The 42,520-nt window shown below is 45.1% G+C and carries 39 protein-coding genes; 15 read left to right on the forward strand and 24 right to left on the reverse strand.

The window, feature by feature from the left end; translation table 11 throughout:
- The 3 genes from EGI32_RS17005 to EGI32_RS17015 form a co-directional block, all read left to right on the forward strand.
- Positions 1-199, forward strand: a 199-nt coding sequence (locus EGI32_RS17005) for a hypothetical protein (RefSeq protein ID WP_255156554.1), incomplete at its 5' end; no start/stop codon positions are given.
- Positions 200-2,168: 1,969 nt separating this feature from the next.
- A complete protein-coding gene (locus EGI32_RS17010; protein WP_255156555.1) occupies positions 2,169-2,708 on the forward strand; it encodes a GNAT family N-acetyltransferase in 540 nt (179 codons plus the stop codon).
- A gap of 25 nt (positions 2,709-2,733) precedes the next feature.
- Positions 2,734-3,093 (forward strand): cupin domain-containing protein, encoded by a 360-nt coding sequence (locus EGI32_RS17015; RefSeq protein ID WP_255156556.1) that lies wholly within the window; start codon positions 2,734-2,736, stop codon positions 3,091-3,093.
- Between the two features lie 52 nt (positions 3,094-3,145).
- Here EGI32_RS17015 and EGI32_RS17020 read toward each other — a convergent pair whose 3' ends face one another.
- Both EGI32_RS17020 and EGI32_RS17025 read right to left on the reverse strand, forming a co-directional pair.
- Entirely contained in the window at positions 3,146-3,973 is an 828-nt protein-coding gene (locus tag EGI32_RS17020; protein ID WP_255156557.1) for a DUF3836 domain-containing protein, read from the reverse strand.
- A gap of 311 nt (positions 3,974-4,284) precedes the next feature.
- Positions 4,285-4,725, reverse strand: a complete 441-nt coding sequence (locus tag EGI32_RS17025; RefSeq protein WP_255156558.1) for a hypothetical protein — start codon at positions 4,723-4,725, stop codon at positions 4,285-4,287.
- Positions 4,726-5,006: 281 nt separating this feature from the next.
- On the opposite strand from EGI32_RS17025, the gene EGI32_RS17030 reads away from it, so the two are divergent.
- The 10 genes from EGI32_RS17030 (at position 5,007) to EGI32_RS17075 (ending at position 11,437) form a co-directional block, all read left to right on the forward strand.
- Positions 5,007-5,465 (forward strand): GyrI-like domain-containing protein, encoded by a 459-nt coding sequence (locus EGI32_RS17030; protein WP_255156559.1) that lies wholly within the window; start codon positions 5,007-5,009, stop codon positions 5,463-5,465.
- A 2-nt stretch (positions 5,466-5,467) separates the two neighbouring features.
- Positions 5,468-5,830 (forward strand): DUF1801 domain-containing protein, encoded by a 363-nt coding sequence (locus EGI32_RS17035; RefSeq protein WP_255156560.1) that lies wholly within the window; start codon positions 5,468-5,470, stop codon positions 5,828-5,830.
- 22 nt (positions 5,831-5,852) lie between these two features.
- On the forward strand, positions 5,853-6,407 hold the full coding sequence (locus tag EGI32_RS17040; protein WP_255156561.1) for a GNAT family N-acetyltransferase: 555 nt from the start codon (positions 5,853-5,855) through the stop codon (positions 6,405-6,407).
- Between the two features lie 74 nt (positions 6,408-6,481).
- Positions 6,482-6,865 (forward strand): nuclear transport factor 2 family protein, encoded by a 384-nt coding sequence (locus tag EGI32_RS17045; protein WP_255156562.1) that lies wholly within the window; start codon positions 6,482-6,484, stop codon positions 6,863-6,865.
- Positions 6,866-6,919: 54 nt separating this feature from the next.
- The gene (gene map, locus EGI32_RS17050) at positions 6,920-7,693 is read left to right on the forward strand and encodes a type I methionyl aminopeptidase (protein WP_255156563.1); all 774 of its coding nucleotides are present in this window, start codon (positions 6,920-6,922) and stop codon (positions 7,691-7,693) included.
- 107 nt (positions 7,694-7,800) lie between these two features.
- The gene (locus EGI32_RS17055; protein WP_255156564.1) at positions 7,801-8,403 is read left to right on the forward strand and encodes a helix-turn-helix domain-containing protein; all 603 of its coding nucleotides are present in this window, start codon (positions 7,801-7,803) and stop codon (positions 8,401-8,403) included.
- Positions 8,404-8,510: 107 nt separating this feature from the next.
- Complete coding sequence (locus EGI32_RS17060) at positions 8,511-9,491, forward strand: hypothetical protein (RefSeq protein WP_255156565.1); 981 nt, start codon at positions 8,511-8,513, stop codon at positions 9,489-9,491.
- A gap of 66 nt (positions 9,492-9,557) precedes the next feature.
- Positions 9,558-9,908, forward strand: a complete 351-nt coding sequence (locus EGI32_RS17065) for a DUF2200 domain-containing protein (protein WP_255156566.1) — start codon at positions 9,558-9,560, stop codon at positions 9,906-9,908.
- A 261-nt stretch (positions 9,909-10,169) separates the two neighbouring features.
- Entirely contained in the window at positions 10,170-10,721 is a 552-nt protein-coding gene (locus EGI32_RS17070; protein WP_255156567.1) for an ORF6N domain-containing protein, read from the forward strand.
- A gap of 119 nt (positions 10,722-10,840) precedes the next feature.
- Positions 10,841-11,437: a pseudouridine synthase gene (locus EGI32_RS17075; RefSeq protein ID WP_255156568.1), complete on the forward strand. Its 597-nt coding sequence runs from the start codon at positions 10,841-10,843 to the stop codon at positions 11,435-11,437.
- On the opposite strand, the gene EGI32_RS17080 is transcribed toward EGI32_RS17075, so the two are convergent.
- Together EGI32_RS17080 and EGI32_RS17085 are read right to left on the reverse strand one after the other, a co-directional pair.
- Positions 11,421-11,885, reverse strand: a complete 465-nt coding sequence (locus EGI32_RS17080; RefSeq protein WP_255156569.1) for a DUF6452 family protein — start codon at positions 11,883-11,885, stop codon at positions 11,421-11,423. The genes EGI32_RS17075 and EGI32_RS17080 overlap by 17 nt on opposite strands.
- 206 nt (positions 11,886-12,091) lie before the next feature.
- Complete coding sequence (locus EGI32_RS17085) at positions 12,092-14,986, reverse strand: glycoside hydrolase family 3 N-terminal domain-containing protein (RefSeq protein ID WP_255156570.1); 2,895 nt, start codon at positions 14,984-14,986, stop codon at positions 12,092-12,094.
- 83 nt (positions 14,987-15,069) lie between these two features.
- On the opposite strand from EGI32_RS17085, the gene mutL reads away from it, so the two are divergent.
- Positions 15,070-17,061, forward strand: coding sequence for a DNA mismatch repair endonuclease MutL (gene mutL, locus EGI32_RS17090; RefSeq protein WP_255156571.1), 1,992 nt, complete (start codon positions 15,070-15,072; stop codon positions 17,059-17,061).
- Positions 17,062-17,282: 221 nt separating this feature from the next.
- Here mutL and EGI32_RS17095 read toward each other — a convergent pair whose 3' ends face one another.
- The 6 genes from EGI32_RS17095 to EGI32_RS17120 form a co-directional block, all read right to left on the reverse strand.
- Complete coding sequence (locus EGI32_RS17095) at positions 17,283-17,612, reverse strand: DUF4870 domain-containing protein (RefSeq protein WP_255156572.1); 330 nt, start codon at positions 17,610-17,612, stop codon at positions 17,283-17,285.
- Between the two features lie 209 nt (positions 17,613-17,821).
- Entirely contained in the window at positions 17,822-19,261 is a 1,440-nt protein-coding gene (locus tag EGI32_RS17100; RefSeq protein WP_255156573.1) for a D-alanyl-D-alanine carboxypeptidase, read from the reverse strand.
- Between the two features lie 82 nt (positions 19,262-19,343).
- The gene (locus tag EGI32_RS17105) at positions 19,344-20,471 is read right to left on the reverse strand and encodes a formimidoylglutamase (RefSeq protein WP_255156574.1); all 1,128 of its coding nucleotides are present in this window, start codon (positions 20,469-20,471) and stop codon (positions 19,344-19,346) included.
- 90 nt (positions 20,472-20,561) lie between these two features.
- Positions 20,562-20,966: a hypothetical protein gene (locus EGI32_RS17110; RefSeq protein WP_255156575.1), complete on the reverse strand. Its 405-nt coding sequence runs from the start codon at positions 20,964-20,966 to the stop codon at positions 20,562-20,564.
- Positions 20,956-21,990 carry a hypothetical protein gene (locus EGI32_RS17115; RefSeq protein WP_255156576.1) on the reverse strand — a complete coding sequence of 345 codons (1,035 nt, stop codon included), beginning with the start codon at positions 21,988-21,990 and terminating at the stop codon, positions 20,956-20,958. The genes EGI32_RS17110 and EGI32_RS17115 overlap by 11 nt, the downstream gene beginning before the upstream one ends.
- Complete coding sequence (locus EGI32_RS17120; RefSeq protein ID WP_255156577.1) at positions 21,983-22,447, reverse strand: hypothetical protein; 465 nt, start codon at positions 22,445-22,447, stop codon at positions 21,983-21,985. The genes EGI32_RS17115 and EGI32_RS17120 overlap by 8 nt, the downstream gene beginning before the upstream one ends.
- A 238-nt stretch (positions 22,448-22,685) precedes the next feature.
- Between EGI32_RS17120 and EGI32_RS17125 the strand changes: the two genes are divergently transcribed.
- On the forward strand, positions 22,686-24,539 hold the full coding sequence (locus EGI32_RS17125; protein ID WP_255156578.1) for a 2-oxoacid:acceptor oxidoreductase subunit alpha: 1,854 nt from the start codon (positions 22,686-22,688) through the stop codon (positions 24,537-24,539).
- Positions 24,540-24,796: 257 nt separating this feature from the next.
- Here the strand turns inward: EGI32_RS17125 and EGI32_RS17130 are convergent, their stop codons facing one another.
- The 14 genes from EGI32_RS17130 to EGI32_RS17195 form a co-directional block, all read right to left on the reverse strand.
- Positions 24,797-25,738, reverse strand: coding sequence for a hypothetical protein (locus EGI32_RS17130; protein ID WP_255156579.1), 942 nt, complete (start codon positions 25,736-25,738; stop codon positions 24,797-24,799).
- 76 nt (positions 25,739-25,814) lie between these two features.
- On the reverse strand, positions 25,815-26,459 hold the full coding sequence (nth, locus tag EGI32_RS17135) for an endonuclease III (protein ID WP_255156580.1): 645 nt from the start codon (positions 26,457-26,459) through the stop codon (positions 25,815-25,817).
- Between the two features lie 172 nt (positions 26,460-26,631).
- Entirely contained in the window at positions 26,632-26,868 is a 237-nt protein-coding gene (locus tag EGI32_RS17140) for a hypothetical protein (protein WP_255156581.1), read from the reverse strand.
- 101 nt (positions 26,869-26,969) lie between these two features.
- Positions 26,970-27,266, reverse strand: coding sequence for a septum formation initiator family protein (locus tag EGI32_RS17145; RefSeq protein WP_255156582.1), 297 nt, complete (start codon positions 27,264-27,266; stop codon positions 26,970-26,972).
- A gap of 212 nt (positions 27,267-27,478) precedes the next feature.
- Entirely contained in the window at positions 27,479-30,607 is a 3,129-nt protein-coding gene (locus tag EGI32_RS17150; RefSeq protein ID WP_255156583.1) for a M43 family zinc metalloprotease, read from the reverse strand.
- A gap of 159 nt (positions 30,608-30,766) precedes the next feature.
- Positions 30,767-33,856 carry a zinc-dependent metalloprotease gene (locus tag EGI32_RS17155; RefSeq protein ID WP_255156584.1) on the reverse strand — a complete coding sequence of 1,030 codons (3,090 nt, stop codon included), beginning with the start codon at positions 33,854-33,856 and terminating at the stop codon, positions 30,767-30,769.
- 113 nt (positions 33,857-33,969) lie between these two features.
- Positions 33,970-35,259: a phosphopyruvate hydratase gene (eno, locus tag EGI32_RS17160; RefSeq protein WP_255156585.1), complete on the reverse strand. Its 1,290-nt coding sequence runs from the start codon at positions 35,257-35,259 to the stop codon at positions 33,970-33,972.
- Between the two features lie 251 nt (positions 35,260-35,510).
- Entirely contained in the window at positions 35,511-36,416 is a 906-nt protein-coding gene (gene gldA / locus EGI32_RS17165) for a gliding motility-associated ABC transporter ATP-binding subunit GldA (RefSeq protein ID WP_255156586.1), read from the reverse strand.
- Between the two features lie 9 nt (positions 36,417-36,425).
- Entirely contained in the window at positions 36,426-36,800 is a 375-nt protein-coding gene (locus EGI32_RS17170; protein WP_255156587.1) for a type II toxin-antitoxin system HigA family antitoxin, read from the reverse strand.
- 58 nt (positions 36,801-36,858) lie between these two features.
- Entirely contained in the window at positions 36,859-37,152 is a 294-nt protein-coding gene (locus tag EGI32_RS17175; RefSeq protein WP_255156588.1) for a type II toxin-antitoxin system HigB family toxin, read from the reverse strand.
- A 142-nt stretch (positions 37,153-37,294) separates the two neighbouring features.
- Positions 37,295-38,797 carry a regulatory iron-sulfur-containing complex subunit RicT gene (locus EGI32_RS17180; RefSeq protein ID WP_255156589.1) on the reverse strand — a complete coding sequence of 501 codons (1,503 nt, stop codon included), beginning with the start codon at positions 38,795-38,797 and terminating at the stop codon, positions 37,295-37,297.
- A 198-nt stretch (positions 38,798-38,995) separates the two neighbouring features.
- The gene (locus tag EGI32_RS17185; protein ID WP_255156590.1) at positions 38,996-40,276 is read right to left on the reverse strand and encodes a DNA polymerase III subunit delta'; all 1,281 of its coding nucleotides are present in this window, start codon (positions 40,274-40,276) and stop codon (positions 38,996-38,998) included.
- A gap of 129 nt (positions 40,277-40,405) precedes the next feature.
- Positions 40,406-40,984, reverse strand: coding sequence for a glutathione peroxidase (locus EGI32_RS17190; RefSeq protein ID WP_255156591.1), 579 nt, complete (start codon positions 40,982-40,984; stop codon positions 40,406-40,408).
- Positions 40,985-41,028: 44 nt separating this feature from the next.
- Entirely contained in the window at positions 41,029-42,423 is a 1,395-nt protein-coding gene (locus EGI32_RS17195) for a hypothetical protein (protein WP_255156592.1), read from the reverse strand.
- Between the last annotated feature and the right edge of the window lie 97 nt (positions 42,424-42,520).

Genomic DNA, 42,520 nt, shown 5'->3' on the forward strand with positions numbered 1-42,520 from the left:
AATTTTCTTTTGCTCCTGGTTGCTATTGAGAATTGGTATTTTTATTTTAGGATTTGCGGTTCCAACCCGGTCGCAGACCTGCACACTTATACAGACACCAGTGATCCTCCGGAACACTGGCGCCAGTAGCGTAACCACTGCCGACGGTTCCGGTATGCCCCGCCACAGCCAAAAAGGCTGCGGCGGGGCATTTGGTTAATAATTTTCTCCTCTCTGCCATTTCGCCTGTAACATTTATCCCATCCACACTCCCTCTGGCTCCCCTCTGGCGCAAGTGTTCACGGCACAACTTCCTCCATCAAAGAACTTCCGTGACCACTTGTGTCTTACTAAGGTAGCAGGTCTGCGACCGGCATCAGTTCCACAATTTTCTTTTGCTCCTGGTTGCTATTGAGAATTGGTATTTTTATTTTAGGATTTGCGGTTCCAACCCGGTCGCAGACCTGCACACTTATACAGACACCAGTGATCCTCCGGAACACTGGCGCCAGTAGCGTAACCACTGCCGACGGTTCCGGTATGCCCCGCCACAGCCAAAAAGGCTGCGGCGGGGCATTTGGTTAATAATTTTCTCCTCTCTGCCATTTCGCCTGTAACATTTATCCCATCCACACTCCCTCTGGCTCCCCTCTGGCGCAAGTGTTCACGGCACAACTTCCTCCATCAAAGAACTTCCATGACCACTTGTGTCTTACTAAGGTAGCAGGTCTGCGACCGGCATCAGTTCCACAATTTTCTTTTGCTCCTGGTTGCTATTGAGAATTGGTATTTTTATTTTAGGATTTGCGGTTCCAACCCGGTCGCAGACCTGCACACTTATACAGACACCAGTGATCCTCCGGAACACTGGCGCCAGTAGCGTAACCACTGCCGACGGTTCCGGTATGCCCCGCCACAGCCAAAAAGGCTGCGGCGGGGCATTTGGTTAATAATTTTCTCCTCTCTGCCATTTCGCCTGTAACATTTATCCCATCCACACTCCCTCTGGCTCCCCTCTGGCGCAAGTGTTCACGGCACAACTTCCTCCATCAAAGAACTTCCGTGACCACTTGTGTCTTACTAAGGTAGCAGGTCTGCGACCGGCATCAGTTCCACAATTTTCTTTTGCTCCTGGTTGCTATTGAGAATTGGTATTTTTATTTTAGGATTTGCGGTTCCAACCCGGTCGCAGACCTGCACACTTATACAGACACCAGTGATCCTACGGAACACTGGCGCCAGTAGCGTAACCACTGCCGACGGTTCCGGTATGCCCCGCCACAGCCAAAAAGGCTGCGGCGGGGCATTTGGTTAATAATTTTCTCCTCTCTGCCATTTCGCCTGTAACATTTATCCCATCCACACTCCCTCTGGCTCCCCTCTGGCGCAAGTGTTCACGGCACAACTTCCTCCATCAAAGAACTTCCGTGACCACTTGTGTCTTACTAAGGTAGCAGGTCTGCGACCGGCATCAGTTCCACAATTTTCTTTTGCTCCTGGTTGCTATTGAGAATTGGTATTTTTATTTTAGGATTTGCGGTTCCAGCCCGGTCGCAGCCCTGCACACTTATACAGACACCAGTGATCCTTCGGAACACTGGCGCCAGTAGCGTAACCACTGCCGACGGTTCCGGTAGGCCCGCCATAGCTAAAAAGGCTGTGGCGGGGCATTTGGTTGATAATTTTCTCCTCTCTGCCACCTTACCTGTAACATTTATCCCATCCACACATTATCTTTAAGAAAGATACCAACCGCCCCTTCATTTTAAACAATACTCAACATGTCCCCCTTAAAGATCAAAACACTTCAATTCTTTTTTTGTTTTTTTTATTTCGTTGCCATTCCCGCTTGCTTTTGATTTACGGCTGTATTGGATACGAATGTTGTTTATCCCGTTATTATACGGGATATACTTTTTTGGTTTGCCCATTACGATCTTTATACACCAAAGTGGAGCGAACATATTTTTGACGAATGGAAAAGAGTGACAATCGAAAAGGGTGTTTCCGAAGAAGATGCGTATGAGTTCGAAGTATTAGATCAATTACGAAACGCAGGACTGAAGGATACGGCGAATTATCTGCATGCTCTACTTTAGATTTATCTAAAACTCATAGATGAAAATATTTTTTGTTAACATTGGTAAATCCAGATTATAAAACAAAGGCAACATTTTAATTGTTTCTACATGGCAAACAGAAATTTTTCACCATTCCCGGTTTTAAAAACAGTTCGGCTCACCCTGCGCCAACTTGTAGCCACCGACGAAAAAGAAATATTTGCCTTGCGTTCCGACGAGCACGTAAACAAATATCTCGACAGGACCCCGGCACAATCAATCGGTGATGCAAAGGCTTTCATTGAGATGATCGATAAAAATATCCCGGCCAGCAACGCTGTTTATTGGGCAATCTCATTGGCCGGTTCAGCAAACCTGGTGGGCACCATCTGTTTGTTCGACTTTGCCGACGATAATTCCAGGGCGGAGATAGGGTACGAATTATTGCCTGGTTTCCAGGGAAAAGGGATCATGCAGGAAGCGGTTTCAACCGTGATAGATTTTGCCATCCGGCATATCGGTGTAAAAATGATTGAAGCATTTACACATGCTGAAAACGGGTATTCAACAAGACTCCTGGAGAAATTTAATTTTGAAAAGACGGAGATTGCCGAAGGGGATTTTGTGCTATTCCAATTGGCGGCCCAAGAGTTTAATGAAATAAAGTAGCTTGTAATTTGAACAATTTATCAATATGAACAAAGTCAACATCAACGAAAAATTTTCTCTCTTCACCGATCTATGGTCTCCCAAAATTGCAGGTGAGCTGAATGGCCAGCATGTAAAACTGGTAAAAGTAAAAGGGGAATTTGTATGGCACAAACACGACCATGAGGACGAGTTGTTCCTGGTGATCAAAGGGGTGCTTACCATCGAGTTCAGGGACAGGACAGAGACCATTCATGAAAATGAATTTATCATTGTGCCAAGAGGGGTCGAGCACAGGCCGGTTGCCCCGGACGAAGCGTGGGTACTGCTTTTTGAACCGAAAGAGACATTGAATACGGGCGATACAACCGGGGTGTTTACAAAAGAAAAATTAGATGAGATCTGAATTTTCTTTGCCCCGGGCTGCACCAACCGGGGCAAAGAAGAAATACCTCATCTTAATAATACACAATTTTTCTTTCCGTTATATCATACTCCACACCGTCGCTGCTATATTGGGTGCGTTTTATCCAGTTGTTCTTTTTATCGTATTCATATTTCCAGGAGGTTTTATCCAGCAGCCTGTCCCGGCCTTTGTATTTTAATTCTTCGGTTACATTGCCATTGCTGTCATACGTTCTTACAAAGCGGAAGTTGGCCTCATTTTTTCCATTCAGCCAGATCTCTTCTGTTTTATTGCCTTTGCTGTCGTTGATATAACTTCGGCCGCTGTTGGCGTATCCGGTTGTTTTCAACAGGTACCCCGATTCGTATCCGTTGGCATCGTACGTGTAAGTGGTTTTGCTGTAGAGCGAGCCATCGGGGCGGTAGCTTTCCATCGTGGCTTTGTTGCCTTTTGAATCGTAGGTGTAGGTATAACGCCAGTCGGGCTGGTTGTCTTTTGTATATTCCTGGTTGGTGATGCGCTGCCCCTTATCGTTATAGATCCATTGGTTTTGTTTGGTTTGATCTTCGTCTTTGTCGATATAGCGGATGGTGGCCGCATTTGCCTTTTTATCGTAGGTGTAGGTGATCTTGTAACTCGTGCCGCCAGCCGGGTTCAATGTAGCAGTTTCTGTATAACGGCCTGCATGGTCGAACGAATATTTTTTATTGTACAGTATTTCCCAGTCGGTCCGCTGGCCGGTTCTTTTGTACCGGTAGTTTTCGAGGTGCGTAAAAGATCTCACTTTTCCTTTCAGTTGATTTGCTTCCCAATCGGTTTCCTGGGCGATGCAATGGCCGAAAAGAAAAACTCCCAACAGCAATGGTAAAACGCGGTACATAGCTTTCATTTTAAGTGGCGTGATTAAAACAGGCTTAACCGAAAGGTATTCCGCATTTTATTTTTATCGATACCCTGCAGACGGTATTTTTTAGGGCAGATGGATAACTCATGATATAGCTGGCACCTAACTCATTGTGGATAGCGGAGCTGCTGCGTGCCACCTGTTTTTTGGGGGTGAGTTGCGTGCTTTTGAGAATTGGGCATTCCTTTAGCGCCTTTTCATTTCTTCCCGTCTTCCCCGCATCTTTTTTTTGCCGTTGGCCTGGCGACTATACGGCGGCATCCTGCGGCAGGAAAAGGAAAGTCTGCTTATTTGATCCCTTCCAAAATTTTCGCATCCGCATTCTGCCCGATAAAAGTCGCCAGATCAGCAGCGGTGGTCAGCCCATTGTAATTTTGTGTAACGGTCTGTAGCGGTATTTTGTAATGTTGGGAAACGAGTAATTGCAAAGCAGCTTTTGTAAAATCATTTTTGGCGATGGCATCCAGCCGGGTATCCTCGTTGAAGGTTGACTTGAACTGCGGATCCTGGGTCAGGCCGGCGAAAGCAGAATTGCCGGTAACGGTTTTAAATACATTTTTCAGTAGCTTCGAAAGGAGGATAAGGCCGACTACCGTAGCAACCGTTTTTACTACAGTACCCCCAACGCTGGGTCCACCGAAAATGCCTTTGGTGGTGTTTTTGGCGCAGCTCGTAAAGGTGGCAGCGCCAAGGGAGAAGAGAACAATGTAAGTAGCGATCTTTTTCATAGAAAATGTTTATTTGTATAAAGTATAAAAATGGTATCGCGGCTAAGAGCAGATTGGCCGGTAGTTGTTTAATGGTAAAAAAGCTTTTGTAAAATTTTCACATTTGGCGTCTAAAAACCCCGGAGGTTTCCAAAACCTCCGGGGTTTCTAAAACCTCCGGGGGTTTTAGAGCGCAATAACCCGCGCCTCGTTTCGTGTCCCCACGAAAGGTTCGCTTACATCTTTTTTCGGTTTATATAAGATATCTTCATTTTATCTTTGGCAATAATCAAATCTTATACATGAGCATTCAAACAATCCCTTCCTTCCATATCATCGGTATTTCCGTACGCACTACCAACGAAAACGGCCAGGCAGCAAAAGACATTCCTGCGTTGTGGAATACATTCCTGTCGGAAGGAATAGCAACTAAAATACCGGGCAGGATCGGCGATGAGCTTTACTGCATTTACACGGAATATGAAAAAGACCATACAAAACCATATACCACTTTGCTGGGGTGTAAAGTAGAAAACCTGGAAAAAATCCCTGAAGGACTAACAGGGAAATCCTTTGAAGAAGCCAGCTACGAAAAATTTACCGCCGCGGGAAATCTTCAGCAGGGTGCTGTGTACGATGCCTGGGTGAAGATCTGGAACGCAGGCCTGCAAAGGGTTTTTACCGCCGACTTTGAAGTGTATGGACAACGTGCGCAGGATCAGCAGAATGCCGAAGTAGACATATTCATCGCAGTAAAATGAGCATGAAAGAATCCGATAATTTTTATGCCCGGCAAAACGAACCCATCAAAAGTGTAATGCTGGCGATGAAAGAGATCATTTTGCAGCAGGATAAAGATGTGGCGCATACCTGGAAATATGGTATGCCTTTTTTCTGTTACAAAGGGAAAATGTTTTGTTATTTGTGGGTACACAAAAAATACGGGCAACCTTATCTCGGGATAGTGGAAGGCAACCGATTCGACGAGCCATTGCTGATTCAGGAAGGGCGTAGCCGCATGAAGATCATGCTGCTGGACCCCGGGGAAGACCTGCCGATAAAGCTGATAGAAACTATTTTGCAAAAAGCGATCGGCCTGTATAAAACCGGTGAAATAAAAATATGAACCCGTACTCAATTGAAAATTTATGACACTCCATACTTCCCGTTTATCGCTTTCAGCAATCTCTGTCGGTTATCTCGATGCCATCCACGAATTGCATTCGCTGCCCGAAACGGACGAATTCAATACGCTTGGCATCCCCGCGTCGATCGAAGTAACAAAACAGGTTGTTGAAAACTGGATACAATTGCAACAGGCCGATCCGCGTGCAGCATATACATTTTGTGTGAGCCTGGCTGAAACAAATGAATTTATAGGGCTCATCGGATTGAAACCCGGCAAAGCCAATTACCGGATCGCTGAAGTATGGTTTAAAACCCATCCCGCATTCTGGCGCAAAGGATATACGAGCGAAGCGCTGGCGGAGATCCTGAGATTTGGATTTGCCGAATTAACGCTTCATCGCATAGAAGCCGGCTGTGCCGTAGGCAACCGGGCATCTATCAGGGTGTTGGAAAAAGCCGGCTTCACGCGGGAAGGCAGAAAAAGGGAGATACTGCCCATCCGTGGCAAGTGGGTGGATAATTTCTTTTATTCAATCCTGGAGAAAGAGTTTGGCGCCACGGATCTGCAAAAGTAAAATAGGGCGGGTTGCAACGAAGCCTTGGGTAAGAAAACAACTTTTGAATGTTCATCTAAGTCTTTTATAAAAATATGGCGATCACTTTGAAATACCAGTCTGGCGAATTCACCTCCATCAACCAACTCATTCACAAAGCTTACGCCGCTTTCAACTCCCGTGATATCGATACCGCCCTCACCACTATGCATGCTGATGTGCAGTGGCCAAAGGCATTTGAAGGCGGTTATGTGAGCGGGCATGACGAAATACGGGCGTACTGGACAAGGCAATGGACGGAGATCAATCCCCGTGTAGAACCGGTGGGCATCACAGAAAGGCCGGACGGGACTTTTGAAGTATCTGTACATCAGCACGTGAAAGACCTGCAGGGAAATGTGTTGTTTGACGGAACTGTAAAGCATATCTACACCGTGCAGGATGGATTGCTGCGGAGGATGGATATTGAAATGGAATAAACGGCCAGCGGAAGATGATGTACCTTTGTACCGGTTAAGACAAAACATATTACCATGTCCATAACAAAAGAAGAAGAACTTATCGGGATGAAAAAGGCCAGCGAAGCGGTGGCCTGCACTTTACGCGAAATGAGCGATCATGCAAAACCCGGCATGACCACAAAAGAACTCGATGAATTTGGTGCAAAAATATTAGCGGGTTTCGGGGCAAAATCGGCCCCTTATCTCACGTATGGTTTTCCCGGTTATACCTGCATCAGCGTAAATAACGAATTCTGCCACGGCATCCCATCTGATAAAACGATCCTGAAAGAAGGCGACCTGGTCAACATCGATGTGTCTGCCGAACTGGATGGTTACTGGTCGGATAATGGGAATTCTTTTGTATTGGGAAAAGATATCCATCAGCATCAACAACTGGTAGACGCTTCCAGGCAAATTTTACATAAAGCGATCCACAACATCAAAGGCGGAGTACGCATTTCGGATATCGGTTACCTCATAGAAACCGAAGCGAAAAAATACGGGTACAAAGTGATCAAAAACCTAACCGGCCACGGGGTTGGCAGGAGCCTCCATGAAGAACCGGGCGAAATAGCCAACTACAGGGATAAATATAACCAGGCGAGGTTCAGGAAAAATTCTGTTGTCGCTATCGAAACATTCATTTCCACCACTTCCTCTTATGCCGATACCTTAAAGGATGGCTGGACGATGGTGGGCAACAAAGGCGGCTTCATGGCGCAGCACGAACATACGATCGTGGTGACGGATGGAGTGCCGATGATATTGACGGAGATGAACGGGATTAATAATTACACGAATTGACCTGATTCCACGAATTCCACGAATTATTTTAAATGAATATTCAGGTGTTATTCTCCGCTGATTGGTGTAATTCGCTTTAATTCGTGTAATCACAAATTTTCAGCCGAATGGAGTTGTACCAGAAAATAATTACTGCACGAAAAAAGAAAGGGCTCACCCAGGAGCAACTGGCGGATCTTACGAATGTGACCGTGCGGACTATTCAGCGGATTGAAAGTGGTGAAAGTGCCCCGAGGCCGTTCACGATAAAAGCGATTGCGGCAGCACTGGAAAGCAGTTTTGAAGAGCTGACCATGCAAGCGGCGGAGAATATAGGTCTCCCGGAAAAACAATCCACTATTTACAAGGAGGAAGACAGCAAACATTTTCTCAAAATGCTTTGTCTTTCTTGCTTCAGCTACATCGTGCTCCCTTTTGTTCATTTTTTGATACCAAGACATATCCTCAAAAGATCAAATGAGCAAAATCCTTTGGTGATCGCTTTTGCCAGGAAAGTGATCCGCGGTCAATTGTATTGGAAATTTACTCTTTGGTTCCTGATGCTCCTCACGCTGGCGTATAACCTCAGCATGGCTTCCTGGTCGGGAAAAGTTTACCTCATCAATTACCTTGTTCCGTTTTTTACGATGTACCTCCTCAACGCTATCATTATTGCAGTGAATTTGAGGCGTATTGATAAACTACATTTTGGTGTAAATACTACTGCGTAATAGATTGATTTTCAAATTTTGTCACGTCAATGTCGGGTCAATGTCGGGCAAATGACGGCTGAACCTGTGAGCCTTGGGAATAGTTTTGCATCATAAAAAAATAAATTATGATGCAGATAGCTTTCAGGATTTTTCACAAAAATTCCCTGGTTCTTATTTTTTCTTTGCTGGCAAAAATCCTGGTGGCGCAACCGATGCCGCCACTTCCAGCCAATCAACTTGTACTGCCCGGGAAGTCTTTTTCGATCCCGCTTTACTGGAAGGCTGATCTGGTTGGTACAAGATCAGAACCACATGCGGCTTTGCTGGTGCCTGTGAAATTGCCCGGTTGTCCCAAACAATTTTACATGCAATTCGACCTTGGCTTACCCTATTCGTTATTTTACAAAAATAAACTGACTGCGATACATGCAAGGTATCCCGGCACAAAACAATGGAACGATACTTCCGGAAAGCTGGTGAATTTTTCTTTCAAGGTTGGCTCAACATCCATTTTGGCAAAAGAAATGCCGGTGCAACAATTTGACAGTTCTTCCATTGAGTGGAAAAATAAAAAAGCTGTTGAAATAATCGGAACCATAGGTGCCGACCTGATTGATGGGAAAGTAGCGGTCATTGATTACCCCAACAAAAAACTGGTATTGGCGGACACGATCCCCGGTGAATTTTCCGGGATGTCTTTCTCCGGTTTCATATATGCCAGCAGGCGTGTACTGTTGCCCGCAACAATAGGGGGCAAACAAACCCTGCTCTATTTTGACACCGGATCGAGCATGTACGAACTGCTGACGAATAAAACCTCCTGTGAAGCGCTTGCCATCCCGGGCAGCGAACTGGTACAAAACAAAGTGTGGTCTTGGAATAAATACCTTGTTGCAAATACCCGTGCCAGCAATGACAGTGTTTTTATTGGGGGAAAAAACGTGCGGCTACATTCTACCACCTACATTGACGGGGTGAGTGCTACGCAAGCCGAACAGATGCAGAAGATGGGCATCGGGGGAATGACGGGAAATAAACTTTTCCTGGAGTATAAACTTGTGCTGGATACAAAGAATAAAAAATTCGGGTTGATGCAGGTGCCGTAAAAGAGATTTGTATATTTAGAAATTAAATGAATCGGGCTAATTGATTGTTAAGATAAACAATACAAAATGGGAAAACACCGCATCTTCACCACATCATTTGCAAGTGTATATCCGCATTATATCACCAAAGCAGAAAAGAAAGGCCGCACCAAAGCCGAAGTCGACGAGATCATCCGCTGGCTGACCGGTTACACGCAAAAAGCTTTGGAAAAGCTGATTGAAAACCGTACCGATTTTGAAACCTTTTTCGACAAAGCGCCACAGCTCAACCCCGGTGTAAGCAAGATCACCGGTATGATCTGCGGCTACAGGGTGGAAGAAATTGAAGACAAGCTGATGCAAAAGATACGATACCTCGACAAACTGATTGATGAATTAGCCAAAGGAAAGGCGATGGAAAAGATATTGAGGAATTAGGGGGAAAATCGCAGATTAAAAAAGATGAAAAGATTTCGCTGATTATTTTGCTACGCAAAATGAAAATGCAGTTTATAGCATTGCGGGTTTTATTTTGCCCATCCTCGTAAGAAGTTCAATCCTAAAAATATCATAGATCATAGATCATACATCTCAGATTAGTCCCCCCTTTTCGTAAGGGAAAAACAACGGGCATTAAGGAGTTTTTTCTCCTTTTTGCAAGCCTGTCCTGCATTTATATTTGCATAGTAATATGACTCTATGGAAATAATACAAAGCATTCAAAACAGGATATATGAAATACGTGGGGAGCGGGTAATGCTGGATAGGGACCTGGCGTTTTTGTATGAAGTGGAAACTAAGTCCTTAAATCTTTCCGTAAAAAGACATATGAAAAGATTTCCTGCAGACTTCATGTTCCAACTTACAAAAGATGAGTATGAAATTTTGTTATCTGAATTACAGCACAGGGAAAATCCTTTGAGGTTTCAAATTGAAACCTCAAAGAAAAAAGGAGGGAACCGTTATTTACCCTATGCTTTCACCGAACAAGGGGCGGCCATGCTTAGCGATATCCTGAATTCTGATAAGGCGATCTCCATGAACATCGCCATCATGCGAACATTTGTTGCCATCAAAAAAGCGGTGCTGCATCATGTCGACCTGAAAGAGCAGTTAAAAGAAATAAAGAAACGGCTTGGTGAACATGATGCACAATTAAACCAGCTATATGATGCCTTGGAAAATCTGCTGGACGGAAAGAGTGCCCAAAGAAAATGGGAGCATAGGCAAAGAATAGGATTTAATAAATAACTTGCAAGAATTCCTGAACCTAAGTGCCATCTTTAACAGGTACAATTTGTGATTTCAAGCACAAGGTTTAAACAATACCAACTTGCATTAATTCTTAATTCTTAATTTTTAATTCTTCATTGCCTCGTTATTTCATCCTCAACAAACCCTTCAACATGGTCTCGCAATTTGTGAGCACCCATGCTGTGAGGTTGCTGGGGGACATTGATTTTACTTTTCCCGAAGGGACACATGCCATCGGCCGGCTCGACAATGAATCGGAAGGGCTGCTGCTGCTTACTACCGATAAAAAAGTGACCCGCCTGATCTTTCTTGGCGAACAACCACACAAGCGCACTTACCTGGTGATGGTGCAAAACGAAATGAGTGATGAAACGTTGCAAAAACTAAAAACCGGTATCCCCATTCGCATCAAAGGAGGCGAATATCACACCGCTGTACCAACGGGTATTGAGATCATAAAAGATCCGTTGGCACTTTATGCTTTCGCCTCCGACCGCCGGGAGCAATATCCGCACACCTGGCTGCTCATTACCTTGACCGAAGGTAAATATCACCAGGTACGCAAAATGGTGCTGGCGGTGCGTCATCGCTGTCTGCGTCTAATAAGGCTGAGCATGGAGCAGCTGACCATTGAAGGCATTGCGCCGGGAACGGTAAAGGAGTTGTCGGAAAAAGAATTTTACACGGGCGCCCGAATCAGTAAAAGATCCTGATATTCTGCTGCTGCAAAGTATTCACGGCCGGGTTTACCAGCTTTATAGAATCGATGATATGATGGGTGGTGGATACGGCAGAAACAGTATAGATGTTCACATTGCCGCAATTGGCCGAAACTGTTTGAACCTGTGTGGTATAAGCCACTTTAAAAGTATCCGGTATATTTCCTTCAATACTGAGTATAAAGCCGGCGGTATCGGTAACGGGATTGAGTGGCGCCTGGAACCCTGAGCGGTTGGATACATTAGTAAGCATTGAGATCCCCGACAAGGTAGTGAGCGAGAAAGAACCAGGCTGTGTCAGCACATCGGATGTGCCATTATTCCTGTAAAAATCCGCATTGAGCGTTACGTTTACCGGAGATTCGCAGATAGTATATTCATCAGCGCAGGAAGTATATAACAAACTTGCCGCGATGAGCAAACCGGGAACTATTTTATTCATAATGCAGTTGAAGATTCGGAAGCAAGATACTCTACAAACTCTGTATATTAAAACTATTTAATTAACATGGGGTTAATTAATTGTAAAGGGGGATGCTGGATTAATTTTGGAAAGGCAAGTTATTAAACTCTATACTTATAAGATTTCAGAAAATAAATCGGCTCCCATCATAACAAACTACCAGTAACCAGTATCCGGCATCGGTTTTATTTCACTGCACTATACAGCACTTCCTGGATCTTCGGGCGCACATTCATATTGAGCAGGAGGTTGCTCACGTTTGGGTGTACCCTGTTGCTCAAGAAGATATACACGAGGTTTTTTGCCGGATCGGCCCATACGCAGGTGCCTGTAAAGCCTGTGTGGCCAAAAGTTTGCGGTGAAGCCGAAAAAGCCGGGTAAGGTTCTTTGCGGGTAGCGTTGTCTTTTTCCGGTTTGTCGAAACCATATCCACGCCGGCTGATGCTGCTGTGGTAAGCAGTGAATAGATCGATGGTTTCCTTTTGCAAATAACGTCTCCCGTTGAATGTGCCGCCATTGAGCAGCATCTGCATCACAGCTGCCAGGTCGTACGCATTGCTGTACAGGCCCGCATGCCCGGCTACACCCCCAAACATGGCCGCACCCTGGTCGTGTACATAACCGCGGAGCAGCTGCCCCCGAAAAGTGGAGTCATATTCCGTGGGTACTATCCGGGCCGGCGCCAGCCGCTGCAAAGGTTTGAAGCCGATAGTGGTAAGCCCCATGGGATGATAAAACGTTTTGCGCACATACTCTTCGAGCGGCATCCCGCTGATCGATTCCACTATCCTGCCAAGAAAAATAAAATCGTTATCGCTGTACACATATTTATCCTGGGACCCCACCGGGCTCTGCAAAATCTTATAATACATGGAATCGCGCCAGCTGGTACGCATAAAAAAATCCTTTGCCACGGGGATGGAAAAGGAGTCGCTGTAAGTTTTTGAATAGATATTTTTTGGCGGTGAACCCGGCACATCGATCGTTTCTTTGTAAAACGGGATATAAGCCACCAGCCCGGCCTGGTGCAGCAAAATGTTTTCGATTTTAAGAGACGCCTTGTTCGTCCCTTTTACCCAGGGCAGATAATCCTCCAGTTTTTTTTTAAGATCCAGTTTGCCTTCTTCATACAACCGCATTACGGAAATGGTAGTAGCGCAGATCTTCGTCACCGAAGCCATATCGTATACGGATTCAACGGTTACCGGTTCGTTTTTTTCGTAGGTGTAATTGCCAAATGCTTTTTCATAAATGATGCGTCCGTCCTTCACTGCCATCACCACACAACCCGGCGTTGCTCCTTTTGCGATGGCATCGTTGGCAATGGAATCGATCTTGTAGAGCTTGCTCTCATTCACCCCCCAGCGGTTGAAGGTATCTACCGGCACATAATTGAACACCGTGCTGATACCTGTCCCGAATTTGAAGTTGTCGCAAACGGTCACGGGCAAAGTGCCTCTGAACGGAAGTTTGCCCTGCAGCATATCAACAACGGTGTTTTGTATGATGCCATCATCTTCATAACAGATCACCAGGTTACCGGCATCGCACCAGTTCTTTGCCGCATATGCATTGCCAAACAACAACGTAACTGCATTGCTGCCCTGTTGTAGTTGTTTCACCAGGTTCACATCTTTTGCGCTGAGTCCGAAATTGGTAGCCGGTGAGCGTGTAAGACCATGAACGCCTATGATCACTTTTTTAAAAGCTTTCAGCTTATTGGTAAGATCAGAATCGTTTCCAAAAAATATGGCTGCGTCATAATCGGCACGCAATCTTTTGGCAAGCTCATTTTCTACTGAGGTGCCTATGGCAACGTAAGCCACCGTTCCTTTTTTGTTATCCGCAATCGAAAGCGGGAAAAAGCTATTGTCTGTTTTTGCCAGCAAAGTGATGGCATTTTCCGCCACCAGCCTGCGCATGGCCGGTATCTTGCTGTTGAGGTCGGCAGTAAGATTGGTGGTGTTTATCGGCTGCAATCTGCTGAGGCCATATTGATATTTTGCCACCAGAACTTTTTTGCAATGCAATTCTATATCCGCCCAGCTCAATTGTTTTTTGGCGATAGCTGCTTTTATTTTTTCTATGGAAACAGGTATATCACCCGGCAGGCAAAGCATATCATTGCCCGCAATGATGGATTGCACGGATGCTTCCCCATCGGGATAGAATTTTTTCACCCCCTGCATTTCAAGCGCATCGGTAAACGTGAGCCCCTGGTAACCCAGCTTGTTCCGCATGAGCCCATTGATATTTTCGGGAGACAATGAAGTAGCCCTGTTCGTTGTTTTATCGATCGCCGGAATGTATAAATGCGCTACCATCACGCTGCCTACGCCTGCGGCGAATATTTTGCGGAAGGGATAAAGTTCCAGCGAATCAAGTTGCGCCATCGATTTATTGATTACCGGCAGATCGTAATGAGAATCTACCGCCACATCACCATGGCCCGGAAAATGTTTGGCACATCCCATCACACCATTGTCCTGCATGCCTTTCATGTAGGCTATGCCAAAATCGGCCACTTTGTATTTATCTTCTCCAAAACTGCGGTCGTTGATCACCGGGTTGTTGGGGTTGTTGTTCACATCTACTACCGGCGCATAGTTCACCTGTATCCCTATACGTTTACATTGCTCCGCCACCAGCTGGCCATATTGATATACGATGGTAGCATCTTTCATGGCGCCAAGCATCATTTGTTTGGGCAGCGGCAATACGCTGTCGGTCATCCGCATGCCCAGTCCCCATTCGCCATCGATACACATCATGATCGGCGTCTGGGCCTGTGCCTGCAGTCGGTTGATCACATCGGCCTGTTTTACCGGGCTTCCCTGGAAAATACAGATGCCCCCGATATTATAATCTTTTATCAGCTTTGAAACTTCGTCTTCAAAAAATGTGACGGTTTTAGTCTTACCATCGATGGTCGACAACCGGGCCACCATCAGCTGTGCGATGCGCTGATCGTTGTTCAGGCTTTTGTATACACTGTCGGCCCACCGTTGTGCAGGGGTTTGGGCAAACGAGGATCCAAAAACAAAGGAAAAAATGGCAAAGAAGAGGATGCGTTTAATCATATGTAAATTTAAGGAAAGTTGCTGGATGCTGGATACTGGATGCTGGATGTTCTTAAAATTTGAAGTTCGCTTATTTTTGGCTTGTGACATATTTAGCCTGGCAAAGGATCATCGCCTTCGACAAGCTCAGGCTGACAGACATGGCGGGCATCCAGCATCCAGTATCTTTTCTTCCTAGTCTCCCAAATTTTCACGAAATTCGCCTTTTAAAAAAAGGAGCCATTTTGCCCGATATCATTCAATTATTACCTGATAACATAGCTAACCAGATTGCAGCCGGCGAAGTGATACAACGTCCGGCCAGCGCCGTGAAAGAGTTGCTTGAAAATGCGGTGGATGCCGGCGCCGATGAGATCAAACTGATCATCAGCGATGCAGGCAAAGCGCTCATTCAAGTGGTAGACAATGGCAAGGGCATGAGCGATACCGATGCCAGGATGGCTTTTGAACGCCATGCCACTTCCAAGATCCGCAATATCGACGATCTTTTCCGTATCAAAACCATGGGCTTCAGGGGCGAAGCGCTGGCGAGCATAGCCGCGGTGGCGCAGGTGGAACTGAAGACTAAACGTGCCGAAGACGAAGCCGGCACTTTCATCGAAATTGAAAACAGCCAGGTGAAAAGCCAGGAGCCTGTTGCCATGCATACCGGCACCAGCATAGCCATGAAGAACCTGTTCTTCAATGTGCCGGCACGCCGGAATTTTCTCAAGAGCAACCCTTCCGAATTAAAACATATCGTGGATGAATTCATCCGGGTGGCCATGAGTTTCCCGGAGATATTTTTTTCGCTCACTTCCAATGGGCAGCAGGTATTTCATCTGGAGAAAGGATCGCTGAAACAGCGCATCGTGCAGATATTGGGGAATACCTACAATGCAAGACTGGTGAGTGTGCAGGAGCAGACAGATTATCTTGACATCATCGGCTTTGTAGGCAAACCGGAAACGGCGAAAAAGACCCGCGGTGATCAATACTTTTTTGTAAACAATCGTTTTATTAAAAGCGCTTACCTCAATCATGCGGTGATGAAAGCATTTGATGAAATGATCGGCAAGGATAGTTACCCGATGTATGCATTGTTCATCAGCCTTGATCCGGCGCAGGTAGACATCAATGTGCATCCTACCAAGCAGGAGATTAAGTTTGAAGACGAACGGATCGTATACGCTTTCGTGGAAAGTGCGGTAAAGCATGCGCTGGCGCAGTTCAGCATTACGCCTACACTCGATTTTGATCTTGATGCTTCTATACAAAACCTTGATGCGGTAAGCAAACCTTTTACGGAAGAAAAAAAATCATCAGCCTCTACATCGTCATTGTTCAACAGTTTTACCAAAAGCCACCAGGCACATTTTATCGAAAATAAAAGTGAGCTGAAGCACTGGAAAGATTTTTACGAAAAAGAGGCGCCTGTAGATCCGGAGTTCAGGCCGCTTACCGCGGGGCTGGAAATAGAAACGGAAACGCATCAGCCGTTGCATGCGCCTTTACTGCATGCACAATACATTTCGGAAAACCTGATGCAGCTGCACAATGCTTATATCGTAGTGCAGAATGATAAGGGGTATTTACTGGTGAACCAGCAGAATGCACATGAGCGCATCCTCTACGAACGTTTTACCCAGGCCGTAGCGGGCAAACCGATCGCGGTGCAGCAAAGCCTCTTCCCGGTATCGATCGATCTTACGGCAGCTGATGCAGTATTGCTGACAGAACTGATCCCCGACCTGCAGCAACTGGGGTTCATGCTGGAACCTTTTGGCAATAATAGTTTTGTAGTACAGGGCACACCCGCCGATGTATCGCAGGGGAATGAAAAAAATGCGTTGGAAAAAATGCTGGAGCAGTATAAACATTTCAGCACCGATCTTAAATTCAGCAAACGTGAAAAATTATTCCGTTCGCTGGCGCTGCAACAATCCATTAAAGCCGGCACATCGCTGTCGCAAAAAGAAATGACCGCACTGCTCACCGATCTGTTTGCCTGCAATACTCCCAATAGCACACCGAACGGAAAGCCTACTTATATGAGCTTTAAGAAAGATGAATTAGATAAAATGTTCGGGAGATAGAAGACTGCCGACCACCGACGACCGACCACCGCTGGGTCGTTCAGGAGAAAGAATATTATGAAAACGAGGATTATAAAAAGGGAACTGCAAAATATATTAAATGAAAAATGCTCATCATTACGATGAGCATTTTTTGTCTGCCTTATTTAAAATTTTGTCTTTAGTAAATCCCTTCACGAAATGAACCAGCGGTGGTCTGTGGTCCGTCGTCGCTGGCCGTTTCAGGAAATAAAAGCGAATTTATCTTCAAACAAATGCCCGATCAGTGGCAAAGGTTTTTCCACTTCGTTGCTGGCGTTGATGATACCGATGATGAGGAATACCAGGAACGCATAACCTACCAGCCCAAGAATAGCCAGTGAAGGTACGACAGTGGCGATGATGGTAAGGGCCACGTTGAAGATGATCGATACGATCGCCAATCCGAGGCCTTGCCTTAAATGATATTTCACCAGGCTGCTTTTTTCAGCGGCGCTGTTGTTTTGCACCAGTGCAATGATCCATCCGATGATGGTGACGTAAGAAAGAATAGCTAATGTTTTGTTGCTCATAATTATTTGTTTTGAGCAAACCTAGAGTATGTGGGGAGTTTGGAGGGAAGTTGATTGGTGAACGGTGGGTTTGAATTTGTAAGCGTATTCCTCACCGCAGGGAACATGAGTTGGCAGAGGTTTCGCAGAGTTAAGTCTTCTCTCTGCGAAACCTCTGTGTTCTTTGGCTCTCTGCGGTTAAGAAAACGGTAGCATATCGAGCCGCGGCTTCAATATGTCTCTCTGATATACTCCACAAATTTCTCCACCGCTTTTCTTACCGGTGTAGCGCCGGTCTGGTAATTATTGGCGAGGATAGAAAATATCAGCAGCCTGTTTTTCTTTGTAATGATATAACCACTCAAGGCACAGTTGTTGCTGAGCGTGCCTGTTTTGGCATAAATAAATCCAGTGTCTTTTTTGAAATAATTCTTCAAGGTGCCTTCACCACCTGTTGCCAGTATCGTTTTCAAGCGTTCCATACCAAATTCATTTTTCATCTTGTTAAGAATGTAAATGAAATCCTGCGGCGTGAAGAGATTGTATCGGCTGAGGCCGGAACCATCGACCCATTTGGGTTTGTGAGGGGCGTCTTTTAGATCGGTTTTTAATAAGGTGTCGATGATGTCTTCATCGCTCATGCAGCCGAGGTGTTCGTTGCTGACCATGAGGAGGGTTTGCTCCGCAAAGAAGTTATCAGAACGATGCATCATCGGTTTGAAGAGGGAGTCGGAAGGTTGGGAATGAATACTTTTAAGATAGGGTGATGATGTAAATGGCTTTGGTTTATCATAAATAACTCCGAGATCTATCAATTGGCCACGCACTGCATGTATTTTAAAGTCGTGCCATAAAATACTGATCGCTGTATTCGTGTTGTCGGTTACAAAAGGTATTTCCTGCGAAGAAAAAATATTGTCAGAGCGTACAATCCTTGTCAGATTGTTGGATATTTCTCTTTCAAGCTTAAAACGACTGAATTTCCTTTCTTTTGGGTATTTGTCGGTTGCAAGATCAACAATTGGATAATAATTAATGCTGTCGATAAATGATGTGAAAAACTTCGGGCGAATGATCCATTTCACTTTACTGCTATCAGTATTGGCGATGGGTTGTAAGCTGTCGTATTGAGCACGAAAAACATTTCCATAAATGGGAAATTGGCTTCGCTCTACCATAAAGTCTTCATTGTAATCATCCCATGCCCATCCATAACCTAATGGGTTAAGAGTTTTGGTAAAGTTGGAATATTCCGATAAATAAAATTTACGGCTCTTAATTTTTAAAAAATCGAGAAGTGGCTGGTTTTTAAAGTCAGGATGTAAGAATGTCGGATCTCCTGTCAGGAATAAATTGAACATCCCATTGCCTCTATCATTATAATAGATCCCCACCAGGCTATCCCCCAGGTACTTCATCCCCGCATACAACGTAAACAATTTCACATTGCTGGCCGGCACAAAATATTTATCCGCATTATAATTATATAAATAAGTATTGGAAGACGGGTCGAATACGCTGATGCCGATGAAACCCTTGCTGATAGCGGTGTCGGCGATGAGTGTTTTTTCGGCTTGCCGGGAGACCCGGGCGGTAGTTTTGCAGCTGGCAAATAAGGAATAAGAAATAATTAATAAGAAATAAGAAAGAGGAAATGCAGTTCTTTTCATGTTTGTAAGTTACAAATTAATTGAGGTCAATTATATCACAACGAATTCGATCCGTGCAACACCACTTCCTTATTTTTTATTTCTAATTTCTCTCCTGCACTCTCAGCCACCTTTCCGGTATCTCATTGTTACTTGCTTTCACGTAATCCAGGTAACTGCAGGCGATGAATTTTTTATCCGGCATCTGCATCCACCAGCGGCTCGTTTTTTTGCTTTGCAAAAAAACGGTATCCACTTCGGCGAAAGCAGTGTGGTATTCGTTGAAATTATGACGGTCTTCGAGCAGGGCTTCCTGCTTGCTGCGGCTTTTTCCATCGATGAAGTACCAGAGCATCTGGCTGATCTGTTTGGCTGTCAGTTCATCGGTATCGTTATTGGGGTTGTAGCCGTAAAAGCCGATGCTGCTGAGGTTCTGGCTCATGCCGGCAAACCGTGTGAGCATACATGCTTCGATGCCGGTAAGCCCGTTGGGACATTGTTTGTTGGACGGCGCATCGCTGTATTTGATGGCGCTGATGTCGAAGCTCAGCATATTGGTGTTGCGGAGGATAGGCTCCATCTCTTCGATCTCGGCGCTTACTGCTCCTACGCGGTAACAATCGAACCGCAGCTTGTCCATCGTTTCGAGCATACGCGGATGAACGAAATAACTCTGGAAGGCGATGTGGTTGTAATGTTTTACCAGGTTGGGTTCGCCGGTGAGCAGGTCGAGTAAAAAATTCTCACTGCGGATCGGGCTTTCGCCGCGGAGGTCGATAAGGGCATCCACACAGGTCACTTCCACCTGCTGGTTCTTATCGCGGTATGCGTAATATTGCGCCAGCGTGGCATCGTGTGAGCCACCGAGGAAAACTACGGTTTTGCCCAGCTGCAACAATTCATCCAGCACGGTTTTTATCGCGGCATAACTATCATTGAGCGAAGCGCCCGGTTTTATATTCCCGATATCGGCTATGCGGGTATCCTTGTGCCAGTAATTGAGCTGGTACAATTGCCTGCGGATGGCATTGGCCGCATCGTTGGTCTGTTGTAAAAAACTGTTGCCCCTTGATTCGAGTATTCCCGCCAGCACAATGTCTATCCCTTCCAGGTCGGGCAGCTCGCCTTCGTAAATGCTGATATGTTTGGCAAACTGGCCGTCGGTATAGCCTTCGTCATTATTGAGCTCATACACGTTGATCGGCTCGAGGAAATCGGTGAGGTCTTGCATTTAAAAATGTTTGCGGCAAAACTAGGGAAAAAAGAGTTGTGAGATGTTAGATTTGGTTATCTGCAAAAAATCAAAAAGACTTATTTAAAACTATTTATCAGAAAAAAACGATTTTGTTTTTTTAGACAGGTCATATTCTGTTTTTAGATGATCAAAAATATACTCATCATGTTGTTTTTTAAAAAGCAGCACATTGTAATTTCTTTCCCATAAGCTATCGAGATCTTTTTGAGGAAAGTAAATAGTGTTTGCCGCACCAGCCAATACACATCCCGTGTCGGCCAGAATGACTATGCCTTTCTGATTAAAAAAAGAAATGCGTTCTTTGGTTAAGTAATTATCTATGCAACTGCACCGGAAACAGGAAATAATCATGCCGTGGGAATATTTTTGTAACAATGATTTTCCCATTTGTGAATTTATATCCAATCCTGATTTCTTTTGGCAAGCGAAAATTGCCAACAGTATCAGGTAAAATGAATATTTATATTTCATAATAATTCAGTTTGCCCGTAGTATCTGATACGACTATCCCGGATTTGTAAGGAAAGATATTTTTACCAGGTTGAAAGTTGAGAGATGTTAGAGATAATAATCTAAGGTTTTCGTCTAAGATGTATAAATCGTATGCTGGGGACTGGTTTAGTTTTTCTGTCTTTAATTTTTTGATGATAATAAATTTTCCTTTATAAAAGGTTTCGTAAATATTTCTTTCATTAGTTAGATCGTAGTAACGGATGTAACCGAGGTCTGTACGTTTGTCATCATCATATTTTTTGAAGTTTGCATATTGGGCATATTTCTTTCTAATCATTTTGCCCGAATGCATATTCATTAATTGTATCTCATCGGAACTTGCAAACCCACAGTAAAAAAGACTGTCATTTTTTGAGGCGCCAAGGAAAGTAGTTTTTTCACGGACTTCTTTTTCCGTGATGGAGGACGGGTATTGAAAAAAAGAATCTATCAATTGGGGGTGACTTGAGAAAATATTTATCTTATAGAATACTTTTTTGCCCGTAAAATTAGCGGGTTCATAAAACTTTCCAAATTTGAGGTATAAAATAGTATCCCTGAAAAAAAGTGCATTTGCTTGTGCATATAACAGTGCGGAGTTTTTAGCATTATATAAACCAGCCAGTTCTACTGTTCGAAGAAATTCAGACTTATTTTTTAAAAAGTCAATTTCATAAATGTCTACCCTTACATTTTCTCCATCTAATAACAACAATTTATTTTTTTGGAGTTGATAATGTGTGTAATCATTTGTTTTATCTAAAGAGATGGCTATTATGCTATCCGATAAGTTATCTGATATATATAAAGTATCGTATTTTATATAGTAAATACGAGTTATACTGTCGGCTATTTCAGTCTGACAAAAATGGTCGAGAAAGCTCAATACTTTTGGCGAGCAATTAATTTCGATCTTTTGGCTTTGATTGAAATATTTTTTCTCAATATTTGTACAATTTGTCAAAAACGAGATCACTAAAAGGCAATATATAATTTTATTCATTCCATTTCCAGATTAAAACTATACTATCAGCAGTTAAAGCGTTATTTTGATAAAAGAATATACTACTGTCAGATCCTATTCCAACTCTTAATAAATTATTCTTGACGTCATTTATCAGATCATATCCAATAATAGAAGGAGGAACCAGCGATTGCCACTGAATAGTATCTGAAAAAAAAGCGTTGAGACTATCACCAGCCTCGTAAGTTTTCAATTTAGTAAAAAGTGAATCCGCGCTTGTCCTCCATTGTGTTGGTTCAAATCTCGGAGGTAATGGATGCGATGAGCCCTTAACACACGTATTACCTGGTTCGAGACATCTAAAAGCAGGCTGAGAATTTTTTGCTTCACCCCAATTTGTATATACCCAAGTATAATCTCTCTGCGGTGTATCGGGAGCACAAGATTGAATTGCTATGGCAATGCCTCCAAGTAGGCATAGGAATAAATTTCTCATAAAGTACAGTTTCTGTTTGTGATAGACGGATAATCTAATTTATCAAGTAAAAATCTCAATTGCAAATCAAATCTCATTTTTTTCAAAATGCATGAGCCCCCTCTCTTTTGTATATGAAGTAATAATTTTAAACTATCCTTACCACCAAGAACCAGGACCTAACAACTTCTTATCAAAAAATCCCCCATCTAATTCCTCCAGTCGTTACCTTTGCAGCTACATTTTAATAGATAGTCAGATGGCCGATCAACAAGAGGTTTTAAATGAAGTAGTGATAAAATTTGCCGGCGATAGCGGTGATGGTATGCAGCTCACCGGTAGCCAGTTTACCAACAACACCGCCATGCTCGGCCTCGACCTGGCCACGTTCCCCGATTTTCCGGCGGAAATACGTGCCCCGATAGGAACCCTGCCCGGTGTGAGCGGCTTCCAGCTGCGCTTCAGCAGCGACAGGATATTTACGCCCGGCGATGAATGTGATGTATTGGTGGCGATGAATGCCGCGGCATTGAAAGTTAACCTCAAGAGCCTCAAAAAAGGAGGCAGGATCATTGCGAATACCGATGGTTTCGATAGCAAAAATCTTCGCCTCGCCAATTACCCCGATGGGGTAAACCCGCTGGAAGACCATAGCCTCGACAGCTATGAAGTGGTGACGATGGATGTAACCAAAATGACCCGCGAAGCGCTCAAGGAGATACAGATGGGTACCAAGGAAAAAGACAGGGCGAAAAATATGTTCGTGCTGGGCTTTTTGTACTGGATGTACAACCGCGATATGGATAATACCATCACTTTTCTTACCGAAAAATTTGGCAAGAAGCCGGAAATACTGGAAAGTAATATCAAGGCACTGCGCTCCGGGTATAATTATGGCGACACCACGGAAACTTTCACGCACCGTTTCATTGTAGAAAAAGCGAAGATGGAGCCGGGCACTTACCGTTCCATCATGGGCAACCAGGCCCTGGCTTACGGGTTGATTGCCGCGGGGCAAAAAAGCGGTCTGCCGCTTTTCCTGGGATCATATCCTATTACCCCGGCTTCCGACATTTTACATGAGTTGAGCAGGCATAAATCTTTTGGGATAAAAACATTCCAGGCGGAAGATGAGATCGCGGCGATCGCTTCGGCCATCGGGGCGAGTTATGGCGGCAACTTCGGGTTGACCACCACCAGTGGCCCCGGTATGGCGTTGAAAGGCGAAGCGATGGGGCTGGCGGTAATGCTGGAAATCCCGCTGCTCATAGTAGATGTACAACGTGGTGGCCCTAGTACCGGATTGCCTACCAAGACCGAACAAAGCGATCTGCTGCAGGCTTATTACGGCCGCAACGGCGAGTGCCCGATGCCGGTGATCTCGGCAAGCACGCCAAGCGATTGTTTTGAAGCAGCTTATGAAGCAGTGCGCATCTCGATACAACATATGACGCCGGTGATCTTGCTGAGCGATGGTTATATAGCCAATGGTGCCGAGCCATGGAAATTTCCGAAATCAGAAGACCTGAAGCCGATAGAGGTAAATTTCAAAACGCAATTGTGGGAAGGGGAAGATAAGTTTCAGCCTTACCTGCGGGATGAAAAACTGGTAAGGCCCTGGGTGATCCCGGGTACTGCCGGATTGGAACACCGCATCGGTGGATTGGAAAAGCAAAACATCACGGGTAATATCAGTTATGATCCCGACAACCATCAGCTGATGGTAAAGATCAGGCAGGAAAAAGTAGATAAGATCGCACAGCATATTCCTCATCAGAAACTGGATAGTGGCGATCAAAAAGGAAAAGTGCTGGTGCTGGGCTGGGGAAGTACGTATGGTGCTATCAAAAGCGCCTGTGTAGAACTACGGGCCAATGGTTTCCCGGTGTCGCATGCACACCTGCGTTATGTACGCCCGTTCCCGGAGAACCTGGGAGATATCCTCAGAAACTTTGACCATGTGCTTATTCCGGAGCTTAATAACGGGCAGCTGATCAAGATCATCAGGGATGTGTATATGGTAGATGCCAAAGGATACAATAAGATCATGGGCGTTCCATTTACCCGGCACGAACTGATAGACGCAATAAAAGCGGTAGCGGAGGAAAAATGAACCGACGACAGACCTCGGACCACAGACCACAGACCACGGACAGCCGACAACAGACTACGGACAAACGGTTACCGAGGGAGACAACTGACCACTGACAACAGACCACCGTTGGTTTGTTCGCGAAAAATTTTATAAATGAAAATGCCCATCATAGCGATGGGCATTTTTTATTTTATTTCTTAAAAAATTTCTTCTTTATTAAAACCCTCCACTAAATGAACCAGCGGTGGTCTGTGGTCCGTGGGCCATCGTCTGCCTTAGCGGATCTTGTTCCTTCCGAGTATGAGGCTGATCTTAAGATTGATGGAGAAATAAGCATCTTTTTCAGCCGGGCTGCCGCGTTTTCCTTTACCACCAATTGTGTTAGGACGTTTTACAAATTGCTTGTCCGACATGGCCTGCGCAAGCGCTGCTTTTGTTGGAGTAAAGTTACTCTGAAAGCTGGCTGGCGTTACATAAGTGGTGCTTACATCATCGAGATAATCTGTGTTCAATATCCTGTAAACAGCTTCTGCCCTGAGGTTGAACAGGCGGTTTAATTCGTATTTCACGCCGCCGCCAACCGGCACATTGATCTGTTGAAGTTTATAGGGCTTCCTGTCCGGGTATTCTGGAAAACCTTGTCCCTCGGTGCTCAACGGCTGCAGGTCAACCCAATTGTTGGTGCCTGGAACCTGCCCCTGAGGATTGTAAGAAAAGTAGCCTACCCCTGCAAGGATATATGGGGAGAACCGTGGCGGGTAAGCGTCGCTTTCCGCATAGTCTATAAAAATGTACAACGGGTGTATTTCCGCCATCAGTGAACCTTCAGCTATTGTAGTGCGAAAATTGAGGTTACGGTTGTAACGTTCTTTAGCGATATCATTTCCTACGCCGGCTAACACATTATCATCAGCGGATAGTTTTCCAAAAGTACCTTCCAGCCTTAAGCCGAGGGCATTGCGGTACATTGCACTAAAGAAGACGCCGCCGGCAACGTGGGTTTTACCGGTATTAAGATCTTTGAAAAATCTCTTACCTATACCTTTTTTACCCCCCAGGTCGGTCAGGCAGTTCATGGCATTGAGGGATCCGCCAATTTCAAAAATTACATCATTATCGTAATACTCATCATCATAAAAATAATACTGTGCATCAGCTTTCAGGGAGGCCAGTGTCAGCACGAAGATCGAAGAAAGTACAAGTGTTATTTTTTTCATCCGCATTGTAATTAGTTAGGCAAAGGCCTTTTTAACCTTTTATTCTACAAATAAAACGAATATTATCCAATTTTATTTAATGTACAGCCAGTTTGTTGAAAAATTTACATGCCATGGTGATGCCGCATTCGTGGCATTTTGGTTTCCTCGCCACGCATATGTACCGGCCGTGCAGAATTAGCCAGTGATGCGCTTTGTGCACATATTCTTTAGGTAGATATTTAATCAGTTGTTTTTCAGCTGCAACGGGCGTTTTAGCCCCGATTGTCAGCCCGATCCGGGCACTCACCCTGAACACATGCGTATCCACTGCCATATTGGGTTGTTCATCGATCACCGAAGTGATCACATTCGCGGTTTTTCTTCCCACTCCCGGCAATTTTACCAGTTCGTCTACCGTCATGGGCACAATTCCGCCGAAATCGTCCATCAGCATTTTTGCCATACCGATCAGGTGTTTGGTTTTGTTGTTCGGGTAAGAAATACTCCGGATCAACGGGAAAAGTTCGTCAAATTCCGCCTTGCTCATCGATCCTGCATCAGGGTATTGTGAAAAAATGGAGGGGGTGGTCAGGTTCACGCGCTTGTCGGTACACTGGGCAGATAAGATCACAGCTACCAGCAGCTGAAACGGGTTATCGTAAATGAGTTCGGTCTCGGCGTCGGGCGAATGTTCAAGGAAATAGCTGATAACGAAGTCGTAGCGTTGTTGCCTGGTCATAATTTTTTAATTACACGAATTAAGGCTAATTATACGAATTACACGATTGCAGGACCGGACCTGTGGGGTGTTTGTGCAATATTCAATAAATAACGTGTCCAAAATACGCAATGCGGGGCAATAAAAAACCCTCTGTTTCAAAGAGGGCCTTTCAAAATTTATCTGAAAAAGATTAAGCGTGTAATTCTTCTACTGGTTTTTCTGCATAGTTCATGATCGCATCCAGGGTTTGTTGCCTGGGAGAAAGCATTTCTACTGTATCCAGCTTTTCGATCGACCCTGACAAAATCTCCATGATTTCACGCAAATTATAATCTGAGTTTAACGCCGCTGTTATTGCAGCTGTCTTTTCAGGGGAAGTTTCTTTGTACAGGTACTGCACCAGATCTTCCTGAGTAAAATTGTACATAGGCAATTTTATTGCTTTTTGAAATTAAATATCCATTATCCAGTTACATAAACGGTGCCTGAGAAAGAATTATTGTACAAAAAGGGTAGTTTTTTAACTTTTTATGGTGTTTTTACTATGAAAAGATCTTCGTTGTCTTTTTTCATGTAAAAATTTTCCCTTGAATACTTCTCGATCGTCTGCGCACTGTTTTTTAAAAGTCCAAGTTCCGTACGGGTATCTTTGATCATTTTGGTGAGGTGTTCCTCGCTTTCGTTGAGCTCTACCAGCTTGTTTTCCCTTGCCCTGATAAGCCCCCAATCCTTCGGATCGAAGAAGAGCATCCACACGATGAAAAATGCCGACGCTATAAAATATTTATTCTTTAGTATGGACAAAATGCCCGAAAACTGTTTCATACCGCTAAATTAACCACAACAATGTACAAAAAAATTATTTGCTACGCAAATTGCCCTCGGAAGAAGATGCAACGCAGATTTTGATGATAGTTATGATTCGTTAAGATTTTGTATCAGCAAAGATCATAAAAATCTGCGTTACATCCTTTTTTGCCCCAGGCAATAAAAAAGGGATAGCAACTGCTATCCCTTTATCAGAATCAAAAACGAGATTAATTGATGATCAGTTTTTCCACTTTTTTCTGGTCACCGCTCACGATGCTGAAGATGTAGATACCTTTTGCAAGGCCCGAAATATCCAGCGTGGTCAATGTACCCAGGTTCAGTTTTCTCCATGAACGAACCAGTTGCCCTTCTGCATTGAAGAGTTGAACATCGGAAGAAGTGGCTACACCTGCCGCGAATATTTTTACTTTATCGCTTGCAGGGTTAGGGCTCAGGGTAATGCTGAACATTCCTTCTCCTTTGATCTTTGCCTGGCGGATATCCGAAAGAACACCCCTTCCATCCAAATCAGTCTGGCGCAACCTGTAGTAATACAATACATCCGGCTGAACGAAATTATCGGTGTAAGCATAATTCTTCAGGCTGCTGCTGTTGCCGGCACCATCTATCCAGGCAATTTTTTCATAGGTAACACCGTCTTTGCTACGCTCGATAGCGAAACCCTTGTTGTTGATCTCGTTATTGGTAGTCCAGGTGAGCACGATGTTTTTAGTAGCTGCTTTTACTGTAAAGTCCAGCGACTGCACCGGCAAAGCCGTGAGCTGAGAAACCAGCAGGAATTGTGAGAAGCCACCTGTAGCGTTGATCGTGTAAGCGATGTAGCCCTTGGTAGCACGCTGGTCATCTACCGTTGGTGTGTACAATGTAGCATCGGAAGCGCTTACTGTACCAAATACATCCACACCATCCCTTACTTTCATTATTTTCAACACAAGCGGGTTAGGCCAGCTGGCGAGTTCCGCGGTGGTGTAGTAGAAAGTAGCCTGGTAAGTGGCAGAAGTATTGGCAGTAGCCGGCTGCAGCCAGATCACTTTGCTTCCCCTCTGGTAGGTACCTGAAGGGGTGCTGATGGTAACCAATGTAGAAGTGCCCGCCTGGTTTACCGAAGCGGTAACGCAACCGATGTTGGCACTTGGATTTTTTACCCCTGCTATAAGCCTGTAATCAAATGGAGAAGCCGCATTTTTACTGTAGAAATTTACAGTCTGGCCGGTGTTGAAACTAAAGCTGGTATCCGAGTCAGTTGTGGTAGCGATAGCTAATGCTTTACCGGTGAATACCACGTCATCGATGGTGAATGCCGGACTTGCACCAAGGGTTTCATCATTGAACCAGTTGAACACAAAATAGAATTTGGTATTGGCCATGCTTGCAGGCAGGTTGAGGTTGGCTGTAACAGCTGCTGTACCTGCGGTCTGTCCGCTGAAAGTAGTATTGAAAAACAGAACGTTTTCAGCAGTGCGTGCCTGGCCCTCCGGTATGTAACCGAGATAACCATCGTCGTAAGTCTGCTCACCTACACAGCGCCATTTAAAAGTAACGTTCAGGTCTTTTAATCCGCTGGCGTCGATCAATGGGGTATACAGATATGCGTCGCTGATGTTATTGACATTGTAAGTATTGGGTTTGGTAGAAACGTTTTCTGTGATGTGAGCCGCATTTCCGGCGGTGCCACTGCCACCATTTGCGCTCACCACCCATGTGTTAGGAGTGCTCAGGCCATCGGAGAAAGTTTCGGTAGCCCATCCTGTCGGGATATTGGCAGAAGCGTTGAAATTTTCGCTCAGCAAAGTTGTTGTGGATGAAGTATTATTGATAGCGGATACAAAATCGTCATCAAGAATATTGATGGTAACTTTTTGTTTGTCCGGGCCTGCAACCACACCTGTACCGGTGATATTATAACCTATGATGATTTTCCTTGCGGCTGCATCCACATCCTGGTTGTCGAAGATGGTTACAAGAACCGTTTTAGCGGTTGTTTCGCCATTGGCGAATGTTACCGATGCCGGTGAAATACTGAAATCTTTATTTACTACAGCAGTGCTTCCCGTAGTGTTGAAAGTAACCGTAGCTGCACCAGTGGCAGATACCGATGGGTAAAGCCTGAATGCATAGGTCTTGCTGTTCGGGCAGGTACCGGCGTTACCGGTTTCATAGGCCGCATATTCTCCTGCAAAAATAAAAGAGACGGAATTGCCCGCCCTGGTTGCGCAGGCAGTGGAGGTCATCAATGAAACCCTTCTTGGGCTGTTATCCATTACAGTCTGGCAACGGGTAGCCTGGTTATTGGTAAAAGTATTCAAACAGGCATCGTTGCTGTAGTCCATATAGTTCTGGAACATTTTCGGGCCAGACGGGGTGCAGTTGTTCAAAGTGCCTGCGGTAGGGCAACCGCTGGTAGCATCGTCCTGCGGAGGGGTATCTGCGCAATAATCGTTACCGCAATTTTCATCACCCCAGATATGGCGTAAGCCAAAAAAGTGACCGGCTTCATGGGTGAGTGTACGGCCATAACCGTAGTCGGTATCGTTACCCGGGTTGGCTACACTTCCGATAGACTTCCAGTTGATCACCATACCAGCATTGCTGTTGTTTTCACCTGCATCCAGGCCTGGTAAAGTGCTCAGCCCCGGGAAAGTGGCATAACCCAGCAATCCGCTGTTGTCCATGGCACTGGTCCATACGTTCATGTAAGTGAAAGGATCCCAGATGGTACCAGGTTTGATGGTATTGTCGAAGTAAGAGATCAGTTCATCCTGGCCCATAGTATTGGTATTGGAAAATGCCGGCACACGGGTTTGTCCGTTGATGCGGTCGATACCCGGGGTAGCCATCGGCCTGCCGGCAGTATCTACTACAGCCATACAAAACCTGATGCGTACATCACCAGCCACTCCTGTATAAGGAGAGCCTGCAAGGTTGGCATAATCGATGTTGAGCTGATCGATCTGTGCCTGGAACTTTGCGGTACTCAGGTTGGGAGAAGCATCGCCTGCGGCATTGGCGGTGCGGTAAATAACGTGGAATACAACCGGGATGGTAACGGTACCCGTAAACCCTTCGCCATTTGCCAGCTTCTGCTGGATCAGCGTATTTAATTGGCTCTCGTAAGCGCTGTTAAGAAACCCGTTCTTTTGTGCGTTTTTCATTACGAGATTGAAAGCACATTTTTCCGGCTTCACAGAGTTCGGAAAAGTGATGACAGGCGTTGTGCCGATCGTTTTTTTAACTGGATGTTTTTTGCTGTCAGCCGTAACTGAGAGGGTTTGTGCAAAGGATAACTGCACACCAAATAACACTACAGCCATCAGGGAGGCGTAGATCTTCTTCATGATAAGTTTGTTTTGATAATAAAATTAAATAGCCGTATTCGTTAGGGGAACAAATAAAAGACGGCTAAGATAGCAGGTTTTGAGCGGCTTTAAGAATTTGTTTAAAAAAAAATGGGATGACAATTGTCATCCCATTTCAGCTATATAATAACCGCAGATCTAGTTGATCACCAGTTTTTCCACCCTGGTATCATTTCCTGTGGCGATGTTGAAAATATAAACTCCTTTCGCAAGGCCTGAAATATTCAGTGTGATGGCTGAACTTAATTGTTGTTTTTTCCAGGTGCGAACGAGCTTGCCTTCGGCGTTGAACAGGTTAATATCGGATAAACCGCTGGCGCCCGCAACAAATATTTTCACTTTGTCGCTGGCAGGGTTAGGGCTGATACTGATGCTGATGCTGCCATTGCCTTTGATCTTCGCCTGCCTTACTTCAGAAAGCAGTGACCTGTTGTCAAAATCGGTCTGGCGAAGGCGGTAGTAATACAATACTTCCGGCTGAACGAAATTATCAGTGTAAGAATAATTCCTAAGGCTGCTGCTGTTGCCCGCGCCGTCTACCCATGCGATCTTTTCGTAGGTAACACCGTCTTTGCTGCGTTCGATCGCAAAGCCTTTGTTGTTTTGCTCGGCAGTGGTATTCCAGGTCAGCAGGATGTTGTTGGTGGCCGGCCTTGCAGCAAAATCCAGCGATTGAACAGGCAAAGCGGTCAACGGCGAAACCAGCAGGAATTGAGAGAAACCTCCGGTGAAATTTGCTGTAAAGGACGCATATCCTTTGGTGGTACGCTGGTCGTCCACGGTAGTAGCTACTACCACCGAATTTGCTGCGGTCAATGTAGTGGCAAGGTTTACGCCATCCTGTACCTTCATCAGTTTGAGATTCGGTACGCTGGATGCCCATGCTGCAAGCTCTGCTGTAGTGAAGTAGAATGTGGCCTGGTAAGTAGCGGTAGAATTTGCTACGGCAGGACTAAGGCTGATCACTTTGTTGCTGCGCTGGTACACACCGCCGGTTGTATTGAGGGTAGTGAGCCCGGTGCCGGAAGAGCTGACAGTAGCTGTAACACAACCCAGGTCAACACTCGGGTTGGTGATGGTAGCAATGATATTGTTGGTGCTGCTTACATATTGTTCTGACTGTCCTGCAGGATGCGTCTGTACCACCGATTGGTTCAATACGGTTTCCACACCAGCCGCTTCACCGGTGATGACTACGTTATCGATTGTAAACGGTGGGTTGATACCGGTTGCGGCATCATTCTGCCATTCAAAACAAATCCAGACGTTTGGCTGATTGGCCAATATATCCGGCAGGGGTACCACCACATTTGTTTTACCCGTTACGCCCTGGAAGGCAACAAGATTTCCCAGTGTATTATATACCGGGAGGAAACCTTGGGTTTGTGAAGTGGTGGTGTAACGCAGATAACCGAAATCATTTCCGACGCCATTGCTGGCGTAATCAAACGAGATCTTTATATTTTTATACCCGATGGTATTGAAAGCCGGTGTGACTGCAGCGGCATCCGATGCGGCGGTAAAAGTATAGGCATTGGCAGCGATCTCATTAGTCTTGTCGCTGGCAGATCCATTAGTAATATGGAGTATCCTGCCATCGGCGGCAGAAAATCCTGTGGCTGAGCCGAATTGCGCATTGGCGGTAAACGTGTTGGCAGTGCCGGAAAAATTAGCCAGCAGCCAGCCGGGAACCAGTCCGTTATTAGCGGCGGTGCCGAAGTTTTGCGACAGCAGCTGAACGTTGGGATTGGTCACATTGATTGTTTTGACCGCATCATCTTCCACTTTGGTGATCGTGATGGTCTGTCCGGTTGTACCTGCCGTAACACCGCCCCCGCTGCCGATCGTATAACCGAGTACGATGGTTTTATTTCCCGAAGGGAGCGCATCATCGAATATGCGGAGATTTACCGCTTTGTAATTATCGCCGGTGGCGAAAGAAACGGTAGGCGTGAGTAATTGATAATCCACGCCATTTACAGCGGTACCGCCGGTGGTGATGGTTACTGTAGTAGCAGCGGTGGCTTTATCTTCCACGTTCAGTTCCAGGCTGATATCCCTGAAACGGGGGCAGGTAGTCATACCGCTGTTTTCATTGACCCTCAACACACCATCGCAATCAGCAAAAGCGATGGCATTACTGGCGGTAACCAGCACAGATCCTACAGTAGACGTTGCAAGGCTGCCCCTTCTCGGGCTATTGGCAAATACAGCTTCCATACGGTCGCCCTGGTTTACAGTAAATGTATTGGCAATGATATCATCACTGTAGTCCATATAATTTTCAAACATCTCATCGGCAGTGCCGCAGCTGTTTGGTTTTGGGTGGGTGGGTTCACCGGAATTGTTTTCAAAATGAGTAGGGGTATCGTTGCAATAGTCGGTACCGCAATCGGTATCGCCCCAGATATGGCGAAGGCCGAAGAAATGCCCGAGTTCATGGGTCAATGTTTTTCCCTTTCCATAGGGATCGGCACAGACACCGAACGGTTTGAATACACTACCAACTGTTGTGTAGCTGATGGTAACGCCGGCGGTAGTATTGGTTTCAGAATTATTCAGTCCCGTTAATCCCGAAGAAGCGGGAAAGGTAGCGATCCCGAGAATGCCTGCTTCCCATTCCGATACCCAGATGTTGAGGTATTTTGTAGGATCCCAGATGGAGCCTGGTTTGATGGTGTTGGTAAGATAGTTGTTGGCACCAGAAGCATACCCTACAGTGTATGGAGGTGCGGTCCAGCCTTTATCACTTCTATTGATACGGTCGATTCCCGGCTCAGGCATGAGATTGCCCAAAGGATCTGTCTGCGCCAGTCCGAAACGGATACCCATATCTTCGGAAACAGCGTAGGGGCTGTTGGACAGGTTGGCATAATCTTTATTGATCTGCAATACCTGCTGGATAATAGCAGCCTGTGATACATTTCGTCCGACACCCACTGCTTCATTGTTGTGAATGATGTGGAATACCACGGGCAAAGTAACACCGGGTGTGATCTTTGGCAGCGTAGGATCGGCTTTTCTTTCAGCAATCTTCTGGCTCATCCAGGCTTCAAACTGGGCGGTGGTTTCGGCATCGGGATGCAGCGCATTGAATTGCTGCAACAATTCTGCCGTTGCGCATTTTCGTTGGTTAAGATTGAGAGATTTTGATCTGCTGACCTGCTGCGCAAATATGTGTGCTGTTAGGAGCAACAGCGCAAAGGCCAGGGTGTAAATTTTCTTCATACAATTAGTTTGTTTAAATAGTAGACGATCTTTCTGTGTAAGAATTACGTGCATAAAAAAAGCTACTAAAGATAGTAGCTTTTTTTCATGTATTTAATGTTTGTGCAAAAAACCTATTTACCAAACGTGATCTTTCCTTTCGGGTAGATAGCGCTAGCGCCCAGGATCTCTTCGATGCGGATCAGCTGGTTGTATTTTGCCATACGGTCGCTGCGGCTTGCAGAACCGGTTTTGATCTGGCCGCAATTCAATGCTACTGCAAGGTCTGCGATCGTGCTGTCTTCGGTTTCACCACTGCGGTGGCTCATGATGGTATTGTAACCTGCCTGCTGAGCCATGCTCACGGCATTGATGGTTTCGGTAAGGGTACCGATCTGGTTCACTTTTACCAGCAGGCCATTGGCAGTTTCTTCTTTGATACCCCTTTCCAGGCGGGTAACATTGGTTACAAAAAGATCATCGCCTACCAGCTGGCATTTATCGCCAACGGTTTCTGTGAGTAATTTCCAGCCTTTCCAGTCGTCTTCGGCCATACCGTCTTCGATGGAAATGATCGGGTATTTTTTCACCCAGCTCGCCCAGTATTCTACCAGTTGTTCGCTGGTCATTTTTTTGCCATCGCTTTTATGGAAAATGTATTTCTTTTCTTTTGCATTCCACAACTCACTGTTGGCGGCATCCATAGCGATACCGATCTGGCTGCCGGTTTTGAAACCCGCTATTTTGATGGCTTCCAATACGGTTTCGATCGCTTCTTCGTTGCTCTGGATGTTTGGAGCAAAACCCCCTTCATCACCTACGTTGGTGCTGAACCCTTTTTTCTTCAAAACGGTTTTCAATGCATGGAAAATTTCCACGCCCCATTGAAGGCCTTCGCTGAAAGTATTGGCACCTACGGGCATTACCATGAATTCCTGGAAATCGATCTTGTTATCCGCATGAGCACCACCGTTGAGGATGTTCATCATCGGGATAGGAAGGATCTTTGCGTTGGTACCACCGATATAGCGGTACAATGGGAGATTGGCTTCAAGAGCGGCAGCTTTTGCCACTGCAAGACTTACTGCCAGCAAGGCATTGGCGCCAAGTTTACCTTTGTTTTCGGTGCCGTCCAATGCGATCATAGCCGCATCGATGCCTGTCTGATCCGCTACATCCCAACCCAGTAAAGCTTCCGCGATGGTGGTGTTCACATTCTTTACCGCTTTGAGTACGGATTTTCCGCCGTACAGTTTTTTATTGTTGTCCCTGAGTTCTACCGCCTCATGAATCCCTGTGCTGGCGCCACTTGGCACCGCGGCACGGCCAAGATTTTCGTTTTCTGTCAATACATCTACTTCAATAGTAGGGTTTCCACGGCTGTCTAATATCTGGCGGGCATGAATGGATGCGATGTAGCTCATTGTTGATGGTGATTTTATGTTATGAATGAAATTATGTAAATGCGATGGCGAATTTACGAAATACGGATGAAATAAACATTATGTGATCTTTACACAATGATATTATGCAGATCACGGATTTTAGATCGATCAGGGGATTATACAGATTTGTTTTTCGCTTCACAAAAAAACATGCGGAGATATTTTTTAGAAATGATTTCAATAACTCGGACGGTATTCATTTTGCGCAGCAAAATAATCCGTGATCCGTTTTAGGTCGTCAATGATTTAAACACACTCTCCAGGCTATTGGATTGTGTCTGCAATGAAACGATGTTGAGGTTTTGCCCGATGCTCAGTTCCAGCAGCTGTTTTTTTACAGCTTCTGCGTTGGTACATTCGATATTGAATACTCCGGCTTGCGGCAATGTTACCCTCTTTACGTGATGCATATTTCTCACCAGTTCCACATCTACATCTTCTTTGAATTCAACGAGGATGGCCTGGTGATCTTTGTTGTCTTTCTGCAGGTTGCCCAACTGGTCATCGGCTACAATATTCCCTTTGTTGATGATGATCACCCTGTCGCAGATAGCTTCTACTTCCTGCATGATATGGGAGGAAAAAAGGATGGTCTTATTGGCAGACAATGATCTGATCACGTTCCTGATCTCTATGATCTGGTTGGGATCGAGGCCGCTGGTAGGTTCATCAAGAATGAGCACTTCCGGCTCATGCACCAATGCTGCTGCGAGCCCCACACGCTGTTTGTACCCCTTGCTGAGCTGGCCGATCTTTTTATGGCTTTCGGGCGTAAGCCCTACCGTGACGATTACTTTTTCGATGCTGGTCCCGGAGTCTTTGATGCCGTGTATATTGGCGATAAATTGCAGGTATTCACGCACGTACATGTCCATGTACAATGGGTTCGCTTCGGGCAAATAACCGATTTTTTTCTTTGAATCAAGATTGTTTTCATTCACTGTAATGCCACACACATCTATCTTTCCCGCATCGGCAGCAAGATAACCGGTGATCATTTTCATCGTAGTGCTTTTGCCCGCGCCGTTCGGCCCGAGAAAGCCTACAATCTCGCCTTTATTTACAGTAAAGGAAATATTGTTGACGGCTTTTTGAGCGCCATAGTTTTTGGAAAGTTTGTTTACAGATATAGACATTTAGTATCTTTAAATGATTCGGTATTCTTTGGTCAGGGAATCAGATGGAATGTTTAGCATTTTACTGAATATTCTTATCATGCTTAATGACAAAGGTTTTTTATAATTCAATACTTTACTAACAGTACCTTTATCTCCATATTCATTCGCAAGATCTATTGGTTTGTAACCAAAATCCTCCATTCGAATCTTAATTAATTCAATTGGATCCAGTTCAGGTAAATCCCAAAGAGTCTTTTCATATTGACCAATAAGAAAAGCCAGTAAAAGTTTCTCCTTGTGCTCAGAAGTGCCTTTTACTGCTTCTCTTATTTGTTCATACCGTTCTGTTGCTTTTTGATAGTCTTTTTTATTTTCAATCAAAAACCATTGATTTCTTGTCATTTTTTTTCGTAGTTGATAATAACTTAATCATTAAGTTTATCAAAGGTTACATAGTTATTTATATAGTTTCAGGATCAATCTTATCATATTCATTATGAGTTCCGATGAACCTAATTTCTAGTATGGTATCGATATAGTCAATATGAGCAATTAGCCTGTAATTATTGTGTAGAATTTCAAATCTCGCTCTATTGTTTTTAATAATTTTTGCTTTTGGAAACGCTTTTAAAACGTCTTGTTTATTTTTCCATTGTGCATTTTCAACAACTGTTTTCCATGCAGACAGGCTTTTTCTAGAATCTGCATGCTCTAGGCTAAAATTACGTAGTTTCTCTAAGTATACTATTTGCATACATATTGATTAAAAAATAGTTAAGTAAAAATTTCATATTTAAAATAGCCTGTTATCGCAAGGCAGCGTTTAGAAAACAAAGATAAATAAAAAAGTTGGCAATTTGCCAACTTTTTTATTTGATAATAGTTTTAAAACAATGTTAATCCTTCTTCTCTCCACCACCTTCCTGCGGAGGCTTCTGTGGTCCACGTTGCTGGTTCTGCTGCCTTGGAGGGCGCTGCTGTTGTGGCGGACGCTGCTGACCTTGTCCCTGCTGCTTTGGAGGTCGTTGAGCATTTCCACCTTCCTGTGGGGGACGCTGTTGCTGGCCTCCCCGATTTTGAGGAGGGCGTTGCTGCTGCCCTTGTCCGGGTTGTTGCTTTTGCTGTGGAGGACGCTGTTGTTGCTGCCCCTGTGCCGGCCGCTGCCTTTGCTGGCCGCCTTCCTGCGGAGGCTTCTGGCCACCGCGTTGCTGGTTGCCGCCACGGTTGCCCGGGGTTTGCTGCTGACCACCACGCTGTTGTGTTTGCTGTTGGCTGCGTTCTTTATCCCTGCGTTTGCGGGTAGTCTTTTCCAGGCTTTTCAGGCTGATCTGCCCTACTATATCTGCATATTCAGGTTCTATTTCTTTCGGTTTGCCCGTTACCACTTCAGCCGTTTCCAGTTCTTCAGGGCGTATACCTTCGCGGTTCTGCGCCTTTATCTTTTTCACCATTTCGAGCGTAAGCGGGTATTGCTTATTGCTTTCAGCCATGGTGTACCACATGAGGTTGCGGAAAATATCTTTTTTTACCAGGAAAGCCCTGCCTTTGGCTGTTTCGAGCATATCCGCGTCGTTGGGAAAAAACTGGAGGGCGTCCATATAGGTATCCAGTTCATAATTGAGGCAACATTTCAGCCTGCCGCACTGGCCGCTTAATTTGGTCTGGTTAATGCTGAGGTTCTGGTAGCGTGCAGCATTAGTATTCACACTTTTGAAATCTGTAAGCCAGGTACTACAACATAATTCGCGGCCGCAACTGCCGATGCCACCTACTTTTCCAGCTTCCTGACGGGCGCCGATCTGCCGCATTTCCACTTTCACTTTAAACTCTCCGGCGTACTGTTTGATCAGTTCCCTGAAATCCACCCTGTCGTCAGCGATGTAAAAAAATGTCGCTTTCCGGCCATCTGCCTGCACTTCCACTTCGGCCATTTTCATATCCAGCTTCAGCACTCTTGCCATCGCACGGCTGCGGATAAGCACCTGCGCTTCCCTGGCTTTATTTTCCTTCATCTTGGCCAGGTCGATATCGGTGGCGCGGCGAAGTACTTTTTTTATGTCGGGGTTGAATTCGTCGATCTTGTGTTTTTTGAGTTGAAGGCGTACCAGTTCGCCGGTAAGATTTACCATCCCTACGTCGAAGCCATTGACGCCTTCCACGGCGATCATTTCGCCTCTTTCAAAATAATGAAGGGTAGTGTTTTTGAAATAGTCCTTCCTGCTGCCATTGTTGAAACTCACTTCCACGATGCGGCAACTGCTTTCAGGATCGCTGAAGGGGAGATTTGCCAGCCAATCGTGTACATTCATACGGTTGCAACTGCCACTTGCACAACTTCCTTTACTTTGGCAACCGCCCGGAGCATCGCCTTTGGCGGTACCGCAACTTCCACATGCCATAATCTGATCATATTTTGTTCCCGCCAAGGCGGGAAAGATTATTAAATATTTCGGAACCCCTCCTGATTTCCGTCGGTGTGTATTTGTACTTAGCTGACTGAAAAGCAATTATTTGTATAAATCTATCACACGCAATTGTGATTCGTTTCAGTATAAAAACGAATAAATGCCGGAATATAGTACACAGGAAGGCAAACCCTATTGCATCAAAATTACTGATTTGTTGCTAATAATATGATACAACTTAATTGTAAGGGCGTGAAACAGCATTTTGGGGTTGGCATTGCGCTCCACGTAATAGGTGGCCTGGTCGAGTTCGTGAATGATGGCTTCCTGCTGCTCGATGCCACAAAGTTTGTTGAACCGGATGGCAAATTCGATATCGCTGCGGGCCTGTTCATTGCCCTGGGTTTCTTTCTGGTGAGGCAGGTTTTCGAGCCCGATGGCGCGGATCCTGACAGCCTGCTCGAGTATATGGGTGAAATATTTGAGGAATTGTTTTTGTTTTTCGCGGCCGTTCTTGCTCATTTCCTCGATCCATTTTACCTGCGCCACCGGCCCCGTCTTTACAATACTGTTGAGCCAATCCCTCAGCATCGATTCCCAATCGTCTTCGGCATGTTGCAGCTGATGCAGCGCTTCGTGATAATTTCCTTCGGAAACGGCAGCGATCTGGCTGGCTTTCTGAAAAGAAAGATTTTCTTTCAATTGCAATGCAGTTTCAATATCGTGTACATTCAGCTGTGGTACTTTTACCAGCTGCGTACGCGAAAGGATGGTTGGCAGCACCAGCGCATCATTTTCCGCCACCAGGATAAAAAGCGTATTGGCAGGCGGTTCTTCGATCAGCTTCAATAATTTATTACCTTCTTTGCCCAACGCCTCAGGCATCCACATGATGAGTATCTTGTATTCGGCTTCAAAACTTTTGAGGCTCAGCTTGCGGATGATATCATTGCATTCATATACATTGATATTACCCTGTTTGTTTTCAGCACCGGCAAACTGCAGCCAATCATAACTATTGCCATACGGGTTTGCCAGGATGAATTCCCTCCACTCCACGATGAAATCGGTACAAACGGATTTGTCGCCGGGTTTTTTTGGAAAAATCGGGTATGAAAAATGAATATCGGGATGGATGAGTTTTGCCGCTTTCTGGCAGGCAGCGCATTCTCCACAGGAATCGTGAAGAGTTGTCAGTTGTGAGTTGTCAGTTGTCAGCGCTTCCACGGCAGGTTCAGGCTCGCCAAACATCGAAAGTTCGGTGGTCTGTGGTCGGTTGTCGGTCGTCTTCTTAGGTTTCTTCCCGCCTGTTTTTTCGCATACAATATATTGTGCAAAAGCCTGCGCCAGCGATAAAGCACCGCTTCCTTCTTTTCCCAAAAACAGCAAAGCATGGCTGAGCCTGTTGTGGGAGATCATATGAACCAGTTGTTCTTTGAGATCAGTTTGACCAATTACTTCCGAAAATTGCATGAGGCAAAGGTAGTGAATAGTGAAAAACCCCGGAGGTTTTCAAAACCTCCGGGGTTTAAATAAAAATGGCCATGAATAATCATGGCCATCTTTAAAAAACTTCCGTCGCCGGGATCCGGCGGTTGTTTTTTATAATTTGCTGGTAATTTCTTCGCTGAGCGGCGTGGTCTTGCTGGGGAAATAGGCGACCAGCTTTCCTTTTTCATCTACCAAAAATTTATTGAAATTCCATTTCACTTCGGCATCCATCACGCCATTCTGATCTTTGTGGGTTAACCATTTATAAATAGGAGCCTGCGCATCACCTTTTACTGAAATCTTGGCCGCCACAGGAAAAGTTACGCCATAATTTTTTTCACAGACTTCTTTTATCTCAAGTGCGCTGCCTTGCTCCTGGTTGAAATCATTTGACGGGAAACCTACCACTACCAGCTTGTCTTTGTACTTTTCAGAAAGCTCCTGCAATTCTTTATACTGGGGGGTATAGCCACATTTGGAAGCCGTATTTACAATCAATATCTTTTTTCCTTTGAAGGAAGAGAAATCGATGGTGCCACCTGTCAGTCCTTCCACTTTAAATTGATATACTGTAGTGGTGGCGGCCGGCGCTGCTGCGGTAGCTGCGTGGCTTCCTGAAGACGGGGTGTTGAATTTTACCGCTGCTGTTGCAGTGATGGCGATAGCGGCTAACGCGATGAATTTTATCATGATCTTTTTTTTATAAACGTTTTATCTGAAGGAATGGTTGTGTCTTATTGTTTTTCGTAACAGCCTATATCGGTCACTCCAACGCTGCGGTTGTTGTTGTCGAGATCTTTGGTAAACGTTATTGCCGAACCCGCATTGATCGCCGGGCTGGCATACTTCGTCAGCCTGAAATCGTAATAGTTGGCCCTTACATCCACACTGTCGAATTGCGGATCCATATTGTCAAGTGAACTCAGCAATGTGGCATTTGCCGGTGCTGTATTGGCCTTGTAAAGGCAATGATCCAGCGTTACACTGAAAATATTGTTTCCTTGTTTTTTGATATCCAGCTCACTTTCCAGGGTATTGTTATCTCCCCAGAAAATACAATTTTTAAATAATGCGTTCAGGTCTTTTGTTGTGGTACTTCCGTTCGTTTCCAGGAAATTACCTGCCTTCACTACTGCTGTCTTGTGAAGGATATAACTATTGGAAATAGTGACCACAGTACAATTGGTAAAATTGTAATTGCCGCCCGATTCTATTGCAATATTTGTACCGCAATTGCTCACCAGGCAATTATCCGCCTGTACAAATGTATTGCTCAGCAGGAGTCCGGCATCATACGCGTTGTCTATGACGGACTGATGCAATATCAACTTGGGATTGGCATTCACCGAAGGTTCAAATACTGCGATAGCCTGGTAGGCATTTTTGATAATGGCAAAACTGATGACATTATTTTTGCTGCCCGCCCTGAAATAGATGCCCGGCCAGCTTGCCGGAAATTTGTCGTACGGATCATCCAGGCGGTCGCCGGAAAATTGCACATTATCCTCGTGCGTACCGTTTACCAAGAGAGTGCCATCCACAATCAACGGTGCATCCGCATGGGCGTATACTCTGGTGCCCGCGGGAATGGTAAGTGTGGCATTGGGCGCCACAAGCAGGCTTCCTAATATCACGTACGGCAAACTGGTATTCCAGCTGGTATTGGTGGTGATGACGGTGTTATCCAGAAAAACGGCGTTTTGTCCGTAAGCCTGCAATTGTATCCACCGGGTGTTTCCATTGTACTTTATCGAAATGCTGTCGCTTAATACGAAAGGCAATGGTGCTGAAGTTGGATTTACAGAAACCGAAACGAATACATATATACTGTCTTCAGCGGCCACTTCCAGTTGGTTCATTTCGGTGGCGGCAGTGCCATTGATGTTGATCCTGAAAGGGGATGCCGCACCACCCATCAGTTTTATATCCATCCGCAGGCGCTGACTGTTTTCATTGAATATCTTCAACGATTTTGTAACTGAGCCAGTGCTGGTAAAAACAGTGTCGAATTTCACGGTATCGATGCTGATGCTCAGCCCGGCTTCCGGACTGGTGATCACACTATCTTTTTTGCAGGAAAAAAAGAGAACGATCAACAGGATACTGCTTGCGAAGAATGTTTTTTTCATTGAAACAAAACTACAATAAAGTTGTTAGTTGTGCGACGTTAGTTGTGACAGGCGAATTATTTACTTGCAATGGCCAGCGTGGCAAGGCTGACCGAAA

The sequence above is a fragment of the Ferruginibacter sp. HRS2-29 genome, from assembly GCF_024343615.1.
GTDB lineage: Bacteria > Bacteroidota > Bacteroidia > Chitinophagales > Chitinophagaceae > Ferruginibacter.

What these genes read in the sequence shown, in the direction of transcription:
- EGI32_RS17010 (WP_255156555.1), top strand. Translation starts at nt 2,169, where the DNA reads ATGGCAAACAGAAATTTTTCACCATTCCCGGTTTTAAAAACAGTTCGG.
- eno (WP_255156585.1), bottom strand. Translation starts at nt 35,259, where the DNA reads ATGAGCTACATCGCATCCATTCATGCCCGCCAGATATTAGACAGCCGT.
- EGI32_RS17045 (WP_255156562.1), top strand. Translation starts at nt 6,482, where the DNA reads ATGGCGATCACTTTGAAATACCAGTCTGGCGAATTCACCTCCATCAAC.
- EGI32_RS17095 (WP_255156572.1), bottom strand. Translation starts at nt 17,612, where the DNA reads ATGAGCAACAAAACATTAGCTATTCTTTCTTACGTCACCATCATCGGA.
- EGI32_RS17020 (WP_255156557.1), bottom strand. Translation starts at nt 3,973, where the DNA reads ATGTACCGCGTTTTACCATTGCTGTTGGGAGTTTTTCTTTTCGGCCAT.
- EGI32_RS17120 (WP_255156577.1), bottom strand. Translation starts at nt 22,447, where the DNA reads ATGAGAAATTTATTCCTATGCCTACTTGGAGGCATTGCCATAGCAATT.
- EGI32_RS17180 (WP_255156589.1), bottom strand. Translation starts at nt 38,797, where the DNA reads ATGGCATGTGGAAGTTGCGGTACCGCCAAAGGCGATGCTCCGGGCGGT.
- EGI32_RS17030 (WP_255156559.1), top strand. Translation starts at nt 5,007, where the DNA reads ATGAGCATTCAAACAATCCCTTCCTTCCATATCATCGGTATTTCCGTA.
- EGI32_RS17190 (WP_255156591.1), bottom strand. Translation starts at nt 40,984, where the DNA reads ATGATAAAATTCATCGCGTTAGCCGCTATCGCCATCACTGCAACAGCA.
- EGI32_RS17035 (WP_255156560.1), top strand. Translation starts at nt 5,468, where the DNA reads ATGAAAGAATCCGATAATTTTTATGCCCGGCAAAACGAACCCATCAAA.
- EGI32_RS17100 (WP_255156573.1), bottom strand. Translation starts at nt 19,261, where the DNA reads ATGAAAAGAACTGCATTTCCTCTTTCTTATTTCTTATTAATTATTTCT.
- EGI32_RS17170 (WP_255156587.1), bottom strand. Translation starts at nt 36,800, where the DNA reads ATGACAAGAAATCAATGGTTTTTGATTGAAAATAAAAAAGACTATCAA.
- gldA (WP_255156586.1), bottom strand. Translation starts at nt 36,416, where the DNA reads ATGTCTATATCTGTAAACAAACTTTCCAAAAACTATGGCGCTCAAAAA.
- EGI32_RS17175 (WP_255156588.1), bottom strand. Translation starts at nt 37,152, where the DNA reads ATGCAAATAGTATACTTAGAGAAACTACGTAATTTTAGCCTAGAGCAT.
- EGI32_RS17125 (WP_255156578.1), top strand. Translation starts at nt 22,686, where the DNA reads ATGGCCGATCAACAAGAGGTTTTAAATGAAGTAGTGATAAAATTTGCC.
- EGI32_RS17015 (WP_255156556.1), top strand. Translation starts at nt 2,734, where the DNA reads ATGAACAAAGTCAACATCAACGAAAAATTTTCTCTCTTCACCGATCTA.
- EGI32_RS17025 (WP_255156558.1), bottom strand. Translation starts at nt 4,725, where the DNA reads ATGAAAAAGATCGCTACTTACATTGTTCTCTTCTCCCTTGGCGCTGCC.
- EGI32_RS17080 (WP_255156569.1), bottom strand. Translation starts at nt 11,885, where the DNA reads ATGAATAAAATAGTTCCCGGTTTGCTCATCGCGGCAAGTTTGTTATAT.
- EGI32_RS17065 (WP_255156566.1), top strand. Translation starts at nt 9,558, where the DNA reads ATGGGAAAACACCGCATCTTCACCACATCATTTGCAAGTGTATATCCG.
- EGI32_RS17140 (WP_255156581.1), bottom strand. Translation starts at nt 26,868, where the DNA reads ATGTACAATTTTACTCAGGAAGATCTGGTGCAGTACCTGTACAAAGAA.
- map (WP_255156563.1), top strand. Translation starts at nt 6,920, where the DNA reads ATGTCCATAACAAAAGAAGAAGAACTTATCGGGATGAAAAAGGCCAGC.
- nth (WP_255156580.1), bottom strand. Translation starts at nt 26,459, where the DNA reads ATGACCAGGCAACAACGCTACGACTTCGTTATCAGCTATTTCCTTGAA.
- EGI32_RS17060 (WP_255156565.1), top strand. Translation starts at nt 8,511, where the DNA reads ATGATGCAGATAGCTTTCAGGATTTTTCACAAAAATTCCCTGGTTCTT.
- EGI32_RS17105 (WP_255156574.1), bottom strand. Translation starts at nt 20,471, where the DNA reads ATGCAAGACCTCACCGATTTCCTCGAGCCGATCAACGTGTATGAGCTC.
- EGI32_RS17070 (WP_255156567.1), top strand. Translation starts at nt 10,170, where the DNA reads ATGGAAATAATACAAAGCATTCAAAACAGGATATATGAAATACGTGGG.
- EGI32_RS17085 (WP_255156570.1), bottom strand. Translation starts at nt 14,986, where the DNA reads ATGATTAAACGCATCCTCTTCTTTGCCATTTTTTCCTTTGTTTTTGGA.
- EGI32_RS17040 (WP_255156561.1), top strand. Translation starts at nt 5,853, where the DNA reads ATGACACTCCATACTTCCCGTTTATCGCTTTCAGCAATCTCTGTCGGT.
- EGI32_RS17150 (WP_255156583.1), bottom strand. Translation starts at nt 30,607, where the DNA reads ATGAAGAAGATCTACGCCTCCCTGATGGCTGTAGTGTTATTTGGTGTG.
- EGI32_RS17110 (WP_255156575.1), bottom strand. Translation starts at nt 20,966, where the DNA reads ATGAAATATAAATATTCATTTTACCTGATACTGTTGGCAATTTTCGCT.
- EGI32_RS17115 (WP_255156576.1), bottom strand. Translation starts at nt 21,990, where the DNA reads ATGAATAAAATTATATATTGCCTTTTAGTGATCTCGTTTTTGACAAAT.
- EGI32_RS17055 (WP_255156564.1), top strand. Translation starts at nt 7,801, where the DNA reads ATGGAGTTGTACCAGAAAATAATTACTGCACGAAAAAAGAAAGGGCTC.
- EGI32_RS17155 (WP_255156584.1), bottom strand. Translation starts at nt 33,856, where the DNA reads ATGAAGAAAATTTACACCCTGGCCTTTGCGCTGTTGCTCCTAACAGCA.
- EGI32_RS17130 (WP_255156579.1), bottom strand. Translation starts at nt 25,738, where the DNA reads ATGAAAAAAATAACACTTGTACTTTCTTCGATCTTCGTGCTGACACTG.
- EGI32_RS17195 (WP_255156592.1), bottom strand. Translation starts at nt 42,423, where the DNA reads ATGAAAAAAACATTCTTCGCAAGCAGTATCCTGTTGATCGTTCTCTTT.
- EGI32_RS17185 (WP_255156590.1), bottom strand. Translation starts at nt 40,276, where the DNA reads ATGCAATTTTCGGAAGTAATTGGTCAAACTGATCTCAAAGAACAACTG.
- EGI32_RS17145 (WP_255156582.1), bottom strand. Translation starts at nt 27,266, where the DNA reads ATGAAACAGTTTTCGGGCATTTTGTCCATACTAAAGAATAAATATTTT.